The following is a 56781-nucleotide window of genomic DNA, read 5'->3' as shown; positions in this document are numbered from 1 at the left end:
CCTGCTGGGCAATCGCACGGGCCAGAAACACGCGCTTCTTCTGCCCGCCGGACAGCTCGGCAATCTGCCGATGACGCAGCTCGAGCATATCCACACGCTTCAGGGCGTCGGTGACGATCTGCTTATCGCATTCTTTGGGACGACGCAGAAACCCCATATGCCCGTAGCGGCCCATCATCACCACGTCCTCGACGAGCACCGGAAACGACCAGTCGACCTCTTCCGACTGCGGCACGTAGGCGACCAGGTTCTGACGCAGCGCCCGGTGAGGCGGCAGCCCCAGAATGGAGATAGTGCCGCTCGCCGCCCGCACAAACCCCATCACCGCCTTAAACAGCGTGGACTTGCCGGAACCGTTCACCCCCACCAGGGCAGCAATCGATCCGCCCGGCACGCTGAACGACGCGTCGCGCAGCGCCGTGTGGCCGTTGCGGTAGGTCACGGTCACGTCGGTTACAACAATACCTTTCTGCATGATTACTCCTTCATCCCGTCGCGGATGCCCTGCACCAGCGTGCGGGTGGTGACGTTCAGCAGATCGATATAGGTTGGCACCGGGCCGTTTTCCGCGCTCAGAGAGTCGACGTACAGCACGCCGCCATAGTGGGCGCCGGTTTCACGCGCCACCTGACGGGCGGGCTTATCGGAGACCGTGCTTTCGCTGAACACCGCCGGAATGTGATGTTTTTTCACCAGATCGATAACCTTGCGCACCTGCTGGGGCGTGCCCTGCTGATCGGCGTTGATCGGCCACAGGTAAAGCTCCTTCAGGCCCAAATCCCGCGCCAGATAGGAAAAAGCCCCTTCGCTGGTCACCATCCAGCGTTTGTCTTCCGGTATCTCCGCGACCTGCTTGCGCAGCGGTTCGAGAGTGGCGGTGATCTTCTGCTTGTAAGCATCAGCGTTGCGCTGATACGTCTGTGCGTTGGCCGGATCGTACTTCACCAGCGCGTCGCGGATGTTATCGACGTAAATCAGGGCGTTGTCCGGCGACATCCACGCGTGCGGATTGGGCTTGCCGTTATAGGGCCCTTCGCTGATGCCCATCGGGGTGATGCCTTTGGTGACAATCACCTCCGGCACACCGTTCAGATGCTGATAAAAGCGCTGGAACCACAGCTCCAGATTCATGCCGTTCGCCAGGATCAGCTGTGCCTTCTGTGCGCGTTTGATATCGCCCGGGGTGGGCTGGTATTCGTGAATTTCCGCGCCCGGTTTGGTGATGGAGGTGACCTCTGCAGCATCCCCCGCCACGTTTTTCGCCATATCAGCGATAACGGTAAAAGTGGTGATGACCTGGAACTTTTCAGCCGCCAGCGCGCCCGTGGTGGTCGCGGTCATGAGCAGCGCGCCGAGCAACAGACGCTTCAATCCTTGCCGTGGATGCATCGCAGAAGTCTCCTGAGGTGATTAAAATCAAAGCAAAATTAGCCTGTGCTATAAGGTATAGCACAGGCTATATTTAAATGAAAATAATTATCATTAAAGTTGTGTCAACGGAGGGAGAGCCTGATGGCGCTTCGCTTATCAGGCCTACGGTAAAGCAGTTTTGGAGTTTTGTAGGCCGGGTAAGCGCAGCGCCACCCGGCATAAGGGCGACTCACTGCCCGGCAAGTGCCTTATAAAATGCAGGATTCTCCCGAATCACATTAAGTACCTTCGCCGCCAGCCCGGTTGGGTTGCGACGTTTAGACTCCCAGCTCTTTATCGTATCGACGCTCGTGCCAAGCGCCTTCGCCATTTCGCTTTGCGTGATATTGAGCTGCTCTCTGATGGCGCGCACATCAGCAACTTCATAGCGGGTTACCCGGGAAGCGGCTTTTCTTCCGTTATGGATCTCAACGGCCTCTTCAAGCGAAGATTTTAATTCATTAAAAATACTCATTATCAGCCTCCACCTGCCTGATTAGGGTACATAGTACACCTCAAATTTACGGCACTGGAAGCAGTATTTTTCAGAATGGAAGTCAGCTTTTTAAGTTCTGCTTTCTCTGTCTCTGTCAGGCTGTCCTTTATGCATTTTGGATAGGCCATAATGAAATAGATCACCTCCTCTGTGGCAAGAAAGTAAATCACTCTGATCCCCCCTCTCTTTCCCTTTGAGCCTGCCGCCATCCTTATTTTACGTAACCCCCCCGTCTGCTGGATCAGGTCACCTTTATCAGGCCAGGCAATAAGTTCCTTTTGCAGATCCTTTAATTCATCATCCGTAGCAATGCTTTTAATCTGTCGGGTAAAGAGTGATGTTTCGATAAACTCTATCGCATGACTCATCCATAGTTCCTTCCCTAAACGCAGCAAAAGCCCGAATGCTTCAGCATCAGGCTCTTGCTGCATGGTTACTCTTCCTTGAGTAATGCTGCGCCAAATAACTGTATTTATATACAGTTTGAAGGTATTTTAAGAATCCGTTTAGACATCCGGGAACATCACGCTATTCCCCGGTGCTTCCCTGTGCAGATGGATAAAGTTCAGGTGCCGTTCATACTGGTCCAGAATGTCCGTAATCACCTGCTCCTTGCTGTAATCCATCAGATCATTCCCCTGGCTGCCTTCCAGCAGGAACGTCTCCAGGCGGTAGTAGGTCGACTTCCCGCTGCGCGCGCGGTAGGTGAACCCGGGCACCGAATACTGCTGCGGCCAGATCTGATAGACAAAGTTCTGCTCGTCGCCCATGTGCACCAGCAGATCCAGGTGCCCCAGATTTTCGCCCTCTTCCGGGGGCAGGTTTTTCAGCTCCACGTAGGCGCCACGCAGCTTCAGCTCCTGGGCCACCTCTTCCATCGCCGGGAAACAGACCGTCTCCATCATCTGTTTGGTGTAGCGCGTACCGGGGTAATTCATCAGGCGCGAGAGGCGTTTTTTCCAGCTCAGCCTGTCCTGCGCGCCCAGCGGACGCGGGGCGGTGTCGCGGCTGGCGCTGACGCGGCGGTAGTCTTCCACCTTAAGCGATTTATACAGCCCGGCCATCACGAAGAAGATCACGAAGCTGAACGGCAGGCCCATGATCACCGTCGTGTTCTGCAACGCAGAGATACCGTTGGTCATCAGCATGCCGAGCGTCAGCAGGCCGATGGCGACGGACCAGAAGATGCGCAGCCAGTTCGGCGCGTCGCTGTTAATGTCCTTGAGCTTCGAGGTGAAGTTCCCCAGCACCAGCGCGCCAGAGTCCGCCGAGGTGACATAGAACAGCAGGCCGGTGATGGTCGCTACGGACGCGCTAAAGGTGAACGCCGGGTACTGCGCCAGCAGGCTGTAGAAGCCGCGCTCCGGGTGCGCCATCGCTTCCTGGGCAAAAGTCGCATTGCCGTGGATGATCTCGTGCAGCGCGCTGTTGCCGAAAATCGACAGCCACAGCAGGGTAAAGGTGAACGGGATAATCAGCGTGCCCATCACGAACTGACGGATGGTCCGCCCACGCGAAATACGCGCCAGGAACAGGCCGACAAACGGCGACCACGCCACCCACCACGCCCAGAAGAACAGCGTCCAGTTGTTCATCCACTCTGTCGGACGGTCAAAGGCGAAGCTGTTCAGCGTCATGCCCATAAAGCGGTTCACGTAATCACCCACGTTCAGTACTAAGGCATTGAGCAGGAACGAGGTGTCGCCCATAAACAGCACGAACAGGATCAGCCCCAGCGCCAGCGCGACGTTCAGTTCGGAGAGCACGCGAATCCCTTTATCCACGCCGGAGGTCACCGAGATGGTGGCGATAATCACCGACAGCGCAATCAGCGCCGCCTTCGCCGCCATCGAATCCGGGATGTCAAACAGCACGCTCAGCCCGTAGTTGAGCTGCACCACGCCAATTCCGAGCGTGGTGGCGATGCCGAAGATGGTGCCGATCACCGCCGCAATGTCGACGCTGTGGCCAATCGGACCGTTGATCTTTTTGCCGAAAATCGGGTACAGCGCGGAGCGGATGGTAAGGGGCAAATTATAACGATAGCTAAAGTATCCGAGCGCCATGCCCATCAGGGCGTACATCGACCAGCCCGTCAGGCCGTAGTGGAACAGCGTCCAGACCATCGCCTGGCGCGCGGCCTCCATCGTCTGCCCTGCCCCTTCCGGCGGCTGCATATATTGCGTGACCGGTTCCGCCACGGAGAAGAACATCAGGTCGATGCCGATGCCTGCGGCAAACAGCATTGCGGCCCAGCTCAGCAGGCTGAACTCGGGCTTAGACTGCTCTGGCCCGAGCTTTACCGAACCGAAGCGCGAGCAGGCAATGCAGACCACGAACACGATGTAAAGCGTCGCGGCCAGCAGATAGTACCAGCCGAAGGTCTTTGACACCCAGTCCAGAGTGCGCCCAATCCACTCGGCAGAAAAATCACGAAAGAAGATGGTCGTCAGGGAAAACAACAAAATCAGCCCGGCGGACGTATAAAAAACGACCGGGTTGATTTTGTCTTTTTCTCTGTCTTGTGAAAGGTCTGTCATCCAGTATCCCCACTGTTTTTGTAACTATTGAAATCCAAAATCGCAACAATTAAGACACATTTTATATTGAACGTCCAATCAAAAACCGCTTTAATAGATTACCAACGCTGATGAATGGAGTGGCAAAAATGCCCAAAGTGGGGATGCAGCCGATCCGGCGCAGGCAGCTAATCGATGCCACGCTGGAAGCAATTAATGAAGTGGGAATGCATGACGCAACCATCGCGCAGATCGCCCGTCGGGCGGGCGTATCCACGGGGATCATCAGCCACTATTTCAAAGATAAAAACGGTCTGCTGGAAGCGACCATGCGCGACATCACCGGTCAGCTGCGCGACGCGGTATTAAGCCGTTTACGCGCCCTGCCGGACGGCAGTGCAGAGCAGCGCTTGCAGGCGATTGTCGGCGGCAATTTTGATGAAACTCAGGTTAGCGGCGCGGCGATGAAGGCCTGGCTGGCCTTCTGGGCCAGCAGCATGCATCAGCCGATGCTCTACCGTTTGCAGCAGGTCAGCAGCCGTCGGTTGCTCTCAAACCTGGTGTACGAGTTCCGCCGCGAGCTGCCGCGTGAACAGGCTGAAGAGGCGGGCTACGGGCTCGCCGCACTGATTGACGGGCTGTGGCTGCGCGCTGCGCTCAGCGGCAAACCGCTGGATAAAACCCTGGCCCAGTCGCTTACCAGCCACTTTATCAGCCAGCATTTACCGACCGACTAACCGAGGAGAATTTATGTCCCGAATGGCAGAACAGCAGCTTTATATCAATGGTGGTTATACATCCGCCACCAGCGGTCGCACCTTCGAGACCATCAACCCGGCGAACGGTGAAGTTCTGGCGACCGTGCAGGCCGCCGGGCGCGAAGACGTGGACCGCGCCGTCGAAAGCGCAAAGCGCGGGCAAAAAATCTGGGCGGCGATGACCGCCATGGAGCGCTCGCGCATCCTGCGTCGCGCCGTCGATATCCTGCGCGAGCGTAACGACGAGCTGGCAACGCTGGAAACCCTCGACACCGGTAAAGCGTATTCCGAAACCTCGACCGTCGACATCGTCACCGGCGCGGACGTGCTGGAGTACTACGCGGGGCTGATCCCGGCGCTGGAAGGCAGCCAGATCCCGCTGCGCGACACCTCATTCGTCTACACGCGCCGCGAGCCGCTGGGCGTGGTGGCGGGCATCGGCGCGTGGAACTACCCGATCCAGATCGCCCTGTGGAAATCCGCGCCGGCGCTGGCGGCGGGCAACGCAATGATCTTCAAGCCGAGCGAAGTGACGCCGCTTACCGCCCTGAAACTGGCGGAGATCTACACCGAGGCGGGCCTGCCGGACGGCGTGTTTAACGTCCTGCCGGGCGTAGGCGCAGAGACCGGCCAGTTCCTGACCGAGCATCCGGGCATCGCCAAAGTCTCCTTTACCGGCGGCGTCGCCAGCGGCAAAAAGGTGATGGCGAACTCGGCGGCCTCGTCCCTGAAAGAGGTGACGATGGAGCTGGGCGGTAAATCCCCGCTGATAGTGTTTGACGATGCGGATCTGGATCTCGCGGCAGATATCGCCATGATGGCCAATTTCTTCAGCTCCGGCCAGGTGTGCACCAATGGCACCCGCGTGTTCGTGCCCGCGAAGTTCAAAGCCGCGTTTGAGCAAAAAATCGTTGAGCGCGTGGGCCGCATCCGCGCGGGCGATTTGTTCGATGAAAGCACCAACTTTGGCCCGATGGTTAGCTTCCCGCACCGGGACAGCGTGTTGCGCTACATCACCAAAGGCAAAGAGGAAGGCGCGCGCGTGCTGTGCGGCGGTGACGTGCTGAAGGGTGACGGCTTTGATAACGGCGCGTGGGTCGCCCCAACCGTGTTCACCGACTGCACCGACGAGATGACCATCGTGCGCGAAGAGATCTTCGGCCCGGTGATGTCCATCCTCACCTATGAGTCCATTGAGGAAGCGATTCGCCGCGCCAACGACACCGACTACGGGCTGGCGGCAGGCATCGTCACGACCGACCTGAACCGCGCCCACGGCGCCATTCATCAGCTCGAAGCGGGCATCTGCTGGATCAACACCTGGGGCGAATCCGCCGCAGAGATGCCGGTGGGCGGCTACAAACACTCCGGCATTGGCCGTGAGAACGGCGTCATGACGCTTCAGAGTTACACCCAGGTGAAGTCCATCCAGGTTGAGATGGGTAAATTCCAGTCCATATTTTAACCGGGAGGTTTATTTGCAATTTGACTACATCATTATCGGGGCCGGCTCTGCCGGCAACGTACTGGCAACACGACTGACTGAAGATCCAAACACCACCGTCCTGCTGCTTGAGGCGGGCGGGCCGGACTACCGCTTTGACTTCCGCACCCAGATGCCTGCCGCGCTGGCCTTCCCGTTGCAGGGCAAGCGCTACAACTGGGCGTATGAAACCGAGCCAGAGCCTTACATGAACAACCGCCGCATGGAGTGCGGACGGGGTAAAGGGCTGGGCGGCTCGTCGCTGATCAACGGCATGTGCTACGTGCGCGGCAATGCAATGGATCTGGACAACTGGGCGAAAGAACCGGGTCTGGAGCACTGGAGCTATCTCAACTGCCTGCCCTACTACCGCAAGGCAGAGACCCGCGACGTGGGGCCGAACGACTACCACGGCGGCGACGGTCCGGTGAGCGTCACCACCTCTAAGCCGGGTGTGAACCCGCTGTTTGAAGCGATGGTGGAGGCAGGCGTGCAGGCGGGCTACCCGCGCACCGACGATCTCAACGGCTATCAGCAGGAAGGCTTTGGCCCGATGGATCGCACGGTCACGCCGCAGGGCCGACGCGCCAGCACCGCGCGCGGCTATCTGGATCAGGCCAAACCGCGCCCGAATCTGACCATCCGCACCCACGCCATGACCGATCACATTATCTTTGACGGCAAGCGCGCGGTGGGCGTCGAGTGGCTGGAAGGCGAAAGCACCATTCCGTCAAAAGCGACAGCGAAGAAAGAGGTACTGCTGTGCGCGGGCGCCATCGCGTCTCCGCAGATCCTCCAGCGCTCCGGCGTGGGCAACGCTGAACTGCTGAAGCAGTTTGATATCCCGCTGGTACATGATTTACCCGGGGTGGGTGAAAACTTGCAGGATCACCTGGAGATGTATCTTCAGTATGAATGTAAGGAGCCGGTCTCCCTCTACCCTGCCCTGCAATGGTGGAACCAGCCGAAGATTGGCGCGGAGTGGCTGTTTGGCGGCACGGGCGTGGGCGCGAGCAACCACTTCGAAGCAGGCGGGTTTATCCGCAGCCGCGAGGAGTTCGAGTGGCCGAACATTCAGTATCACTTCCTGCCGGTGGCGATTAACTACAACGGCTCGAACGCGGTGAAAGAGCATGGTTTTCAGTGCCACGTTGGATCCATGCGCTCCCCGAGCCGCGGCCACGTGCGCATCAAGTCGCGCGATCCGCACCAGCATCCGGCGATCCTGTTCAACTACATGTCCCACGAGCAGGACTGGCAGGAGTTCCGCGACGCGATCCGCATCACCCGCGAGATCATGCACCAGCCTGCGCTGGACAAGTATCGCGGTCGTGAAATCAGCCCGGGCGTCGAATGCCAGACCGACGAACAGCTGGACGAGTTCGTGCGCAACCACGCCGAAACCGCCTTCCACCCGTGCGGTACCTGCAAGATGGGCTACGACGAAATGGCGGTGGTCGACGGCGAAGGCCGCGTTCACGGGCTGGAAGGGTTACGCGTAGTGGATGCGTCGATTATGCCGCAGATTATCACCGGCAACCTGAACGCCACCACCATCATGATTGGCGAAAAGATTGCCGACGCCATTCGCGGGCGCGAGCCGCTGGCGAAGAGCACGGCGGCGTATTATGTGGCGAACGGGGCGCCGGTTCGCCGCTGAGTGCGAACTTCTCCCCTCACCCTAACCCTCTCCCCAAAGGGGAGAGGGAACTTGAACACCCTCTCCCCTTTGGGGAGAGGGTTGAGGTGAAGGGTAAGGCTTTTACGTCCGAAATTCCTCTAACCGCCTGACCTGCCGCCCTTCCCCGTCAAAATTCTCCGCTGCCAGCCAGGCCCGCAGAGCCGCATCCTTTTCCGGCCATTCGCCGTCAATAATCGAGAGCATATCGCTGTCGCGGTTGCGGCCTTTGCGCACCAGCTTCTGGCGCAGTCGCCCTTCCCAGACAAACCCCAGCCGCTCCGCCGCGTTGCGTGAGGCGATGTTCATCGAATCGCACTTCCACTCCAGCCGGCGATATTGATGCTCAAAGGCATTTTTCAGCAGCAGCCACACCGCTTCGGTACCCACGCGGGTGCCCTTCATTCTGCGCGACCAGGTGACGTGGCCGATCTCAACCGAGCCCTGAAAGCGTTCTATCGCCATATAGCTGACCAGCCCTACCGCCTTTTCGGTGCGCAGATCGATAACGGCAAAGGGCACCAGGTCGTCATCCAGCACCTTTCCCAGCACCCAGTGCGCAGTGGCCTCAACGCTCACAGGCTGGGTGCTGGCAAGCCACGTCCAGTCGCTGTCGTCACCCAGCGCATAGGCTTCAAACAAATCAGCCGAATGGCGGTCAGCATCCAGCGGCTCCAGGCGGCAATACTGGCCGGTGAGCAGAGTACGGGTTAACGCGCGGGCGCATTTCCAGTCCGGGACAATATCGTTAACGGTTTGACCATGTTGATTGATTTCGGGCACGGCAGTGACTCCCTGAAAGGTAAGGATTTTGTTATAGCAGGTTAAAAAGCGAACGAAAAGAGAGGTGACTCATAACCAGACCGAATGCGTTATTCCCGGATGGCATAAGCAAAGCAGAATTTCGACTTTGAGGAAATCCTCAGCCAGCCTACCGTAACGGTGCATAAAACAATCACAATATATTTTATTCAGGGATCGCTATGACTAAAAAACTGCTGCCGTTACTGGTGCTGGCTGCGCTCTCAAGCGCTGCTCACGCCGCTACCCCGCCCAACACGCTGGTTGTCGCCCAGGGTCTGGATGATATCGTGAGCCTTGACCCGGCCGAAGCCAACGAGCTTTCCAGCATCCAGACCGTGCCAAGCCTGTACCAGCGTCTGGTACAGCCGGACCGCGATAATCCGGAAAAAATCACGCCGGTTCTGGCAGAAAGCTGGGACGCGGACGCGGCAGCAAAAACCCTGACCATCAAGCTTAAACCCGATGCGAAATTCTCCTCCGGCAACCCGCTGCGCCCGGAAGACGTGATCTTCTCTTATACCCGCGCCGTGACGCTGAACAAATCCCCGGCGTTTATCCTCAACGTACTGGGCTGGGACGCCAGCAACATCGCCAGCCAGCTAAAGAAAGTGGACGACCATACCCTCACGCTTCACTGGACGGCCGACGTTAGCCCGTCGGTGGCGCTGAATATTCTCTCCACGCCGATTGCCTCCATCGTCGATGAAAAACAGGTTGCGGCGAACGTGAAGGATAACGACTTCGGCAACGCGTGGTTAAAAATGCACTCTGCGGGCAGCGGCGCGTTCAAAATGCGCGTTTACCAGCCGCATCAGGCCATCGTGCTGGAAGCCAACGACTCCGCGCCCGGCGGCGCGCCGAAGCTTAAAAGCATCATCATTAAAAACGTCCCCGATCCCGCCTCCCGCCGCCTGCTGATCCAGCAGGGTGATGCGGACGTGGCGCGCGATCTGGGTGCAGACCAGATAAGCGCCCTCAGCGGCAAGCCGGGCGTGAAGGTGCTTAGCATCCCTTCTGCCGAGCAAAACTATCTGGTGTTTAACACCGGCAACAGCGCTAACCCGCTGCTGAATAATCCAGCGTTCTGGGAAGCCTCGCGCTGGCTGGTGGATTATGAAGGCATCACCAAAGACCTGCTGAAAGGCCAGTATTTTGTTCATCAGAGCTTCCTGCCGGTCGGCCTGCCGGGCGCGCTGGAGGACAATCCGTTCACGTTTGACCCGGCAAAAGCAAAAGCGATCCTCGCCAAGGCGGGCATCAAAGACGCGCATTTCACGCTGGACGTGGAGAATAAACCACCGTTCATCACCATCGCGCAATCCATGCAGGCGAGCTTTGCTCAGGGTGGCGTGAAGGTGGATCTGCTGCCCGCTGCGGGTAGCCAGGTGTACGCCCGCGTGCGCGCTAAGCAGCATCAGGCGGCGATTCGTCTGTGGATCCCGGATTACTTCGATGCGCACTCCAACGCCAGCGCCTTCGCGTGGAACGACGGGAAGTCCAGCACCGTGGCCGGTCTGAACGGCTGGAAAATCCCGGAGCTGAACAAGGCCACGCTGGCGGCGGTTGCCGAGCCGGATCCGGCGAAACGTCTGGATCTGTATAAGAAGATGCAGGAACAGTTACAGCATAACTCGCCGTACGTGTTCGTTGACCAGGGCAAAACTCAGATCGTGGTGCGCGATAACGTGAAGGGGTATCAGCAGGGGCTGAACGCGGATATGGTCTGGTACGATCGCGTTATGAAGTAGCTTTTCCCCCCTCTCCCTCTCCCGTGGGAGAGGGGGTCGTTCGTGCATATTTTCAGGATAACGATTTTCCCATGCCACATCTTTCCACCCGCGTGCTTCAGGGTCTGCTGACTCTCCTGCTCACGCTGTTCGGGCTACTGCTGGTCACGTTTGCGCTCTCTGCCTTTTCCCCGGTCGATCGCGTATTGCAGATCGTCGGCGATCACGCCAGCCAGTCCACTTACGATCAGGTTCGCCAGCAGCTTGGGCTGGATCGGCCCCTGCCGGTGCAGTTCTGGCACTACCTGCAAAACCTCGCTCACGGGGATTTAGGCACCGCCAGCGCTACCGGTCAGCCGGTATTGCAGGACCTGCTGCACGCCTTTCCCGCCACGCTGGAACTGGCAACGCTGGCGCTAATTATCGGCACAGTACTCGGCGTAATTGCGGGTGTGCTGTGCGCCCGCTACGCCGGTTCGCCACTGGACTTAGCGATCAGAACGCTCACCCTGCTCGGCAATTCGGTGCCGATATTCTGGCTCGGCCTGCTGATGCTGGCTCTGTTCTACGCGAAACTACAGTGGAGCGCTGGCCCCGGCAGGCTGGACGACATCTGGCAATTCACCGTCGAGCCACGAACCGGATTTGCGCTGGTAGATACCTGGCTTTCCGGCGACCGCGAGGCGTTCCGCAACGCCATCAGCCACCTGGTGCTGCCGGTGCTGCTGCTGGCCTACTACTCGCTGGCAAGTATCACCCGCCTGACGCGCTCCGCCTGTCTGAGCGAGATGAACAAAGAGTACATATTGCTCGCCCGCGCCAAGGGCGCCGGAGAGATGACCATCCTGCTGCGTCACGTGCTGCCGAACATTCGCAGCACCCTGCTGACGGTGATTGCGCTGGCCTACACAAGCATGCTGGAGGGCGCGGTATTAACCGAAACCGTCTTCTCGTGGCCGGGCATCGGGCGCTACCTCACCACGGCCCTGTTCGCCGGTGACACCACCGCCGTGATGGGCGGCACGCTGCTGATTGGCGTCTGCTTTGTTCTGATCAATAACCTTACCGACCTGCTTGTGCGGGCGACCGATCCTAGGGTGCGCTAATGCCGTTTTATCTCTTCTTACGCCGCCTGCGCCGCTCCCCTGCCGCGTTTTGCGGGCTGATCGCCATCGCGCTGCTGGTGCTTATTGCTCTGTTCGCGCCGTGGCTTGCGCCGCAGGATCCCAACTGGCAGGACGCCGCCGCGCGTCTGCAACCGCCCAACGCGCAGCACTGGCTGGGTACTGACAGCTATGGGCGGGATCTGCTCTCCCGATTAATCTACGGCACCCGTCCGGCACTGGGGCTGGTGGCCTTAGTCACCGTTATTACCCTCCCCGCCGGTCTGCTGGTGGGGATTTTGTCAGGCTACTACGGCGGCTGGATGGAGCGCATCCTGATGCGCTTTACCGACGTGGTGATGTCGATGCCGCGCCTGATCCTCGCCTTCGCGTTTGTGGCGATGCTCGGCCCGGGGCTGGTCAACGGCGCGCTGGCGCTGGCCTTAACGACCTGGCCTGCCTATGCGCGCCAGGCGCGCAGTGAAATCCAGCGTCTGCGCCACAGCGATTATCTGGCCGCCGCGGAGATGATGGGCATTCGCGGCCCGCGCCTGCTGGTCGGCCATATTCTGCCCCTGTGCCTGCCCTCCGCGATTGTGCGACTGGCGCTGGATCTGGCCGGGATTATTCTGGCCGCTGCCGGGCTGGGCTTCCTTGGTCTGGGCGCGCGTCCACCGATGGCGGAATGGGGCGCGATGATTGCCGACGGCATGCAGGTCATTTTTGACCAGTGGTGGATTGCCGCCATTCCAGGCGGGGCGATTCTGTTTGCCAGCCTGGCCTTTAACCTGCTGGGCGATGGCCTGCGCGACGTACTGGAGCCACAGCATGACTGAACACCGCGTCATCGTCGATGCGCTGAATATCGACTACCCCGCCACGCGCGTGGTCAACAACCTGAGCTTTACGTTGGGCAAAGAGCGGCTGGCGCTGGTGGGAGAATCCGGCTCCGGCAAGTCCATGTCTGCCCGCGCCCTGATGGGGCTGGTGCGCAAGCCCGGCATCGTGAGCGCTAAGCGGCTTAACGTGCTTGGCAACGACCTGCTGACCCTGAACAGCCGCCGCTGGCAGGCGCTGCGCGGCAACGGCATTGCGATGGTTCTACAGGACCCGCGCTACGCGCTAAACCCGGTGAAAACCGTCGCCGCCCAGCTTGATGAGGCGCTGACCCTCCATCAGCGCCTGCCCCGCGCCGAACGACTGGCGCGCATTCACGATATCATCCGCGCCGTGGGGCTGAACGAGCACGTGCTCCAGCGCTATCCCGGCGAACTTTCCGGCGGCATGGGCCAGCGCGTGATGATCGCCATTGCGCTCGTCAACAACCCGCAGGTGCTGATCGCCGACGAACCGACTTCCGCGCTGGACGCACGCCTGCGCAACCAGATCCTGGAGCTGCTGGTACAGCAGTGCGAGGCGCGGCAGATGGCGATGCTGTTAATCAGCCACGACTTGCCGCTCGTCGCGGAACACTGCGACCGCGTGCTGGTGATGTATCAGGGTGAGAACGTTGATGAAATGGCGGCGAGCCAGTTGCCGCAGGCAACCCATCCCTACACGCGCACGCTCTGGACCTGCCGCCCGAACGCCGGGACGTTTGGCAAGATGCTGCCGACGCTCGACCGTTCGCAACCGTGGAAGGAGGACGACAATGGCACTCGTTGAGGTTAACCAGCTCCGGGTGAGTTTTGGTGAAAAAACGGCGGTTTCCGCCGCCAGTTTTGCCATCGAAAAAGGTGAAACCTTCAGCCTGATCGGTGAATCCGGCTGCGGCAAATCGACTCTTCTGCGCGTGCTGGCGGGGCTGCTGCCCGAGTGGAATGGCCACATTTCCGTCCTCGGGGAAAATTTACGGCCAGGACGACGTTTTGAAGGCGCGCTTCGCCGCAACGTGCAGATGGTGTTCCAGGATCCGTGGGCGTCTTTGCACCCGAACCACACCATTGCCCGCACCCTGTCGGAGCCGTTAAACATCCACGGCGAAAGCCAGGTTGCCGAAAAAGTGGCGGATGCGCTGCAACAGGTAGGTCTGGCTGCCGATGCGGGCAGGCGTTACCCGCATCAGCTTTCCGGCGGACAGCGTCAGCGCGTGGCCATTGCCCGCGCGCTGCTGCTGCGCCCGCAGCTTCTGCTGCTGGATGAACCGACCTCGGCGCTGGATATGTCGGTACAGGCGGAGATTCTTAACCTGCTCAACCGCCTGAAGGCGCAGCACGGCATGACCTACCTGCTGGTGAGCCACGATGCGGACGTGATTGCGCATATGTCCGACCGGGCGGCATTTATGGCGCACGGGGAGATCCAGCGGGTATTTGACCGTGAAGCAATGTTGCGGGGCGAGCACAGGATGGGGTAAACCGTGCGGCGGCGAGTGCCGCACGCATTTTGTAGGCCGGGTAAGGCGTAACCGCCACCCGGCAAAACGTTACTTCAGCAGCTTCACCGTGGCGTCGATGTCGATCTCATCTTCAGTGAAGATCAGCGTCGTGTTCTGGAAGGTAGTGATCGCCAGCTTCTTCACCGTGCGCATTTCGCCCGGCTTTTTCTCGGTTTTTGGTTTGATGCTGTTCATCAGCAGCCCCACCGACAGCACCGCGTTCTCTTTGTCGATTTTAGTATCAACGGGCTCTTCTTCGCTGAACACCACGAAGGATTTGATCGAGGTGAGCTTCACGCGCTCGCCTGCAATATAGAGGTGCTTACTTTCGGGGATCACCTTCACCGCATACGCGGAAAGGCCTTTGCTGTTGGTGGTTGGCTCGAAGGTCACCGCCGCATCTTTCTTAATCAGATCAGGGTTGGCGACCTTAATCACATGAAAATAGCGGTTGTCGCCGTTTTCATCTTTGATAAATCCAAAGCCTTTATCTTTAAACCACGTTGTGATTGTACCGTTCATCGCTGTTACCGCCTGTCAGATCTCAAGACTAAAGTTTTGCAGCGCGCAGTGTAATGCACAATGGCTGACGAGACAAAAAAAAGCCCCTGCACGGGAGCAGGGGAAAGTTCATGTCAGAGCTTTTTAGTATTGTGTATTTAGTTGAACACCATCCCACCATCAATCAGCAGCGACTGACCAGTCATGTAGTCGGAATCCGGCCCGGCGAGGTAAGAGACGCAGGCGGCCACGTCTTCCGGCTCGGATAAACGGCCAAGCGTGATGCGTTTGGCAAAGGTTTCCGTCCCGTAGCCAAGCGGTTTACCCGCCGCCTCGGAGACCTGACGGTCGATTTCCGCCCACATCGGCGTTTTGACGATGCCCGGGCAATAGGCGTTAACGGTGATCCCCAGCGGCGCGAGATCCCGCGCGGCGGTCTGGGTTAAGCCACGCACCGCGAACTTGCTGGAGCTGTAGACCGCCAGTTCCGGGTTGCCGGTATGGCCCGCCTGGGAGCAGGCGTTGATGATTTTGCCGCCGTGCCCCTCTTTGCGGAAGGCGTCAATTGCGGCCTGAATGCCCCAGATCACCCCTTTCACGTTGATGTTGTAGACCTTGTCGACAATCTCCGGCGTGATGGATTCGATGGGCGTGGACGGCGCCACCCCGGCGTTATTGACGATGACGTTAAAACCGCCCAGCGCGGTGCGGGCTTTTTCCACCGCCGCGAACACCTGCTCGCGGTCAGATACGTCCACCTTCACGGCGACGGCCTTCCCGCCGTTGCGGGTGATCTCATCGGCTACCGCTTTCGCCGTCTCTTCGTTGTAATCGGCGATAGCGACGGCAAAACCATCCTTCACCAGGCGAAGCGCGATCGCTTTGCCAATCCCCTGGCCGGAGCCGGTTACGAGAGCCACTTTTTGCATTTCTCTGTCCTTATATTGATTCACAAAATCTGGCTGAGATGGAGCTGGCCCATCAGCAGCGGGTTATCGCTGTAGTCGACGGGAATGGCCACCACGGCCGGGCCATCGACATCCATTGCCGCACGCAGCGTCGGTTCGAGCGCATCGGCGCTCTCGACGGCAAAGCCTTTCGCACCGAACGCGTCGGCATAGGCTTTGAAATCGACCGGGCCGAACTCCACGCCGGAGAGACGCTGATATTTTTTCTCCTCCTGGATGGCCACCATGTTGTAGGCGTTATCCACCCAGATGATGTGCAGAATATTGGCGTTGAGGCGTACGGCGGTTTCCAGCTCCATGCTCGACTGCAAAAAGCCGCCGTCCCCGGAGACCGAGACCACCTTGCGCCCCGGGTTGACCAGCCACGCGCCAATCGCCCACGGCAGCGCCACGCCCATGGTCTGCTGACCGTTGGAGATCATCACCTGACGCGCGCGGAAGCTGTAGAGGTAGCGGGCGATCCAGATGTGGAAGCTGCCCATGTCGACGGTGAGCGTCACGTCGTTGTTCACGATGTCCTGCATGGCGCGCACGATGCGCAGCGGATGCAGGGCAAACTGGTTAAGCGATGCGCCGCGACGGTCGAGGAGGTCCCGCTGATGCTGGCGATCGACAAGAATTTCCGAGGCGCGCTGGCTGAGTTCAAGCTTGTGCTCGATTCGGCTGGCAAGCAAATTCAGCGTGGCGGCAATATCCCCAACCAGTTCCAGATCGGGAACATACTTGCGCTCCTCATAGGCGGGCAGCACGTCAATGTGCACCAGGGTGGCGTCGCCGCTGTTCCACATGGACGGCTCGTATTCCACCGGGCTGTAACCGATACAGATGATCAGATCCGCCAGATGCAGGAGCCGATCGCCCGCCTGGTTGTTAAACAGACCGACGCGTCCGGCGAAGCGGGTGAAGTGTTCCTGATTCACCGCCCCGGCGGCCTGATAGGTGCTGGTGACCGGAATACGGCTTCTCTCCAGCAGTTTATGCAGCGCGGCGCTGTTGGCGGGCTGGCTGGCCATCAGGCCGAGTAAGATGACCGGGTTTTTGGCCTTCGCGATAAGCTTCGCCACCTCGTTGATGGCTGACTCCGGCGCCGGGCCCATCAGCGCCGCAGTGCTGGCGGGTAAAATCGCCCCCGTGGTGGGCTGGTCGACAATATCCTGCGGCAGGCTGACAAACGCCCCGCCCGGCCTGCCCTGCTCGGCAGCGCGAAACGCGTTCGACACCACCTCGGCAATCGCGTCAGGCGAATTGACCTCCACGGCGTATTTGGTCACCGGGCTGAACATGGCGACGGTATCCATGCTCTGGTGCACCAGCTTCGCTTTATCTGCCCGCTTCACCGCCCCGCCCAGCGCGACCACCGGGTCACCTTCGCTGTTGGCGGTGGCGATGCCGGTGATCAGGTTGGAGCAGCCCGGCCCGGAGGTGACCAGCGCGACTCCGGCCTTGCCGGTTAACCGCCCCACTGCCGCCGCCATAAACGCCGCGTTCGCCTCGTGACGCACCGGGATAATCTCGATGGAGGAGTCCAGCAGGGAGTCAAAGACCTTGTCGATTTTTGCGCCCGGTATGCCGAACACCTGCTTCACACCCTGCGCTTCCAGCTGGCCGACAACCATATCGGCGCCGTGCGCCCACTGACGTGACTGTTTTTCACTGTTCACGGTAGTTCTCCTGTTAGTTTTCGACGGCGCGGATAGCCGCATCAAGGTTGCTGGGGTGCAGGTTGGCCTGTAAAAACGCGCTGTCGGCGGGCAGGTCAATCATCAGCTTGTGGATTTCGCCGAAGGTGAGCACGCCGTTCTCCAGCTGATAGTCGAGCAGATGGCCGCCGCCCTGTCGGTCGTCGGTGATAAAGTGCTCGTGATAGCCCGCCACGTTTATCCCCTGCATATGCTGCGGGGTGCGGAACCCGACCAGCACGCCCTCGCGCTGGTTAAAGCGGAACACCGGCTGGTCATCCAGCACGTCGGTCATCGCCCGGTACGGCGGCGTCTGGCGCGGTACGGTGCGGGTGTGCGCGTGGCGGAAATTGCCGTCGATGCGCAGCGCGCAGAACAGGTTATCGGAGGGGATTTGCTGGTCGATCACGTCGTGGATCTGCTGACGGCTGACCGGCCCGTCGAAGGTTTTGCGGTACTGCGGCTGGAACCAGGTCATCACCGCGAACGGCGTTTTTTGCTCCGGCTTCGCGGCGCGGGCGCTGCCGTCGGCGCGCAGCTGGTACACCTGGCTGCTGAAGGCAATCATTTCACCGTCCAGCTCGTTAAAGGTACCGAGACCAAAATCGCCGTGCGCCAGCAGGTCGGCGATGGTGGTCTCCCCTTCGTAGACGCCGCTTAGCAGGGCGCTCATTAGCGATGTCTGATAGATCACGCTGTCAGGATGCTGAGCCGAGAACCCACGCAGGGTCTCGCATAAACTCGCCTCACAGTCGCATGCAGATGAATGCATCATCATGCCCGTCCTCTTCAACTTTATTTATAAAGGTTAAATAAATGTTGACCCGATTCAGCAGAGAGTTCCAATATAGAATCCATGCTGGTTTGAGACGTTTTTGATATGGAACTTCGTTATCTGCGCTATTTTGTCGCGGTAGCACGCGAGCGACACTTCACCAGGGCGGCCAAAGCGCTGGGTATTTCACAGCCTCCTCTGAGTCAGCAGATCAAACGGCTCGAAGAGGAAGTGGGCACGCCGCTGTTCAGGCGCCTGACGCGGGGCGTGGAGCTGACCGAGGCGGGAGAAGCCTTCTATGAGGACGCCTGTAAGATCCTGGCGCTGAGCGACGCCGCGCTGGAGAAAGCCCGGGGCATCGCGCGCGGGCTGAACGGCAGCCTGTCGATTGGCATCACCAGTTCAGATGCTTTTCATCCCAAAATCTTCGCCCTGATACGTCAGTTTCAGGTACAGAACATGGCGGTGCAGGTTCACCAGGTGGAAGCCAATATGTCGTCGCTGACGACGATGCTGGCGGAGGGTGAGCTGGATATCGCCTTTGTGCGCCTGCCGTGCGAAAGCAGTAAGGTGTTCGAATTAAAAATCCTCGATCGGGAGCCGATGGTGGTGGCGCTGCATCGCGATCATCCCCTGGCGGCGTGTGGCGATCTGGCGCTGGATGAGCTGCGGGATACGCCGGTGGTGCTGTTCCCCCAGGAGGTCGCGCCGGGGCTGTATGACCGCGTTTACGGCAGCTGCGAGCGGGCCGGGATCGATATGCAACACACGCTGCAATCTTCACAACTTTCCTCTTCCCTGAGCATGGTCTCCGCGGGCGGCGGGTTCGCGCTGGTGCCGAAATCCATGGCCGCTATTTCGCCGCCGAATGTCACCTACCATGCGCTGCGCTCGCCAGAGCTTTATACCGATATCGCACTCTGCTGGCGGCGATTTGAGCGTTCGCGGACGGTGAAGCGGTTTCTGGCGATGATGAGCGAGGGGTAGCTACGGTGTGGCTGTGCCCGGCGGCGCTGCGCTTGCGCGGGCCTACGGTTCGTGTCGCGGGTTGGTTGGCTTGTTGGCGGTTTTGTAGGCCGGGTAAGGCGCAGCCGCCACCCGGCAATGCCCTTTGGAAGCCGCCTCGCAAACTTTTAAGCAACCTTATGTAATTCAGGGGCATCCCTTTTCATCCCTTCTCCGCGGTCGTAAAGTGCCTGCGTTGCGGCACATCCGTAACCGGGCGTAGGAACCCGTTAGCATGACATGACATTTTTTTTGGACAACGAGGATGCTAAATGGCGACTACCCCTGGATTTTCATACGTACACGCTGAAGAAAGCGCTGTTCATCACCTTCTTCACCTGCAACTTCCCGATTCTGCGGATCTCTTTGAACTGGCTGGCACCTGTGCGGCGTACGTGAGCGTACTGGTGGAAATGGACGATGCGGTGACATTTTCTACGCTCTGTAAGCAACTGCTGGGTTGTTAGCGGAGTTTGTGAAGGAGCCTTATATAACGGCTCACTGAGTCGGCCTTACACAAAGGACAACGTTGTTTGATGAATGACGGTTAAGAGCGTTCAGCAGGCTTCGATGCCAGATCGACTTTCAGCCATCTCATGACTAAAAATTACTGTTCGTGCCGGGTGGGGCATGCAATTGTTAGAGGAATGCACAGGAAGGCGGTCACGCCACAGAGGGCGTGACATAAAATCAGGCCTGGTCGTCTTCTTTACCGTAGTAAAGCTTACCGATCTGAATGAGAGGACGGCCCTGGGATTTGCGGTGCAGGTTGCTGTCACGCAGTGAATAAACGCAGCCGCAGTATTCCTGCTGGTAGAACTGCTCGCGCTTGCTGATTTCAATCATGCGCGACGAACCGCCCTGTTTCCGCCAGTTATAGTCCCAATAGACCATACCCGGATAGTGGGCGGCGGCTCGCTGACCGCAGTCGTTGATTTGCTGCATATTTTTCCAGCGAGAGATGCCCAGTGAGCTGCTAATCACGTTGAAGCCATTTTCAGCGGCGTAAAGCGCAGTCCGCTCAAAGCGCATGTCAAAACACATGGTGCAGCGAATGCCGCGCTCGGGTTCCCATTCCATGCCTTTGGCGCGCTCAAACCAGTTATCTGTATCGTAATCCGCATCGATAAACGGTACGCCGTGCTGTTCGGCAAAGCGAATATTCTCATCCTTACGAATCAGATACTCTTTCTGCGGATGAATGTTCGGATTGTAGAAGAAGATGGTGTAGTCGATCCCTGAGGCCTGGATCGCCTCCATTACCTCACCAGAACACGGAGCGCAACAGGAGTGCAGCAGCAGTTTATCAGCCCCGTTTGGGAGTTCTAGTTTAGGGCGTTTGAAATCAGCGGTAGTCATAAATTTATTTGATGAGGTAATGAGGACTGAAAACAGTGTAGCATCAGAGCTGTGCTATCGGGAATGGCGGCCAGTCTCATACATATCCCGCAATGCCTGTTATTGACACATAGCGGACGCATCTTTCACACGTTTCTATATAACCTGGTTAGCAAAACTATCTCCGCTGCACTTCTTCTCAGCAAGCAATTCCTGAATACGCTACGCAAATTAAACAAATATTTCAGACCAAGATAGATCAGGCACGTTAACGCTGGATCATATGCGCGCTGGCGAAGCGTTTTGGTTTGCCGGTGAGTGCGTTTGTAGGGAACTGATGCGAGGTTTTCACCCAGACCAATTCCCCAGACGTTAATACCACTATTTCTCTCACCCCGGCCCCTCGCTCCCCGCCGCCAGCAGCGGCACCACCACATCGCTGACGGGCACCGCAATCCCGTGCCTGCGGCCATAGCGCTGGATCACGCCGTTGCGTATGTCCCACTCCATCAGGCGATCCGCCTGACGGTCGGACAGGATCGACAGCATTAAAGATCTGCACTGGGACATTCGCCCCAGCCCGCACATTAGCACCATGCAGGTGCGGTCGACGGATAAGCCGCTGACGCTCAACAACGCGATTAATATCGCCTGGCTGATCCAGGCCACGTCACACTGGCTGCTGACCACGCGGCCTTATAAGCATCAGGAACGGGATTTTCTGCGGTACCTCTTTACCGTTTTCAGGTGTGTCGCTACGGATAGGTGGATATTCAGACGAGCCGTTATGCGTTTTTAAACAATTAATAAAGAGTCAAATAGACAGAATACCCAATAAACATTCAAGTATTTATTACATCTTCAATTAATATTCACTTAATTATTATTTAAGCAAAACCACCGTATTAATCATTAACAATTTATCCAGATCCAAACCATAAGCCCCCATACTTTCTTAATTTGCATCAACGAAACCGCAGATCGTTTTATATCCACCCTGTACAAAATTGACGGCCAATTTTGTACGCGCTAGCGTTGCACTAGTTACGTAACTAGCTAAACCATAAGGTCTTTTCAGGATTTCCTTAAATGGAGTTTTAAACAAATGGCTATTCCAGCTTATTTATGGCTTAAAGATGACGGCGGCGCCGATATAAAAGGCTCTGTCGATATATATGGACGTGAAGGTAGCATCGAGATTATCGCCTTAAATCACGGCATAATGCAGCCCACGGACAAGCATAACGGCAAGGCGACAAGTCTTCGCATCCATTCCCCCTATTCTTTCGATAAAGAGATCGACGCTTCCAGCCCCTATTTGTACAAGGCTGTTAGCACGGGCCAGAAGCTAAAATCCGCAGAGATAAAGTTTTACCGTATCAACGATGCTGGTCAGGAAGTGGAATATTTTTCCACCCTTCTGGAAGGCGTGAAGATCGCCAGCGTCTGTCCAATGATGCTTGATATCAAAGATCCTGACTATGAGAAGCATAACCATCTTGAGCTGGTAGAGCTGCTCTATGAAAAAATTACCTGGCGCTACGTGGACGGTAACATCATGCATTCAGATAGCTGGAATGACCGTAAGACGGCATAAGGAGAACGTTATGGGATGGAAGTATGAGCAATCAACTGGCAAGATGTATAAAGACGGCAAATTAATTGAGACAGGATATTCCGGTGCCCTTACCAATAAAAATAATCCGGACCGTCAGCATGTGAAGGGTCTGGGTCCATTGCCGCGCGGAACATATAAAATTGCGGGACATTCGAATTCTAAAGGACCCATTACCATTATCCTTGAGCAAACTTCGGGAGAGAGTTTTGGTCGTTCAGAGTTCCGCATTCATGGTGACCATAAGTACGGTCCAGCCGGATTTGCTTCGGAGGGGTGCATTATTCTCTCACTGTCAACGCGACATAAAATCCTTCGTGACGGCGGTGAGCTTGAGGTAGTGCGATGAAATATCCAATCGTCCTGCTGCTTTGTGCGCTCACTGTCCCAGCCATTGCAGCCAGCACTGACTGGCCATCAGCACTTCATGGAATCGCCTCAGGTGACACACACTGGATTGAGCAAGCCCCAACGCTGGCTGCCACGGCTGACGTCAGGCAGGCGCAACTGCTGGAGGATGCTTTGGCCGCAGCGCTCACAACAAACACCAGCGCCACACTGAAAGCGCTCCAGACCATTGACGCGGGAAAGTGGCCGCACATGGTTGGCAGCGATATCGTCTGCACGCCGCCTCTAGAGAAATCCCCCGCCGAAGTCGACGCGTTCTATCAGCGCACCCGCCGGGCGCTGCTGGATACGGTTGAGGGTGCTCAGTGCCTCTGGATCCTGGAAGCAACAATGGAAGAGCTAAACGCTGAGAAAGCCCGTCAGGGTAAGTAAGAGAGTTACCCGGCGCACAACGGCCGGGTCTTTCCCTTTCGCCAGCCCCTGGCTCACCCCGGCCCCTCGCTCCCCGCCGCCAGCAGCGGCACCACCACGTCGCTGACGGGCACCGCAATCCCGTGCCTGCGGCCATAGCGCTGTATCACGCCGTTGCGGATATCCCACTCCATCGGACGATCCGCCTGACGGTCGGCAAGAATCGACGTGCCCAAATCCACTGGCGCGCGCTGAAAGTTCGCCAGAATCTCCTCCGCCACCGCATCGTCCAGCTTCGCCCCTTCGGCGCGGGCGACGGTCAGCCCCTCGCGCAGGTAGGCCAGCGCCAGCTCGCTGATATCCTCGCGCCTGAACATCCCGGCGCGGCGATTGGCCAGCACCATCAGCCCGGCGACCGCGTTTTGCAGCAGCTTGCGCCAGGCGACGGTGGGGAAATCTTCCGAGAGCTCAACCGCGCAGCGCGTATCACGAAGCGCTTCGACCACCCGCTGCGCCTGCGGCACGTCCGGCAGCGTCAGGCGCGGTTTGGCGCGCAGCCAGACGGAGGCATCCGGCTCGCGCTGGGCAGGGAACCAGACCACCGAGGGCAGTACCGTTGCGCCATTAACCAAAGGCGCAAGCTGGGCTTTCTGCTCCACGCCGTTTTGCAGCGCGCAGACCACGGTGTTTTCATCGCACAGGGCACGCAGCCACCCGGCGCTGTCGGCATTTTGTGTCGTTTTGACCGCCAAAAAAACGAGGTCAACGGGGCGCGTAATGACGCTGGGATCGGTGAGTACCGGACCGGGCACCACAGTTTCACCCTCATCATGACGCAGGCGCAGTTCCGGATGCGCGGTGCGACCACACAGCAGCGGCGTGCGGCCCGCTTCATGCAGCACCGCGGCGATGGTGGTCCCAATCGCACCGGGTCCTGTCAGCGCAATGGTTGGATAGTCAGACATGGGTCACTCCCCTTTTGCTAAGCCTGCTATCAGTTATACCACCCTGAAAAGAGCGCGCCACGCCCATTGTCTATACTCAATTCATAACAGACAACGGAGTGCGCCATGCCCTTACCCGACTTCAAATCCTCTGAACCTTATACCCTCGGCATTGAGCTCGAACTCCAGGTGGTTAACCCGCCGGGTTACGATCTGAGCCAGGACTCCTCTGCCCTCATCGCCGCCGTCAAAGACGACATCAAAGGGGGCGAAGTCAAACACGACATTACCGAAAGCATGCTCGAAATCGCCACCGGCGTGTGCCAGACCATCGACCAGGCAGCGGCGCAGTTCTCGGTGATGCAGCAGAGCATCCTGCGCGCGGCGGCGGAGCATCACATCCAGATCTGCGGCGGCGGAACGCACCCGTTCCAGAAGTGGCAGCGTCAGGAGGTGTGTGACGACGAGCGCTATAACGTCACGCTGGAGCGCTTTGGCTATCTGATTTTGCAGGCGACGGTGTTCGGCCAGCACGTACACGTCGGCTGTCGGACCGGGGACGACGCAATTTATCTACTGCACGGCCTGTCGCGCTTTGTGCCGCACTTTATCGCCCTGGCCGCCGCATCACCGTATATGCAGGGCACGGACACGAAGTTCGCCTCATCGCGTCTCAACATATTCTCGGGCTTCCCGGATAACGGACAGATGCCGTGGGTCAACAGCTGGCAGGAGTTCGAGGGGCTGTTCCGCCGCCTGAGCTCCACCAGCATGATCGACAGCATTAAGGATCTGCACTGGGACATCCGCCCCAGCCCGCATTTTGGCACCGTTGAGGTACGGGTGATGGATACCCCGCTGACGCTCGGCCACGCGATTAACATCGCCGGGCTTATTCAGGCGACGTCGCACTGGCTGCTGACCGCGCGGCCGTATAAGCATCAGGAACGGGATTTTCTGCTGTATCGCTTTAACCGTTTTCAGGCCTGTCGCTACGGGCTGGAAGGCATTCTGACAGACGTGCATACCGGCGAGCACAAAACCGTGGCGGAAGATATCGCCTGGCTGCTCGAGCAGGTTGCGCCGTTTGCCGAGAAGCTCGGCGCGACAAGCGCCATCAAGGAAATTGCCCTGCTGTTAAAGCAGGGCAAGAGCGAGGCGCAGCGCATGCGGGACTTTATCGCCGATGGCGGCTCGCTGATTTCTCTGGTGCAGAAGCACTGTGAGCTGTGGGCGACGAGTCCGTAATGCCGTGGCCCCACTCGCGCAGGCGCTGGAACAGCACGAACAGCGCCGGGATGAACACTATCCCCACCACGGTCGCCACCAGCATGCCGCTGAAGACCGTAGTGCCGATGATGCGGCGGCTCTGGGCACCCGCCCCGGTCGCCAGCATCATCGGCAGGACGCCGATAATGAACGACACGGCGGTCATCATTACCGCGCGGAAGCGGCGCGATGCTCCCTCCCGTGCGGCATCGACAATCGCCATTCCGTCCATGCGCCGGGCGCGGGCAAACTCCACGATAAGAATTGCGTTCTTGGCGGCGAGGGCTATCAGTAGCACCAGACCAATCTGCACGTACACGTCGTTGGCATAGCCCGCCAGCCACAGCCAGACCAGCGCCCCGCCGATGGCGAACAGCACCGAGAGCATCACGCTCGCCGGCAGCGTCCAGCTCTCATACTGGGCGACGAGGAACAGCCACGCCATCACCACCGCCGCCAGCACGATCCATATCGCCTGATTGCCGGTCTGCTGCTCCTGATACGACATGCCGCTCCAGGCGTAGTCGTACCCGGCTGGCAGGTTTTCCGCCAGAATCTCGCCCATCGCCGCCATTGCGGTGCTGCTGCTCACCCCTTCCGCTGCCGAGCCGCTCACCGATACCGACGGGAACTGGTTGTACTGCTGAATAAATGGCGCGCCGACGGTCGGCGTGATGGTGACGAGGTTGCTCAGACGCACCCGCTCGCCGCTGTTGCTGCGCACGAAAAGCTCGCTGATTTGCTCCGCGCGCTCGCGCCACTGCATCTCGTTCTGCATCACTACGTGGTAGACGCGGTTGTTGACGCTGAAATCCCCGGCGCGCGTGCCGCCAAAGGCGGTTTGCAGGCTGCTGAAGATGCGTGACACCGGCACGTCGAGGCGGGCCGCGCGCTCGCGGTCAACGGTGAGCGTCATCTGCGGCACGTTGCTGCTCCAGGTGGTGAACACGCGGCTCAGCTGCGGGTGCTGGTTGGCTTTCGCCAGCACCTCACGCGTCACGCGCTCCAGCTCCGCCGGGCTTTGCCCCGCCTGCGCCTGAATGCGCAGGTCGAAGCCGGAGGCGTTGCCCAGCCCCGGCAGCGTCGGCGGCGCAAAGGTCATGATGGTGGCTTCCGGCAGGGCCAGCAGCTGTCGCTGAAGGGTGCCCATCACCTCATCCAGCGGCGGACGCTCGCTCCAGTCTTTGAGCATGATGGAGATAAACCCGCCGTTCGATGCGCTGGTGCCGTTGAGGATGTTAAACCCGGAGACCTGAATCACGTCTTCTACCGCCGGGTTTTTAGCGATCAGCTCGCGCGCGGTGGTCATCACCGCTTCGGTGCGCTCCAGCGAGGCTGCCTCCGGCAGTTGGACGCTGGCGAAGAAGTAGCCCTGATCCTCCTGGGGCAGGAAGCCCTTTGGCATCGACATAAAGCTGAATACCACCACCGCCGCCGCGCCTGCGGTGGCCAGCAGCGCCAGCCACGGACGGAGGTTGAACACGCTCACGATCCGGGTGTAAAGCGTGCGCGTGGCGTCCAGCCCGCGGTTGAACCCACGGAAAACGGCGGCGGGCTGTGCCGGTCGCGGGCGCAGCAGCAGCGCGCAGAGCGCGGGCGTCAGGGTCAGCGCCACCAGGCTTGAGAGCGTGACGGCGGTCGAGAGCGTCACCGCGAACTGGCGGTACAGCTCGCCCACGATCCCTGGCAGGAGCGCCACCGGTACAAACACCGCCAGCAGCACCAGCGTGGTGGCAATCACTGGCCCGGCAATCTGGCGCAGCGCCAGCGCGGTCGCCGCCGTGCGGCTCTGCCCTTCCGCCATCAGCGTTTCGACGCTCTCCACCACCACGATGGCGTCATCCACCACCATGGTCAGCGCCAGAATGATGGCGAACAGGCTCAGCGTATTGGCGGAGTAGCCGAGCGTATAGAGCACCGCGAAGGTGCCCACCAGCGACACCGGAATGGCAAGGGCGACAATCAGCGTCGCGCGCCAGCTTTGCAGGAACAGGGACACCACGACCACCACCGCCAGCATCGTCAGCGCCAGCGAGACGCCAATCTCTTTGATGGTGGCGGCCACAAACGAGGTGGTGTCGAATTTGACTTCATAGACCAGATCGTCCGGGAAGCGCGTGGATAACCGTTCCAGCTCCGCGCGCACCGCATCGGCCACGCGCAGGGCGTTGGCGGACGGCGTCGGGTAGATGCCAAGGTAGGCGGAGTCGTGCCCGTTCAGCTGCGCGCCAGAGCTGTAGCTGCGCGAGCCAAGCTCGATGGTGGCGACGTCCTTCAGGCGCACCAGCTGCCCCATCTCCCCGGCGCGGATAATGATATTGGCAAAGTCGTCGGCCTGGTTTAAGCGCCCCAGCCCGTTAATGGTCAGCGTCTGCTGCTGGCCGTTAAACACCGGCGGCGTGCCGACCTGGCCCGCCGCCCCCTGCACGTTCTGCTCGCGCAGCGCCTGCGCCACGTCATCGCTGGTCACGTTCAGGGCGTTCATGCGGTCCGGCCTCAGCCAGATGCGCATGCTGTAGTCCCGTGCGCCAAACATCTGTACCTGCCCGACGCCCGGCAGACGCGACAGCGCCTCGCGCACCTGGGTGCTGGCGTAGTTGCTGACGAACAGCGGCGTGTGGGTGTTGTTCGGTGAGTAAAGGCTTACCCCCATCATCAGGTTGGTGGCCCGCTTGCGCACCTGCACGCCGTTTTGCTGCGCCTCGGTCGGCAGCTGCGCCACGGCCTGCGCCACGCGGTTCTGCACGTCGATGGCGGCGAGATCCGGATCGGTGCCCGCCGCAAAGGTGATGTTCAGGCTGTAAGAGCCCTCATCCGAACTGGTGGACTCCATATAGAGCATGTGATCCACGCCGTTCAGCTGCGTTTCCAGCGGCGTGGCGATGGCCTCCGCCACGTCAGCCGAGCTGGCGCCCGGCCATGACGCTGACACATTCACGACCGGCGGGGTGATCTGCGGGTACTGCTCCACCGGAATAATCCTCAGCGCGATGGCCCCCAGCAGGGTGATGACCAGCGCAATCACCATCGCAAAGCGCGGGCGTTTGATGAAAAACGTCAGCATGATGGCTCCTTAATTCAATATCTGGACGGCTGCGCCTGGCTGCACGCGCTGCGCACCGTCAGTAATCGCTCGCTCACCGGGCTTCACGCCGGAGGCAATCTGGAACTGCTGGCCGATCTGCCCGGCGACCTTCAGCGGACGCATTTCGGCTTTATCCTCGGCGTTAATCACCCAGGCGAAGAACCCGTCGCCATTCTGCTGTACGGCAGCGGCGGGCAGAGTCAGCACCGGTAGCTCGCTTGCCGGACGCAGGTAAACGTTCACATTGCCGCCGGGCAGCAGCTGATGGCGCGGGTTGGTGAACTCGGCACGCAGCATCACGCTGGCGGTACGCGGGTCGATGCGGTTGTCCACGGAGGTGAGTTCCCCGCTGATGCGCTGGCCGTTGCTGTCAATCAGCGCCTGCCAGGCCTGCTTCATGGCGCTGATATCCGCATGCTGTCCGGCTTTGGTGGCAAACGCGCCCTCTTCCAGCGCAAAGGCGATGCGGATCGGATCGAGCTGCACCACCTCCACCAGCACACCGCTGGCAGGATTCACCAGGCTGCCGACGTGAAAGTTGCTGTGCCCCACGCGCCCGTCAATCGGCGAGGTGATGCGGGTGTAGTTCAGGGTGACGCTGCGGGTGTCGAGCCGGGCTTTGGCCTGCTCCAGCGCGGCGCTCGCCACGTCGCGCTGCATGCGGGCATTGTCCACGTCGTGACGGCTGATGGCGTTGCTGTTGCCCAGGCTTTCGAAGCGGGAAAGCTGCTGCTGCGCCTGACGCAGCGTGGCTTCAGCGCTTCTCACTTCGGCCTGGGCCAGACGCAGGGCGGCGCGCGGCTCGGCGTCGTCCAGTTCGAACAACACGTCGCCTTTTTTCACATACTGGCCATCGCGGAAGTGGATTCTGGTGATGACGCCTTCCGCACGTGCACGCAGTTCAACGGTGAGGATAGCTTCAATGCGGCCCGGAATTTGGCGCTCGGCGGCGTGGGCGGTTTGCTCCACGGTGGCAACACGCACGGGAATGACTGCGGCGAACGCGGGTTGCAGGGTGCAGGCGAGGAGCGCGAACAGGAGTGGGAGTTTCATTAAGAAGTACCTCGGCGTTGTTTTCCCTCACCCCGGCCCTCTCCCACAGGGAGAGGGAGGTCAGGGTTCCCTCTCCCTGTGGGAGAGGGTTAGGGTGAGGGCAAAAAGTTATGCAGCCTTACGGAACCTGCGGGTCAGTCGCTTCTCGATTTCGACGACGAAGAACATCACCCCCGCCACCGCCAGCGTCACGAACCAGTAGCGCAGCGGAAGCGCTTCGGTGCCGAACAGCATCTGCATAAACGGCAGGTAGATGATCGCCGCCTGGAGCAGGAACAGCACGCCCGTTACCAGCCAGATCCCTTTGTTCGCCAGCAGGCCGCGGTTCAGGGAGAACCCTTCGGTATTGCGGCAGTTAATCATGTACACCCACTGGGCGCAGACCAGCATCTGGAGCAGCACGGTGCGGATGAACTCCGCGCTGTGCCCGCGCGGGGCCAGCCAGGCTTCCAGCGCAAAGGCGGCGATGGCAATCATGGTGCCGACGAAGGCCACGCGCCAGACGGCGTAGGCGTCCATTACGTGCTGCCCGGTCTGGCGCGGCGGGCGGCGCATGATGTTGCGCTCGGCGGCCTCGAAGGCCAGGCCGAAGGAGAGCGTGGCGGAGGTCGCCATGTTCATCCACAGAATCAGCACCGGCGTCAGCGGAATGATGTTCCCCGCCAGCAGCGCAATCACAATTAAAAGCCCCTGCGCCAGGTTGGTCGGCATGATGAACAGGATGGTCTTCTTCAGGTTGTCGTAAACGCGACGCCCCTCTTTCACCGCGCTGGCGATGGTGGCGAAGTTATCGTCCGTCAGGACCATGTCCGCCGCCTCTTTGGTGACTTCCGTGCCTTTGATGCCCATCGCGATACCCACGTCCGCCTGGCGCAGCGCCGGCGCATCGTTCACGCCGTCACCGGTCATGCCGACGATTTCGCCTTTTTCCTGTAACGCTTTCACCAGGCGCAGCTTATGCTCCGGGCTGGTACGGGCGAAGATGTCATATTTTACCGCCGCTTCCGCCAGCTCGGCGTCGTCCATTTTCTCCAGCTGATAGCCGGTAACCGCCTGCTCGCTGTTGGTGATCCCAAGCATCTGGCCGATGCTCATCGCCGTCTGCGGGTGATCGCCGGTGATCATCTTCACGCGGATCCCCGCCTGCTGGCAGGCGTTAATCGCCTCAATCGCTTCCGGACGCGGCGGATCCATCATCCCGGCGATGCCGAGGAAGATCAGGCCGTGGCTCAGATCGTCGTGAGTCAATGCCTGCTCACCGTTCGCTGGCTTGAACGCCGCGGCGACCATGCGCAGCCCCTGACGCGCATAGCGCTCCATCTCCGTTTCCCAGTACGCGCGGTCAAAGGCTTGCGCACCGTTGCGGGTCTGCTGCTGCTCACACAGGGCGAAAATCACGTCCGGCGCGCCGGTGATCAAAATCTGCTCCTCACCGCCAATCTGGTAGTGGGTGCTCATGTACTTGTACTGAGAGTCGAACGGGATCTTGTTAACCAGCGTGGTCACGACCGGCTCGAGGTGGGCCTTGGCCGCCAGCACCTTCAGCGCGCCCTCGGTCGGGCCGCCGGTGATGCCCCACAGGCCGCGCTCGTCCTGAATCAGCTGGCTGTCGTTACACAGGTCGATGGTGCGCAGGTACTGCTCCAGCACGGTGCCCGGCTGGATCTGCACCGGCTCATCGCTGCCTTCGAGATAGATGTTGCCCACCGGCTCGTAGCTGTTGCCGTCCACGCGGTAGCAGGTGTCGGCGGTAATGATGGCTTTCACCGTCATCTCGTTCATGGTCAGGGTGCCGGTTTTATCCGAGCAGACCACGGTCATCGCGCCCAGGGTTTCAACCGTCGGCAGCTTGCGGATAATCGCCCGCTTGCGCGCCATCGCCTGCACGCCCAGAGAGAGGATGATGGAGATAATTGCCGGCAGACCTTCCGGTACGGAGGCGACCGCCAGGCTAATCAGGGAGAGCAGCAGCTCGCCCATCGGGATCTCGCGGAACACCAGGCTGAAGACAAACAGCGCGGCCATCATCGCCAGAATGATGGCGAAGATCGCTTTGCCCAGCTTGTCCATCTGCACCAGCAGCGGGGTGCGGTGTTTTTCAATGCCCGCCATCATCTGGTTGATGTGGCCGAGTTCGGTCTCCTGGCCCGTGGCAATGACCACGCCCACGCCGCCGCCCGCGCTGACCGTCGTACCGGAAAAGACCAGGTTCGTGCGGTCGCCCAGCGGTAATTCGCCGCTCAGCGGGTTCGTGTGTTTATCCACCACGGTGGATTCACCGGTCAGAATAGCCTCTTCCACGCGTAAATTATGCGCTTCGATTAAGCGCATATCCGCCGGAATACGATCTCCTGCGCGCAACACAATAATATCGCCCGGGACGATTTCCGTCGTCGGGATAGTTTCATGGTTGCCGTTACGAATAACGCGCGCCTCGCTGGAGAGCATATTGCGAATACTCTTCAGGGATTTTTCTGCATTACTTTCCTGAATGTGGCCAATTAAGGCATTGATTACCGCCACGCCCAGAATAACCAGCGTATCAACCCAGTGTCCCATTACTGCCGTTAATACGGCGGCTGCCAGCAGGACGTAAATCAGGACATCGTTAAAATGCGCGAGAAAACGCAGCCAGCCCGGCTTGCCTTTTTTCTCCGGCAGCGCGTTCGGGCCATGTTTCTGCAAACGTGCCTGCGCCTCGGCGCGGTCCAGGCCATTAGCCTGGCTCTGCGCCTGAGCAAGCACCTGCTCTACGGTCTGCTGGTACGCCTGCCCGCCTGCGGGTGGCATATTCTGCGAGAAATTTTTTTTGGTCATGGTATTTTTCCTTCAATATCCGGTGGACGGAAGCCGGAATTCCTTTCTGGCTTTAAATAATTCATTTTTAAGTCTTGCGGGTTAAATTGATCTACCGCAATATATTGACTACCCGGTTATTCAAAACTGATTAAAATTATTTCGACGCGTTGATTTTTACAAAATATTTCTAAACCAACACTAAACGAGGAGGAAGCATGTTTGGTATTTATCGCGCACGGCGCCTGGCGTTATACATTGTCGCAGCCATTGTTATTGCGACGTTAATTGGATATAGCACCTATAGCTTTGTAAAATTATTTTCATGAGAAAGACGTTTATTTACATAACGCGATATTAATTTAATCGCCCCGAAAATATTATCTGTTTTCTGTTATTAATTCGCAGAATAACGGTGGCCTTTCACCCAATTTTGCCAGCGGGGATGATATTGCTTTACGTTTCAGGATGCCGGACAATGACATTTTTAACTGACGATTAACATTACGATGAAACACCCGTTAGAATCGCTGCTCACCGCAGGGGGCATTTTGCTGATGGCCCTGCTCTCCTGCCTGCTGTTACCTGCGCCGTCGCTGGGTCTGGTGCTGGCGCAGAAGCTGGTTCAGACCTTTCATATGGTCGATCTGAATCAGCTGTACACCATTCTGTTCTGTCTGTGGTTTTTGGTGCTCGGCGCCATCGAATTCTTTATCCTGCGTTTCATCTGGCGCCGCTGGTTTTCACTGGCGTCGTAAGCCAGTGAGATCGCGCATCCCGTGGATCAGCGCTTCACACCAGGCCGCGTAGTCGTGGCCGCTGGATGAGGGGTGGAAGCTGACGCGGTAGCCTTTTTTCCTCAGCACCTGTTCAAAATCCTGCGTGGTGCGATAGATGCCGCCGCCCGGCCCCGCGGTTTCAAACTTCCCGGCCTGTAACCAGAAGCGCACCGGATACGGTGGAGACTGTTGGTACTGACGCGTCAGCCAGCCCGGGGCGTCACCTTCCGGCGCCCACCAGTAAGAACCGGAAAGGCTCAGCACGTTGCCAAACAGGCGCGGATAGCGCAGCGCCACCCATGAAGAGGCAATTCCCCCGTAGCTGGATCCTGCCAGTACGGTTTTCTGCCGCTGCATGCCGATGCCCTTCCCCCGCAGCCACGGCAGCAGCTCGTGCGCCATAAAGTCAGCAAAATCCGGGTTCGGCGGCAGCTCGTTGCCGCGACGGGCGTGATCGAGGCTGTCGATAAACACCACGTTAATCGGCGGCAGGTGATGCCGGGCAATCAGACCGTCCAGCACGTTGGCAAAATGGTATTCGTCCTGATAAACCTGTCCGTCGAAAAGGATGAGCGTCCAGCGTGCAGGCTGTGCGCCGCGCGGTTGGTAGATCATCACGTCGCGGGCGTTGCCAAGGATGTGGCTGGAAAAACTCTGACGGCTCAACGTCCCGTGCACCAGCGGCTTTGCCGTGGCCTGAACGGAGCAATAGCGCGCCGGGCTGAGATCGAGCAGAGAAAAGCGATTCCAGCGATCGGTCTTCTGCTCCCCGAAGGTATTCGGGTTAAGCGGATCGGCCTGCGCGCTTACCAGGATGGCGCGGCGTTGATCGCGTGTGGAACCCTCGACGATCGGCACATCGGGCGCGAGCTTGTACTGCATTACCGTATCAGCGGGGACTACATAGCTGCGGAACCAGACGTCGCTGTTGCCCAGGCGGAACAGCGGATCGTGATCCCCCGCCGGAGAGCCGAGAATGAAGACGTTATCCCGCGCGCCGCGCCACAGAAAGGTCACGCGCTTATGGCTCGCATCTACCGGCTCCACCATCGGCGTTCCCTGTCGACGCTGCGCCTGCCAGAACGCCTCGGTACTTCCACCGGCAGAAATGACGCTTGCCAGCGCCTTCAGCGTCGGGCTTTCAGGCGCCAGCATCTGCACGCGTGGTAACGGAGAGGTCTCTTTCATCCGCCACTGAAAACGCCACGGCTTACCGGCTTCTCCGTGTAGCACCAGCGAGGTGTTCTGTTTCACCGGCAGGGCAAACAGCAGCGTGTGTTCCCCGTCCGCAGGACCATTTTCGATCAGCGTGCGGATGCGGCGGTTTTGCCCATCAAGCAGGCGCGCATCCGTCACGCCATTCAGCGTGGCGGAAACGTAGTTTTCACCCAGTTCAGGCAGGGAGAAGCAGACTTCGCCGCTGGCATCAAACTTTCCCTGAATATCGCCCTGCCGGGACGTCTGCTCGCACGTTGCCGCCACGGCGGGCAGCGCGCCGATCCCCAACAGCAACCCACTCCATACCCTCTTCATTACCGCTTGTTCCCCAACGAAATTTGTTAACAACGCTAATGCAAATGGTAATAATTTGCAATATCATCAACGGCGATTTACCGGTGATTTTATGGCGATAGCAACCAAGGACGTTCAATAAAAATGTTTAAAAATAATAAGATAATGCGGCTCTGGCTACTGAGTCTGGCGACGACCAGCGTCGCGGCTCAGGCAGAAACGAAAGAAGAAACGATTACGGTGACGCAGGGCGTGAGTGAAGAGCCCACTGCGCCCGTAAAAGGCATTGTGGCGACGAAAACGCTCTCCGCCACCAAGACCAGCGCGGAGATCGTGAAGACGCCGCAGTCGGTATCGGTGATCACCCGCGATCAGATGAACATGCAGGACGTCACCTCCGTTTCGCAGGCGCTGCGCTACTCGGCGGGCGTGTTTACCGAGTACCGGGGCTCGTCTAACCGTAACGACGAGGTGTTTGTGCGCGGCTTTAGCTACGTGCCGAAATTCCTCGACGGCTTAAGCTTTGGCGCAACGGCCTCATCACAGACGGGCACAGTTGACCCGTGGCTGCTGGAGCGCGTGGAACTGGTGCGCGGCCCGGCCTCGGTCCTGTTTGGACAGGTCAATCCTGGCGGGTTAATCAGCATGACCAGCAAGCGCCCGACGGCGGAGGCCATTCACAACGTGCAGTTCCGCACCGGCAATAACGATCTCGCCGAAGGTGCGTTTGATTTCGGCGGCAGGCTGAGCGACGACGGGCGCGTACTGTATCGCGTGAACGGTATCGCCCGTACGCAGCATAATCAGGTGGACGATTATAAAGAGACGCGGATGGCGATCGCCCCGGCAATCACCTGGTACCCGAACGATCAGACCCGCTTTACGCTGCTGACCAGCTACCAGAAAGATCCGGATGCCGGATACCGCAACTTCCTGCCCGCGTATGGCACGGTGAAAAGTGCCGACGGGAAGTACATCCCGCGCGATTTTAACGTCAGCGATCCGAATTACAATCAATCCTGGCGCGAGCAGACGATGATTGGCTACGAGCTGGAACACCAGTTCGCCGACAACCTCACCTTCCGCCAGAACGCCCGTTACGCCACCATCAAGCAGAAATATCGTTATCTGGTTTACGCCAACAGCGCGGCCAACAGCACGGTGTTGACCCGTCGCGCCCAGCGTGAAGCGCGCACGACCAACGAATTTGGCCTTGATAACCAGCTGGAATATCAGCTGGAGACCGGAAGCGTCAGCCACACCCTGCTCGGCGGGTTTGATTACAAGACCAGCAAGGATAAACAGCTGCTGGCGCGCGGGAGCGGCTCAGAGTATGACCTTGACTGGACAAACCCGGTTTACGGCGTGAACGTGGATGAAAGTACCTTCAAAACGGCGTCCGACGAGCAGCAAAATCTCGACCAGATGGGCCTGTATCTTCAGGATCAGATGAGCTGGAATAACTGGGAGTGGCTGGTTTCCGGGCGCTACGACTGGAGCGAAGTGCGTACCAGCGACTTCACCGATAACAGCGTTACGCAGCAGAACGACAGCAAATTTACCTGGCGCACTGGCCTGCTGTACGCGTTTGATTCTGGCCTGTCGCCGTACATCAGCTACAGCACCTCGTTTGAACCGAACCTGCAAACCAACCGTGCGCCGGGCGTTGCGCCCTTCAGGCCTACTACCGGGGAGCAGACCGAGATTGGCGTGAAATATCAGCCGGTCGACACCACGCTGATGACCCTGGCGCTGTACGATTTAACTCAGAACAACGTCGCGACCTATAACAGCGCTGAAGGCTGGTTCGAAAATGCGGGCAAGGTGCGTTCGAAAGGCGCTGAAGCGGAAATCCACGCCACGCTGATGGATAACATCAACCTGATTGGCTCCTACACTTACACCGATGCAAAAACCGAAAGCACCACGGTGTCGGGAACTGAAGGCAAAACGCCTGCGCGCATTCCGGCACATATGGCATCGGCGTTCGCCAGCTATACCGTTCCGGGCGGCGCGCTGAAGAGCCTGACCGCTGGCGTGGGGATGCGCTACATCGGCACCAGCTACGGCGATGCGAAGAATACCTTCAAGGTGCCATCGGTGGATCTGTATGACGCGATGCTGCGCTACGACCTGGGCGAGATGAACCGCAGCCTGAAAGGGGCAAGCGTGCAGTTCAACGTCAATAACGTGGCAGACACAAAGTATGTGGCGTCGTGCGCAAGCGATACGGCGTGCTTCTACGGGATTGGCCGGACGGTGACGGCGACGGTGAATTACAGCTGGTAAGCATGGTGCGGTCTGATCCCCTCACCCTAACCCTCTCCCCAAAGGGGAGAGGGGACGATTACGCCCTCGCCCCTTTGGGGAGAGGGCCGGGGTGAGGGGATGTTTTTCAGTGCGCCCGACCGTGGTTTTCTTTGCGGTACGCCCCGGGCGGCTGGTTGAAGGTGCGGGTAAAGATGCGGGTAAACGTCTGCTGCGAGTCAAACCCGTAGCGCAGGCAGATATCGTACACGCGCTCGTCTGACTCACGCAGATCGCGCGCCGCCATCAGCAGCTTGCGTTCGCGGATGTAGCGCCCCAGACTTTCGCCTTTGTACTGCATAAACAGCCGCTGTAAATGCCATTTTGAGTAACCCGCATGGCGGGCAATCTCTTCGATGCGTAACGGCTGGTGTAGGTTGTCATCGATCCATTCGACAATCGTATCAATGACCTGAGCGGAAATCGTCATACTGCTCTCCCCCTCTGCTTCTCGCTTAAACATTATTCCCACCACTCGCGAAATTGTTGCGTGGTATCACTCACCCGCACGGGCTCGCCCAGCTCCGGCGTCAGCAGCCGGTAGTTTTTATCCTTGCTGGCTTTCGCCAGCTGGATCAGTGGATCGTTCCAGGTATGTTTCGCCAGCACAAAACGCCCGTTATGTCCCGGTACGACCGCTTTGGCATTGAGATCTGCCGAGGCCTGCGCCGTTTCCGCCGGATGCATATGGATGTACTTCCAGTCCTGGTCGTACTGCCCGTTTTCCATAATGGCTAAGTCCACTCCGCCAAACTGCTCGCCAATAGCCTTGAAGTGCGGGCCGTAACCGGAGTCTCCGCTGTAGTAAACCTTTCGCTCTGGGGTGACAAACATAAAGCTCCCCCACAGGGTCTGGTTACGCTTAATGCCGCGCCCGGAAAAATGGCGCGCGGGCAGAACATGTACCGTCAGCGCATCGCTGATATGCACCGACTGGTTCCAGTCCCGCTCGTCGATTATCTCCGGGGTCATCCCCCAGTAGCGCAGATGCGAACCCACGCCCAGCGGCGTGACCACGCGCTTAACCTTCGGCAGCAGCGCCTTGATGGTGGCGTAATCCAGATGGTCATAATGATCGTGGGAGATAATCAGCAGGTCGATCTCCGGCATGCTCTCCGCACGCCACGGGTACTCCCCCGCAAACGCTTTATTGAGAAACGAGAACGGTGCGGCGTAGCTACTCAGAACCGGATCGATCAGGATGCGTTTCCCTGCCAGCTGCATATACCAGGAGGAGTGGCCGAGCCACACCAGCGTGTCCTGTTCAGGCGACAGGCTCGCCAGATCGGTTTTCACCAGCGGCAGCGGCTGCGCAGGACGGGCGTTTTCGGTTTTACGGGTAAGGAACTGCCACCACGCCACCAGCATATTTTGTTTCCCGGTAAAGCCCGGCGTAGGGAGCGTGTTATGGAATTGCCCGTCGCGATAGTGCGGAGAGGCTTCCACTTCAGAGAGCTGCGCACCCTGCGGTGGCTGGCCAAATCCGGCATTCAGTACAAACGGTAAACTGGCAGCTGAAGCAATAATCATGACTAACACCACGCAGATGAATAGAGGCTTTTTCATTTCCTGACCCGCCTACGCGCCCCATCAGATGGTTTGCGCGGGTGATACTTGATTATGAGTGAGTAAGCACTCATTATAGATAGGATGATTACGCCGTCAAGAAGGTTTTCGATCTTTGACATTCCGCGTTGCAGCGTATCAAGGCTCGTGTTTCAATCAGGGCTTTTACAATTGACGGGAGGAAAAATTTAGTGGCACGTCCGAAGAGTGAAGATAAAAAACAGGCCTTACTGGAAGCAGCAACGGCTGCGTTTGCGCAGTCAGGTATTGCCGCCTCAACGGCGTTAATTGCCCGTAATGCGGGCGTCGCTGAAGGGACACTGTTTCGCTACTTTGCTACCAAAGACGATCTGCTGAATGCCCTCTACCTGCATCTGAAGCAGGATCTCTGCCAGACCATGCTGGCGAATCTCGATCGCACCATCACCGAGCCAAAAGAGCATACCCGCAATATCTGGAACAGCTATGTGGACTGGGGCATTCGTAACCCCCTGGCGCATGCGGCTATCCGTCAGATTGGCGTCAGTGAAAAGCTGAACGCCGAAACCGAGCAGGCGGTGAAAGACATGTTCCCGGAACTGCATGAACTGTGTCGTCGTTCGATCCGCCCGGTGTTTATGTCTGACGAGTTTAAGACCTTCGGTGATGCAATGTTCTTATCGCTGGCTGAAACCACCATGGAGTTTGCCGCCCGCGATCCGTCCCGTGCCGTCGATTTTAAAGCGCTGGGCTTTGAAGCCATGTGGCGCGGGCTTGCTGAGGAAGATAACCATGGACAGTAAATCCTTGCAGGAACATGCCAGACGCGTCGCGCTGGAGATGCCTTTTACCGAACATTGCTGGCCGTTTGGCCCGGAGTATGACGTGTTTAAGGTGGGCGGGAAAATTTTTATGCTGATGGCGACCGCACACGGTCGGGCCCACGTCAGCCTGAAATCCGATCCGGAAAAATCGCTGCTCAATCAGCAGATCTACCGTGGCGTGGAGCCCGGTTACCATCTGAATAAAAAACACTGGATCTCCCTTTATGGCACGGACGACATCACGCCTGAACTGGTCACCGACCTGATTACGGATTCGTGGAATCTGGTCGTTGATAAACTGCCGAAAAAAGATCAGAAGTGGATTCGACCAGCCTGATTGTTCGTCTCAGACGAACAGAATAAGCGCTCGAATCGCACTTATCTTTTCCCGCTTCGCGCGGTAATCTGCTTTCCTTTCACGCCCGCCCGCGGGCGAATTTCATCACCAGGAGTTGTTATGGATATTATTTCTGTCGCCCTGAAACGCCACTCTACCAAGGCGTTCGACCCAGCCAAAAAACTGACCGCAGAAGAAGCGGAAAAAATCAAAACGCTGCTGCAATACAGCCCGTCCAGCACCAACTCCCAGCCGTGGCACTTTATTGTTGCCAGCACTGAAGAGGGTAAAGCGCGCGTGGCAAAATCCGCGGCGGGCACCTATGTGTTTAACGAACGCAAAATGCTGGATGCCTCTCACGTAGTGGTGTTCTGCGCGAAAACCGCGATGGACGATGCCTGGCTTGAGCGCGTTGTCGATCAGGAAGAGGCTGACGGCCGTTTCGCCACGCCAGAAGCAAAAGCCGCGAACCACAAAGGCCGCTGCTATTTTGCCGACATGCACCGCGTGGATCTGAAAGATGACGACCAGTGGATGGCGAAGCAGGTTTACCTGAACGTCGGCAACTTCCTGCTGGGCGTGGCCGCGATGGGCCTGGATGCGGTACCCATCGAAGGGTTTGACGCCGCGATCCTCGACGAAGAGTTTGGCCTGAAAGAGAAAGGCTTCACCAGCCTGGTGGTGGTCCCGGTCGGGCATCACAGCGTGGAAGATTTCAACGCCACGCTGCCGAAATCTCGCCTGCCGCTGAGCACGATTGTGACTGAGTGCTAAGCGCTTCTGGCACGCCGGCTATCGGCGTGCCCGTTTTCAGTAAAGCGTTATCTGCGGATGCTTTACCCCGCACACCAGCGCATAACGCGTTAATGTATCGAGACTCGCCCGGGTAATATTTGCTTCCATTCGTGATACCGTCGGTGCGCTGACGCCCATCCGCTCCGCCACCTGGGCGCGCGTCAGACCAGCATGATTGCGCCATTGCGCCAGCATCTCCCGCAGACGCTCCTTGCGCTCTTCTGCATCAAAGGAAGCCTGAATTTCTGAATCGCTTAACAGTTTAGCTCTGAGTTCATCCCAGTCAATAATCTTCTTGCTCATCCAACATCTCCTGTTGTCGTTTCAGTGCCAGACGGAGTTCAGCAGAGGGCGTTTTTTGCGTCTTCTTGATAAACATCCGCAGGCAATGAGAGGATCTCCTCTCTGACTGCCGCATGAACGATAAGTCTGAACACTGTATTTCATCCCTGATAATATTAGCATGTAAGGCAATTTGCATTAAAGGCTAATTTTGCCTTTCGTGATTCACCTTACCAGCTTATTCCAGGCAGGACCGGAGCAGCGTTGATTCCCTGAAAGCCCCTCGCAAAAAATTTATATCCCCTGCTCCGCCAGCCACGCCATCGCCCTCTCCCCTGCCTCATCCACGGGTAAATAGACCAGCAGCCGCGATCCGTTTCGCGGGGCGGAGTACCAGTACATCTGCTGGAGATGAAAATCCCCCAGCTCGGGATGGGTGAACAGCTTGAGCTGGTTCTCCACGCCGCGCACGTCGTTACGCTGGTGCCACAGGGTTTTGAACTCTTCGGACACCGCAAAAAAACGCGCCAGCTTCGCTTCCCAGAGCGGGTCGCCACGGTGCTCAGCCATTGCCGCGCGGAAGTAGGAGACGAAAATCGGCAGCACGTCGTCATGTTTGCCGAGCCGCGCGCGCCACGCCGGATGGGTGAGGAACAGGTAAATACAGTTGCGATCTTCCGGCGGGATAGCGTTGAAATCGACGCCCATCAGGTGTCCGAAGCTGTCGTTCCACGCCACGATATCAAAGTTCGGTTTCTGAATGCTGGCGGGTTTCGGCATCAGGGTATCCAGCAGGCGACGCGTGCCTTCGCTGATCCCCTCACAGCACACCGCCTGCGGGGCTTCGCCCGGCGGCAAACCGGCGAGCACAAAAAGATGCCGGGCTTCGGTCGGGGTGCATTGCAGCGCTTTTGCGATGGCGGCCATCACCGCGCTGGACGGATTGACGTCCCGACCCTGTTCCAGCCAGGTGTACCAGGTCACGCCGACATCCGCGAGCATCGCCACCTCTTCCCGGCGCAGGCCCGGCGTGCGGCGGCGGCCGCTGCGCGGTAAGCCGAGGCGCTGCGGATCGAGGCTTTCGCGCCGGGCACGCAAAAACGCGCCCAGCTGCTTGCGGGTGTCATCCTGGAGAGAGGTGACAGGTTCAGACATCAGCGCCATAACATCTCCTGCATGGTAGTGTCAGTACCAGTATAAGTAAGAACTGGTACCCGTTTATCAGATGGTTGATGCTACGACTCTACGCTGTTTGACGCAATGGAGTCACCATGAATACGTCAGTTGTTTCACCGGGTCGTGCGGGCCTGATATTGCTGTTAACCGGCCAGATGCTGCCGCTGATTGATACCTCAATCACCAACGTGGCGCTGGATTCCATCACCCATTCATTACACGCCACCGCCACTGAACTGGAGCTGATCGTCGCCCTCTACGGCGTGGCCTTTGCCGTCTGCCTGGCACCCGGCAGCAAGCTGGGCGATAACCTTGGCCGCCGTCGCCTGTTTATGTGGGGCGTGGCGTGTTTTGGCCTGGCCTCACTGCTGTGCGGCATGGCGGGCAATATCGAACAGTTGCTTGGCGCGCGCATTATTCAGGGTGCGGGCGCCGCGCTGATCATGCCGCAAATTCTCGCGACGTTGCATGTGACGTTAAAAGGAACGGCACACGCCAGAGCGATCAGTCTGTTCGGCGGTATCGGCGGAATTGCGTTTATCGTCGGCCAGATGGGTGGCGGCTGGCTGGTGTCGGCGGACATCGCCGGGCTTGGCTGGCGCAACGCCTTCTTTATCAACGTGCCGATTTGTCTGGTGGTGCTGGCGCTGAGCCGTCGCTACGTGCCGGAAACCCGCCGCGACACGCCGTCGCGCATTGACTGGACCGGGACTGTCCTGCTGACGGCAATACTGTGCTGTCTGCTGTTCCCGATGGCGCTCGGCCCGCAGTGGCACTGGTCGTGGCCGCTGAAGGCCGCACTGCTGGCGATTGTGCCGCTGGTCTGTGTAATGGTGCTGAACGCGCGCAAAAAAGAGCGTGAGAATGCCCACCCGCTCATCGCGCCGCGCCTGTTGCAGCTGCGCAGCATCCGCTTTGGCGTGCTAATCGGGATACTCTTTTTCAGCGTCTGGTCCGGGTTCATGTTCTGTATGGCGCTGACCATGCAAAGCGGTCTGGGGATGGCGCCGTGGCAGTCCGGGAACAGCTTTATCGCGCTTGGCGTCACCTATTTTATTTCTGCCTGGTTCGCCCCACGCCTGATTGCCCGCTACAGCACCAGCGCCATCCTGCTGACCGGACTTGCGATTCAGCTTGTCGGTCTGGTGGCGTTGATCGCCACGTTCCGTCACTGGGGAATGCAGAATACCGCGCTGACGCTGGCCCCGGCCACCGGGCTGGTGGGTTACGGGCAGGCGCTGATTGTAAACAGCTTCTACCGTATCGGGATGCGTGATATTCAGCCTGACGACGCGGGGGCCGCGAGCGCGATTTTAAGCACGCTGCAACAGGCTGCGCTGGGGCTTGGCCCGGCCATTTTCGGCGCGATTTTGCTGCACGGGCTGCAAAATCATCACGGAGATTACACCCAGGCGGTCAATGTCTTCCTGATGGTGGAAACGGCCATGATGGTGGTGCTGGCGCTGGTCACGCTGCGTATGCGCCATCGTCTGTGTTTACCGGTCGTCAAGGCCTGTCCGGCGACAAAATAAAACTGCCTGAATTTGCATAATAGATCCGCAGCCGCCATTATGGGGCTGCATCAATACAGGAGACGTTATGCAGGAATTAATTGCTCAGGTTGAAGAGTTAGGGATTGAAATTAATCACACCACCTCTTTAGTGATTATCTTTGGTATTATTTTTCTTACGGCCATTATCGTTCATTTTATTCTGCACAAAGTGGTGCTGCGCGCATTCGAGAAACGCGCCCAGGCCAGCAGCCATTTATGGTTGCAAATCATTACGCAGAACAAGTTATTTCACCGTCTGGCGTTTACCCTCCAGGGGATAATCGTCAACGTTCAGGCGGTTCTGTGGCTGCAAAAAGGCAGCGAAGCGGCGGAATTACTTACCACCTGCGCGAAATTGTGGGTGATGGTTTATGCCCTGCTCTCCTTCTTCTCGTTGCTGGACGTGATTTTCAATCTGTCGCAGAAAATGGCCACCGCGTCACAGCTGCCGCTGAAGGGGATATTCCAGGGCATCAAGCTGGTGAGCGCCATTCTGGTGGGGATACTAATTATCTCCCTGCTGATCGGTCAGTCACCCGCCATTCTGATAAGCGGCCTGGGTGCGATGGCTGCCGTTCTGATGCTGGTCTTTAAAGACCCGATACTCGGCCTGGTGGCCGGTATTCAGCTCTCCGCCAACGACATGCTCAAGCTCGGCGACTGGCTGGAGATGCCGAAATACGGCGCCAACGGCACGGTGACCGACATCGGCCTGACCACCGTTAAAGTGCGCAACTTCGATAACACCATCACCACCATCCCGACCTGGGCGCTGGTGTCCGATGCGTTCATCAACTGGAGCGGCATGTCCGCCTCCGGTGGTCGCCGCATCAAGCGCAGCCTGAATATCGATACCACCAGCATTCATTTCCTCGACGAGCAGGAGCAGCAAAAACTGATTCAGGCGAAACTGCTGAAGCCGTATCTGGCGGCGCGTCATGAGGAAATTAACCTGTGGAATCAGCAGAACGGCGAAGGAGAATCGGTATTAAACCTGCGCAAGATGACCAATATCGGCACCTTCCGTGCCTACCTGAATGAATATCTGCGTAACCACCCGCGTATTCGTAAAGATATGACGCTGATGGTGCGCCAGCTCGCGCCGGATGCTAACGGGCTGCCGATTGAAATATATGCCTTTACCAACACGGTGATCTGGGCGGAATACGAAGATATTCAGGCCGACATCTTCGATCATATTTTCGCGGTGGTGGATGAATTTGGCCTGCGTATTCACCAGTCGCCAACCGGAAACGATATTCGCTCGCTGGCTGGCGTCATCGCCAGATAATCAGGTGCTGGCGCGGGAAATAAAGCGCCAGTCCATCATCACCCTCTCCGTGGGCGCATCCGGGTTGTCGATCTTATTTAACAGCAAATTGACCGCCTTGCGCCCGATATCCCGCGACGGCTGTTCGATGGTGGTGAGCGAAATCATGTCCGCCAGCTCCGTACCGTCAAAGCCGACCACGGCAATATCCTCCGGCACCCGAAGACCTGCCTGCTGAATGGCGCGCAGCGCGCCCGCCGCCAGCGTATCGGAAACGGCAAACACCGCATCCGGCGGATTATCTTTTAACAGGTTTTGCATCGCCGCCATGCCCGCCCCGGAGCTGAGATCGCTGGCATACTCCACCGCCTGATAGTCCAGATCCCGCAGGTGGATCACGCTCTTGTAGCCGCGTTCGCGCAGGCGGGCATATTTGTAGCTGAGATCGTGGTTGATCATCGCGATACGCTTGCGGCCGCCGTCGGCCAGCTGGCTGACGGCATGCTGTGAAGCGTCCACATCATTGATGCCGACGCAGGAGACCGCGCCCGCATCGGCGTATTCAGCGCACTGTACCCACGGCGCGTTGCCAATCAGCGCGGCCAGTTCCGGCAGTTTCGAGAATGCATCCATGGTGATAATGCCGTCGACGATTTTGCCGGAGAGCAGGCTTAAGCCCGAGCGGGAGCGCTCAATATCCGAGCCGGAGTTGCACAGCAGAATGCGATAGCCGTTCTTTTCCGCCTCGGCTTCGATACCCTTCACCACTTCGGCGCAGAACGGGTTGGCAATGTTGGACACCATCACCAGGATCATATAGCTGCGGGCGGTGCGCAGCTGACGGGCGAGCAGGTTTGGCTGGTAGTTGCTCTCCTGAATCGCCCGCAGAACGCGCTCGCGGTTTTTCGCCTTTACGGTATCGCTGTTATTCAGTACGCGGGAGACCGTTGCCACGGATACCCCGGCCAGTTGAGCGATTTTCTGAATTGACATAGCGACGATACATCCTGCGGTTAGCGTTTTGTGCAGGCTACCATAAATTGATTGCCCGGCGAACCGGGCAATACGTCAGTATTCCACGCGCACCCAGCGCTGCTGCTGATGACTTTTCACAATTGCATCAATGATATACATCACACTGGCGCCATCGTAAAAGGTGGCAAACTGCGGATTATCCGGCATCGCGCCCGCCTGCACGGCACGGTAAAACTGCGCCATCATATTTTTAAAGGCATCCGGCCAGCCTTCAATGTGCCCGCCGGGGAAGTGGGCGCTGTCGGCCACGTCAGGGTTCATCAGGCCTGGATCGTCGGTGAGCGTCTGGTTTGCCCGGGCGCGATGGCCGATCCACAGCTGCTGCGGGATTTCCTGATCCCACGCCACCGACTGCTCGCTGCCGTTAATTTCAAAGGTCAGGCGGTTTTTTCGCCCCGCGCTCACCTGCGAGACGCTAAAGCTGCCCTTGCTGCCGTCGTCGAAACGGAACAGTACCGAGCCAAAATCTTCGGTGGTGACCGGTTTGACTTCATACTCCGCCTGCTCGTCATGGGAGAAGGTCTGATAACCACCCGCGCTGGCCTTGCGCCTCGGCCAGACGATGGATAAATCAGCCATCACCTCGGTAATGCGCCTGCCTGTCACATACTGTACCGTATCGCACCAGTGGGAACCGATATCCGCCACCGCCCGCGACGCGCCGCCGAGCGCGGCATCCACCCGCCAGTTGTAGTCGGTTTCCAGCAGCATCCAGTCCTGCAAATAGCTGCCGTGCGAGGCGAACAGCCGCCCGACGGTGCCCGCGCGCATCATGCTCGCCGCCTGGCGCACCATCGCAAACTGACGATAGACAAAGCTCACGCCATGCACCACGCCCGCCTGCTCTGCCAGCGCCACCAGCTCGCGCGCCTCGTCCGGCGTCATGCACAGCGGCTTTTCGGAAAACACGTGCTTGCCCGCGCGCAGGATCTGGCGGTTAATCTCCGCGTGCAGGTGGTTCGGCGTGCAGTTGTGCACCGCATGCAGATTGGGGTGCGCGAGCAGTTCTTCCACGCTGGCGTAAGCATGCGGGACATTTAGCTGGCGCGCCTTTTCCTGCGCCTTAACGAGCGAACCGTCGCAGAGCGCGACCACCTGCACAAACCCGAGACGCCTGAGCGCCTCGATGTGTGCCGGGCCAATAAACCCGCTGCCGATAATCCCGACGTTAATCATGGCTGCCCCCTGCGGCGAAATCATCAAACGCCCGTCCGGAAACGGGAATAATGTGGCGGCGGATAAATTCGCTGCCCTCACTCGCGCCGGTATCGCCATCCTTCAGGCAACACTCCCACTCCAGCACCGCCCAGCCGTCGTAGTCGTACTGGGTCAGCTTGCTGAAGATGCCCTTAAAGTCGATTTGCCCGTCGCCGGGCGAGCGAAAGCGTCCGGCGCGGTTGATCCACGGCTGGTAGCCGCCGTAGACGCCGCTGCGCCCGCTGGGGCGGAACTCCGCGTCCTTCACGTGGAACGCTTTAATGCGCGCATGGAAGATATCGATAAAGGCCAGATAGTCCATCTGCTGAAGCAGCATATGGCTCGGGTCGTAGAGAATGTTGCAGCGCGGATGGTTATCCACCAGCGCCAGAAAACGCTCGAAGGTCACGCCGTCGTGCAGATCTTCCCCCGGATGCAGCTCAAAGCAGACGTCCACCCCCTGCTCGTCGAAGGTATCCAGTATTGGCCGCCAGCGGGTTGCCAGCTCCTCGAACGCTTCCTGAAAACGCTGCTCGTTATGCGGCGGCCACGGATAGAAAAACGGCCACGCCAGCGAGCCGGAGAAGGTCGCGTGCGCCTTCAGCCCTAATCTGGCCGAAGCGACCGCCGCCTGCTTCAGCTTTTCCGTCGCCCACGCCCGGCGCGCCGCCTCGTTACCGCGCACGGCGGCGGGTGCGAAGTGGTCAAACGCCTCGCTGTAAACCGGATTCACCGCCACGAGCTGCCCTTCCAGATGGGTCGACAGCTCGCTGATAACCAGCCCGTGTGCGGCCAGCCTGGCGGTGATGTCGTCGCAGTAGGCCTGGCTCTCTGCGGCTTTCTCGACGTCAAAGATGTGCGGATGGTTGCAGGGGATCTGCACCGCCTTATAACCTTTACCTGCCGCCCATTCAGCAAGCCCGTCGAGCGAATTAAACGGCGCTTCTGCGCCAATAAACTGCGACAGAAAAATGCCCGGTCCTTTCATTGTCCTCATACCACCTCCTGAACGTTACGCCTTGTCATCGTCATACTTAAACGTGAGAAGGAAAATCAGCGCGATCGCCGCGGCAGCCACCGCCGGTATCCACCAGAATGTGACCCACGCCTGCGGCACGGTCTGTCCTGCCACCAGGCGGTTGTAGAGCGCGCCGGAAATCTGCGAGCCGAGCAGCATGCCGATGCCGTAGGTGAACATCACGATCATGCTCTGGGCCTGGCCTTTCACCTTTTCGCCCGCCACGCGGTCGGTATAGATAAAGCCGACGACAAAGAAGAAATCGTAGCAGACGCCGTGCAGCAGAATGCCGAGGTACAGCAGAATGCGTCCCTCTTCGCTGACGCCCAACGCGAACATGGCATAACGCACGAACCACGCCAGCATGCCGATCAGCAGCATGACTTTCACGCCCAGGCGGCGGAACAGCAGAGGAATAACCAACATGAAGACGATCTCAGACATCTGCCCGAAGGACATGGCGGTGCTGACGTCGGCAATGCCGGCATCCGCCAGATACGAGGCGGTGTAGGCGTAATAGGTGCCGAGCGGGACAGAGATCAGCATCGCGCAGACGGAGAAGACGAAGAAGTGGCGGGTTTTAAGCAGCGCGAAGGCGTCCGCGCAGAAGAGATCCCGCACCTTAACCGGCAGGCCTTTTGCCGGCGCTGGCGTGTGCGGCAGCGTCAGGCTGTAAAGCGCCAGCAGCACGGAGCTGACCGCCGCCACCTGGAAGATGGTGACGCTGGACGCCACGCCGGTGACGCCGATGAAAATGCCCGCCGCGATCCAGCCGATGGTGCCGAACACGCGCACTACCGGGAAGGTTTTATCCACGTTCGCCAGGCTGTGAAACGCAATGTTGTTGGTCAGCGCCAGTGTCGGCATATAGCAGAGCGTGTAGCCAAACAGCAGGCCAATCAGCAGCGCGCCATTCTCAGCAATCAGCGCCCCCGGCACGAACCAGAGGATCACCGCGCCCGCGAGGTGCATCACCGCCATCACCTTCTGCGAGGCGAAGAAGCGGTCCACCAGCATCCCGAGCACGAACGGCGAAAGAATGGAAGCGATGGGCCCGGCAGAGAACGCGTCGCCAATCAGCAAAGACATGTTGTGCCGGGTCATCACCAGGCCAAGCGTGACCGACCAGCTACCCCAGATAAAAAATTGCAGAAACATCATCAGCGACAGACGCGGCACCAGCAGCCGGTGTTGCGTTATCGCCTTTTCACTACTCTCAGTTGACACCATGATAAGCCTCACCCGGAAAAAGTAATCGATTACAAAACAGTTCAGATAAAAAGTAATCGATTACAAAATAAAGATCCTGTGGATCGAAACGGAATTGGGAGGGGGGTCACGATAAAGGTGGAGTGATACTTTGTAGGCCCGGTAAGCGCAGCGCCACCGGGCGTGAAGGCAGGCAGTGTGGTGCGGTCTGGTTTGGTGCGGTCTGGTGCCCTCACCCCGTCCCTCTCCCACAGGGAGAGGGAGAAAACCGCGCTACTTTTTGCGCGAGAGCTTAAATGCAATAAACAGGAACACCACCCACACCGGCAGCAGCATCGCTGACAGGCGCATCTCATCCATGGTGCACATCAGCACCAGAATCAGGCCGAGGAAGGCGATACAGAGGTAGTTCCCCGCCGGATAGAGCAGCGCTTTAAACTGCGTCTCGCGCCCCTTGCGGCGCATCGCCGCGCGGAAGCGCAGGTGCGCCAGGCAGATCATGATCCAGTTAAGCAGCAGCGTGGCGACAACCAGCGCCATCAGCAGGCCAAATGCCTCTTTCGGCAGCAGATAGTTGATCAGCACCACCAGCGAGGTGATAGCGCCAGAAAGGAACAGCGAGTTGACCGGCACGCCGCGACGGCTGACGCGAGTGAGGAACTTCGGCGCGTTGCCCTGTACGGAGAGGCCAAACAGCATGCGGCTGTTGGAGTAAACCCCGCTGTTGTAGACCGACAGCGACGCCACAAGAATGACGAAGTTAAGCGCCGAAGCGACCACGTTGCTGTTCAAATCGTGGAAGATCATCACGAACGGGCTACTGTCAGATTTCACTTCCACCCACGGGTAGAGCGCCAGCAGCACCACCAGCGAGCCGATGTAAAACAGCAGGATACGGTACACCACCTGGTTGACCGCTTTCGGGATGCTTTTGTGCGGATCGCGCGCTTCAGCCGCGGTGATGCCAATCAGCTCCAGCCCGCCGAAGGAAAACATAATGACCGCCAGCGAGAGGATCAGCCCTTTCCATCCAGTCGCCAGGAAGCCGCCGTGCTGCCACAGGTTATCGATCGTGGCGCGCTCGCCGCCGTGGCCGGAGAACAGCAGCCACAGGCCAAAGCCGATCATGCCGATAATTGCCAGTACCTTGATCAGCGCAAACCAGAACTCGGTTTCACCATACAGGCGCACGTTGACGAGGTTAACGGCGTTAATGATGATGAAGAAGGCCGCGGCCCAAATCCACGTTGGCACGTCCGGGAGCCAGTACTGCATATAGATGCCGGCGGCGGTCAGCTCGGCCATCCCGACCAGCACGAACATCACCCAGTAGTTCCAGCCGGAGAGGAAACCTGCGAACGGCCCCCAGTATTTATAGGCAAAGTGTGCGAAGGAGCCGGACACCGGCTCTTCAACGACCATCTCGCCGAGCTGGCGCATGATCAGGAAGGCGATAATCCCGGCGATACCGTAACCCAGCAGAACCGCCGGACCGGCCATCTGTATAGCGGGGCCGATGCCGAGAAACAGCCCGGTACCGATCGCGCCGCCAAGGGCAATTAACTGAATATGTCGATTTTGCAAACCACGTTGCAGCGTCGGACTCTGATCCGACGAAGCTTCAGCGCTACCATGGCCTGAAGCGGATGACGCGTCTTTCACGCCCTACCCCTGTCTCTTTTTTAGAAGGGGCACGTTTTAACACTTCATGCTGGTGGTAGCAAGCTTAACGCCGGGCCAGCGCATGCGCCCGGCGGATAAACGTCACGACCCGATGATCCCGCCGTCCGCTTTGGTAATCACCACTGTTGACGATCGCGGACGCCCGTTCGGGCTGGCGTCTGGCCAGTTGGAAACAGCGCGCGGATTGGCCGGGTCGGTAATATCATCCCCGCCCTCCCCCGGATGCTGAATGTTGATAAACAGCGTGCGGTTGTCCGGCGTAAACGCAATGCCGGTGATTTCGCACCCGCGCGGCCCGGTCAGGAAACGGCGATACTCGTTGGTGCCCGGAATGGTGGCCACCATCTGGTTATTGCCCATCCCCTCGTAGGCTTTCTTATTGATGGTGCTGGAGGAAACGTCGGTCTGGATCCACAGCACGCCCTGGTGATCGAACGACAACCCATCCGGGCTGCCAAATGCCGCGCCCTGCATCGAGCCTTTGGCTTTGGGATCGTCGCCGTCGGTGCGCCCGGCCATGACCAGAATATCCCACTTAAAGCGTGCGGCGGCAGGATCGGCACCCTCTTCGTGCCAGTGCATGATGTGACCAAACACGTTATTAGCGCGCGGGTTGGCGGCATCCACCGGCGCCTTGCCCTCTTTACCGCGATCGCTGTTGTTGGTCAGCGTACAGTAGACGCTGCCGCTGGCGTGCGGATCGACGGCTATCCACTCCGGGCGATCCATTTTCGTCGCCCCCACCACGTCGGCCGCCAGACGGGTTTTAATCAGCAGATCGCCCTGGCTTGCAAAACCGTTGCTTTTATCCAGGCCATTTTGCCCGAAGATCAGCGGCAGCCAGTCGCCGCTGCCGTCCTCGTTGAACCTGGCGACGTACAGCGTGCCGGACGTCAGCAGCTGCATATTGGCTTCCCGGTTCGCGGGATCGTATTTTTTGTCGGAGACAAACTTATAGATGTACTCAAACTTCTGGTCGTCCCCCATGTAGACCACCACGTGATTATCGGCGGCGAGCGTGACGGCGGCCCCCTCATGCTTGAAGCGGCCGAGCGCGGTGTGCTTGCGCGGGGTGGAGGTCGGGTTGTAGGGATCGATCTCCACCACCCAGCCGAAACGGTTGGGTTCGTTAGGGGTTTTATCAACGCTGAACCGCTCATCCACCTCGTTCCAGCGGTACGATTCATCGCTGTCGCTGATGCCGTAGCGTTTTTCCAGCGGGTTGAGATCGGCTTTTTTGACAAAAATGTCCGACCAGTTCTCCTCGCAGGTGAGATAGGTGCCCCACAGCGTGTGGCCGTTGGCGCAGTTCTGCATGGTGCCCAGAACGCGTTCCCCCTGCGGGTCGGCGGCGGTTTTCATTAAATCCTGATGCCGCGCCGGGCCGGTAAGCTGCATCGGCGTATTGACGGTAATACGCCGGGCGAAGGAAGACGGACGCACCACCTCCCAGCCGCTGCCCGTTTTTTTCACTTCCACCACCGACACGCCCATCGCGTTCTGCCCCTTGCGGGCTTTGTCGAGACTCCAGTTCGCCGTACCGTCGGTAAACAGCATTCCGTTGTCGATGTACTCATGGTTCAGCGCCAGCAGTCCATGCTCCGGGTTTTGCGCCCCCTGCGGCAGGCTAAACCACGCCATGCCGTCGTGGTGCATGCCCGCCTGCACAGCCTGTTCGTCTGTGGTATTGCTGGCGTCCGGCTTAAAGGCCGGCATGTTGTCCTTGATCCCCGTCGGATCACCCCAGCGATAGAACGGGCGGGCGATATAACCTTCCGGCACCCTGACCGTGTCTTCCGTAGAGACGTCGATGCTGGTAAAGCCCAGGGAAACCGCTTTTGCCAGCGCGGAAGGCTTCGATACCGCGGCAATGGCATTTTCGGGTGTGATCAGATACGGGAATGATACGGCAGCCCCCGCTACGGCCCCCATCTGGAGAAAACGGCGGCGCGAGAGGAACACTTCTGCAACCTCGGAGAATACCGGGTTAGCGCTGCGGTTACTGATATCGTCGCGATGTTCTTTTTTAAATACGGATTTGAGGGGTCTGCCCATAGCGGCTTCCTGTCATTGGCCAAGAGGTAAGGTTGTGGCGACCAGTGTAAGAAGCTTTTATTACAATTTTATAACACGACAACGAAGGGATTGGGGCGTCCCTGCCCCGGATAACGAGGTGGAACGCTTAGAACTCGTAGCCAACCGAGACCTTAAAGGTACGCGGCTCGCCCTGAGTAATGTAAGTACCGGAATCGTCCACGCTTGACCAGTAGTTCTCGTTGGTCACGTTGTCGATACCTGCCCGTACGGTCATCTGATTTTCATTGTGGTTCACCGCGAAGCGATAGCGCATGCCCAGATCCAGCGTGGTGTAGCTGTCCAGCTTTTTGCTGTTCGCAAGATCGGCATACTGCGTGCCGGAGTGGTTAACGCGCGCGGTCGCCGTCAGGCCTTCAATCGGCTTGATATCGTACTCTGCGCCCAGCACGGCGTAGAAGCTCGGAATACCGATCGCATCGTTGCCCTGATTGACGCCGTTTTTGGTTTTGGTCAGCTCGGCCTGCAACCAGGTGGCGCTGGCGTTCAGACGCATCCCGAGCATTGGCTCGCCGAAGACGTTCAGCTCCACGCCGCGGTTACGCTGTTCTGCATCCAGGCCGTAGTGACCGCTGTCGTCAAGGATCGCCGACGGCATTTTGATCTCAAACAGCGCCAGGGAGCCGCCCACGCGGCCAAAGTCCGCCTTTACGCCCACTTCGTTCTGCTTAGAGTGAACGATACCGGTGCTCTGGCCGTAGTTGTTTGCTGAGCGAGGCGCGGTTTCACCGGGCTGTAACGCCTCGGTGTGGTTGGCGTAGAGGGAAATTTCCTCCCACGGTTTATAGACTACGCCGTAGGTGGGCATCCAGCGGCTGCCGTCGAAACCGTCCGCGTCGTTTTCCGCACCGGTGATTTTGTTGTACCCGCGAATCACCACTTTCTGATGCCGCGCGCCTGCGGTGAACAGCAGCTTGTCGTCCAGCACGCCCAGGGTATCGCTCAGCAGCCAACCCTGCGTGCGGGTGCGCCCGCTGGTCAGCGGATCGCTGTATTTGCCGCCTGAGCCGTTGAGGTTGGAGCTGTCCGGCATATCGACGCCGGTGTTGTGGTAGATGTTGGTGGTCGGATTATCCTTCGTCGCCGACATTTTCCACGCGATCTTTTCGTTTTTGGTCATCGCCGAATAGCCAACATTGACCTTGTGCGAGACGAATCCGGTAGTGAAGTTACCGCGAATGCCCGCCATGCCGCTGACAGAATCGCTGATGCGGTTGGTATCAAGACGGCTGACCACCGCATTACCGCTCTTATCGAGGAGCTTCGGCGCGCTGTAGATCCCTTCTTCGTGCGCGTGCTGCGCGCCGAGACCGGTATACGCCGTCCAGCTATCGGTGATGTCATACTCGCTGCGCCACATCCCGAACTCGTTTTCGATATCGCTGTAGGCCCACTTCTGCGAGAAGTTGCGATCGTTCTTCGGCGGTTCAGGCACAAAATCCACCGCCGAGATGTTGACGCTGGTCGGGCTGCCGTGGAAGGTTTTTTTCTGGTAGCCCAAGTCCAGCGAGGTGCGGAAACGGTCGCCCTTGTAATCCAGGCCGGTGGAGAGCAGCGTGGTGCGGCGGCGGTCGTTCGGCACGCCGGTTTCCCCTTCGCGATGCACGAGGTTCACCCGCGCGCCAAACTGGTCGTTATCGCCAAAGCGGCGGCCCGCATCCAGCGTGGTGCCAATCTGGGAATCCGAGGTGTAGTCCACACCCACTTTCGCCTGCGGGGTGTCGCCCGCGTGTTTAGGCTCAAGGTTGATCATCCCGCCCACGCCCGAGCTTGCGGCACCGTTCATCAGGGAGTTGGCCCCTTTGAAGATCTCGATGCGGTCGACCATCTGGGCATCCACCACCTGACGCGGCAGCACCCCGGACAATCCGCCAAAGGTCATGTCGTCGCCGTCAAACTTCAGGCCGCGAATGCGGAAGGTTTCCGCGCTGTTGCCGTAACCCTGAACGAACTGCACGCCCGCGTCGTTGGCAACCACGTCAGCAATGGTTTTTGCCTGCTGATCTTCCACCAGCTTCGAGGTGTAGCTGATGATGTTGAACGGCACGTCCATGGCGTTCTGCTGACCGAGCATACCCATGCGCCCGCCGTTCGCCACCTGCCCGTCAAGGAAGGCGGGCACCAGCTGGTCGCCGCCGGGTTTGAAATCACTCCCCGCCGTGGACTGGACGACGATGGTGTCCTCTTTTTTCTCATCCGCCGCAAAAGCGGAGTGGGTTACCGCGCCGATGGCAATCGCCAGCAGCGTTTTGTGCATTGTGGTGTTGTTCATAATGAGCTCTTAACGTGCGCGCAAAAATGACCCGTTGTCGGGCCTTAAAAGTTATTAAAAGAAATGCAAATGAGAACTATACGCATTATGTATACGTAATCAAGTGTAAACGGCCTCTCTGAGCGAGAAGCGGCAAGAAACAATGTTGGGTGGGAGGTAGGGCGCGCAACCACCCCGAAACAGGGGTGGTTACTAAGGTATTATTTTTTCTTGTAAATATCGGCGGTGCCGTGAATTTTGTTGTTTGTATTACCGGAAGTCAGCACCAGTACATCAGCACCTTCTTTATCGGCCTTTTCGACCAGCTCTTTTTTCGCATCGTCGACAGAGACTTCGTTAGCCGTGCTCACGGTACCGATTTTTTCATACTGTGATTCAACTTTCTCAAACTCGTTTTTCGTCAGCAGTTCAGCCGCAAAGGTATTGGTGGTAAACAGAAATGCAGCGCCCATCAAAATAGCAGTCGTTTTTTTCATAACCTTTTTCCTTGAGATTAATCAGCAACTACAAAAAGCCCCACGAGTGAGAGTGAGGTGATATGAGCATGGTAGAGGAATAATAAAATTGCCACAGCGTAAGAAAAATACTGTTATAACAGTCAATTGTGCTGTGAAAAATGTGCGTTAACGCTACTTTCGCGATGGGTGTTTCATGAAGAAAATCAGGCTGGCTTGAAACTGGCGTAAGCGCCTGTTTTTAAATGGCACGCCCTGTAGGATTCGAACCTACGACCTACGGCTTAGAAGAACGTAGAGTACTATTTAACGCACTGTAATATCATTGGTTTTTCCGCGCTCGCTACGCATTTGTGTCATTACGTGTCGTTACCTGCTTTCTCGTTTTCTTGTGATACATCCATGCATGACACATCTATGACACAGAGAATGCATAGCCATGCCACCAGACATCGCTATGTAATTTCCCGGTCCCCCAACTTTGCGTAGCTCCTTCCAGTTTCGTAACACGAAGCTTTACGCCTACCTCTACCATCAGCATAATCCCCACCGATCCGATTGTAAGACTTAACCAGCGCGCGCTACTTTTTCTCCCTGCCCTATACTTTCAGTCTGTCTGACTGGAGGTTTCTATGTGTGGACGTTTTGCACAAGCCCAAACCCGTGAAGAATATCTGGCATATCTGGCCGATGAAGCCGATCGTGACATCGCTTATGACCCGGAACCTATTGGCCGATTCAACGTCGCACCCGGTACCAAGGTCCTGCTACTGAGCGAACGCGACGAGCAACTGCACCTCGATCCTGTGTTCTGGGGATATGCACCCGGGTGGTGGGATAAATCCCCTTTGATTAACGCGCGCGTCGAGACGGCGGCCACCAGCCGAATGTTCAAGCCTCTCTGGCAGCATGGCCGGGCGATCTGCTTTGCTGACGGCTGGTTCGAATGGAAGAAAGAAGGCGACAAGAAGCAGCCCTACTTCATTCACCGCGCCGACGGCCAGCCAATATTCATGGCAGCGATCGGTAGCACGCCATTTGAAAGCGGCGATGAAGCAGAAGGTTTTCTGATTGTGACGTCCGCAGCTGATAAAGGCCTAGTCGATATCCACGACCGCCGTCCACTTGTTCTTTCACCGGAAACTGCCCGCGAATGGATGCGCCAGGATATAGGCGGAAAGGAAGCTGAAGAGATAGCTGCCGACGGTGCTGTGCCCGCCGACAAGTTTATCTGGCACGCCGTTACGCGTGCCGTGGGGAATGTTAAGAACCAGGGGCCGGAACTAATCGAGGCAG

50 protein-coding genes and 3 pseudogenes (1 of these 53 only partly in view) are annotated in these 56781 nt (G+C 58.5%); 23 read left to right on the top strand and 30 right to left on the bottom strand.

Annotation, left to right across the window (positions count from 1 at the left end):
• The 5 genes from sitB to betT form a co-directional block, all read right to left on the bottom strand.
• Nucleotides 1–475, bottom strand: the 5' portion of a protein-coding gene (gene sitB, locus ACOTZD_RS09575; protein WP_045350570.1) for an iron/manganese ABC transporter ATP-binding protein SitB. 332 nt of this gene lie to the left of the window's left edge; the window shows 475 of its 807 coding nt (coding positions 1–475); the start codon lies at nt 473–475; its stop codon lies off the left edge, out of view.
• Between the two features lie 2 nt (nt 476–477).
• A complete protein-coding gene (gene sitA, locus ACOTZD_RS09570) occupies nt 478–1389 on the bottom strand; it encodes an iron/manganese ABC transporter substrate-binding protein SitA (protein WP_003858820.1) in 912 nt (303 codons plus the stop codon).
• A gap of 211 nt (nt 1390–1600) precedes the next feature.
• On the bottom strand, nt 1601–1885 hold the full coding sequence (gene nadS / locus ACOTZD_RS09565; protein WP_003858821.1) for a NadS family protein: 285 nt from the start codon (nt 1883–1885) through the stop codon (nt 1601–1603).
• A gap of 2 nt (nt 1886–1887) precedes the next feature.
• On the bottom strand, nt 1888–2274 hold the full coding sequence (locus tag ACOTZD_RS09560; RefSeq protein WP_032610190.1) for a type II toxin-antitoxin system RelE/ParE family toxin: 387 nt from the start codon (nt 2272–2274) through the stop codon (nt 1888–1890).
• Between the two features lie 138 nt (nt 2275–2412).
• Complete coding sequence (gene betT / locus ACOTZD_RS09555) at nt 2413–4446, bottom strand: choline BCCT transporter BetT (RefSeq protein WP_003858825.1); 2034 nt, start codon at nt 4444–4446, stop codon at nt 2413–2415.
• A gap of 128 nt (nt 4447–4574) precedes the next feature.
• Here betT and betI point away from each other — a divergent pair, with 128 nt between their 5' ends.
• Genes betI through betA form a run of 3 tightly spaced genes read left to right on the top strand, consistent with a single transcriptional unit; the run spans nt 4575 to nt 8326 of the window.
• On the top strand, nt 4575–5162 hold the full coding sequence (betI, locus tag ACOTZD_RS09550; RefSeq protein WP_003858827.1) for a transcriptional regulator BetI: 588 nt from the start codon (nt 4575–4577) through the stop codon (nt 5160–5162).
• Between the two features lie 13 nt (nt 5163–5175).
• Nucleotides 5176–6648: a betaine-aldehyde dehydrogenase gene (gene betB / locus ACOTZD_RS09545; protein ID WP_174401986.1), complete on the top strand. Its 1473-nt coding sequence runs from the start codon at nt 5176–5178 to the stop codon at nt 6646–6648.
• A 13-nt stretch (nt 6649–6661) separates the two neighbouring features.
• Nucleotides 6662–8326 carry a choline dehydrogenase gene (gene betA / locus ACOTZD_RS09540; RefSeq protein ID WP_003858831.1) on the top strand — a complete coding sequence of 555 codons (1665 nt, stop codon included), beginning with the start codon at nt 6662–6664 and terminating at the stop codon, nt 8324–8326.
• 102 nt (nt 8327–8428) lie between these two features.
• Here betA and ACOTZD_RS09535 read toward each other — a convergent pair whose 3' ends face one another.
• Nucleotides 8429–9127 (bottom strand): GNAT family N-acetyltransferase, encoded by a 699-nt coding sequence (locus ACOTZD_RS09535; protein WP_003858833.1) that lies wholly within the window; start codon nt 9125–9127, stop codon nt 8429–8431.
• 200 nt (nt 9128–9327) lie between these two features.
• Between ACOTZD_RS09535 and ACOTZD_RS09530 the strand changes: the two genes are divergently transcribed.
• The 5 genes from ACOTZD_RS09530 (at nt 9328) to ACOTZD_RS09510 (ending at nt 14334) form a co-directional block, all read left to right on the top strand.
• Nucleotides 9328–10896: an ABC transporter substrate-binding protein gene (locus ACOTZD_RS09530; RefSeq protein ID WP_032608803.1), complete on the top strand. Its 1569-nt coding sequence runs from the start codon at nt 9328–9330 to the stop codon at nt 10894–10896.
• Nucleotides 10897–10967: 71 nt separating this feature from the next.
• On the top strand, nt 10968–11981 hold the full coding sequence (locus ACOTZD_RS09525; protein ID WP_022650553.1) for an ABC transporter permease: 1014 nt from the start codon (nt 10968–10970) through the stop codon (nt 11979–11981).
• Complete coding sequence (locus ACOTZD_RS09520) at nt 11981–12814, top strand: ABC transporter permease (protein ID WP_003858839.1); 834 nt, start codon at nt 11981–11983, stop codon at nt 12812–12814. The genes ACOTZD_RS09525 and ACOTZD_RS09520 overlap by 1 nt, the downstream gene beginning before the upstream one ends.
• Nucleotides 12807–13643 carry an ABC transporter ATP-binding protein gene (locus ACOTZD_RS09515; RefSeq protein ID WP_174401985.1) on the top strand — a complete coding sequence of 279 codons (837 nt, stop codon included), beginning with the start codon at nt 12807–12809 and terminating at the stop codon, nt 13641–13643. The genes ACOTZD_RS09520 and ACOTZD_RS09515 overlap by 8 nt, the downstream gene beginning before the upstream one ends.
• Complete coding sequence (locus ACOTZD_RS09510) at nt 13630–14334, top strand: ABC transporter ATP-binding protein (RefSeq protein WP_045332421.1); 705 nt, start codon at nt 13630–13632, stop codon at nt 14332–14334. Before ACOTZD_RS09515 ends, ACOTZD_RS09510 begins: the two co-directional genes overlap by 14 nt.
• A 69-nt stretch (nt 14335–14403) precedes the next feature.
• On the opposite strand, the gene ACOTZD_RS09505 is transcribed toward ACOTZD_RS09510, so the two are convergent.
• From ACOTZD_RS09505 to budA, 4 genes are all read right to left on the bottom strand, one after another.
• Nucleotides 14404–14877, bottom strand: a complete 474-nt coding sequence (locus tag ACOTZD_RS09505; protein WP_032608799.1) for a cold-shock protein — start codon at nt 14875–14877, stop codon at nt 14404–14406.
• Nucleotides 14878–15014: 137 nt separating this feature from the next.
• On the bottom strand, nt 15015–15785 hold the full coding sequence (locus tag ACOTZD_RS09500; protein WP_003858846.1) for a (S)-acetoin forming diacetyl reductase: 771 nt from the start codon (nt 15783–15785) through the stop codon (nt 15015–15017).
• A gap of 20 nt (nt 15786–15805) precedes the next feature.
• Nucleotides 15806–17527, bottom strand: coding sequence for an acetolactate synthase AlsS (gene alsS, locus ACOTZD_RS09495; protein WP_153647754.1), 1722 nt, complete (start codon nt 17525–17527; stop codon nt 15806–15808).
• Nucleotides 17499–18278 carry an acetolactate decarboxylase gene (budA, locus tag ACOTZD_RS09490; protein WP_003858848.1) on the bottom strand — a complete coding sequence of 260 codons (780 nt, stop codon included), beginning with the start codon at nt 18276–18278 and terminating at the stop codon, nt 17499–17501. The genes alsS and budA overlap by 29 nt, the downstream gene beginning before the upstream one ends.
• Nucleotides 18279–18383: 105 nt before the next feature.
• On the opposite strand from budA, the gene ACOTZD_RS09485 reads away from it, so the two are divergent.
• The gene (locus ACOTZD_RS09485; RefSeq protein ID WP_003858850.1) at nt 18384–19265 is read left to right on the top strand and encodes a LysR family transcriptional regulator; all 882 of its coding nucleotides are present in this window, start codon (nt 18384–18386) and stop codon (nt 19263–19265) included.
• A gap of 290 nt (nt 19266–19555) precedes the next feature.
• Entirely contained in the window at nt 19556–19750 is a 195-nt protein-coding gene (locus ACOTZD_RS09480) for a hypothetical protein (RefSeq protein WP_023315576.1), read from the top strand.
• Between the two features lie 223 nt (nt 19751–19973).
• On the opposite strand, the gene ACOTZD_RS09475 is transcribed toward ACOTZD_RS09480, so the two are convergent.
• A complete protein-coding gene (locus tag ACOTZD_RS09475) occupies nt 19974–20642 on the bottom strand; it encodes an epoxyqueuosine reductase QueH (RefSeq protein WP_023296073.1) in 669 nt (222 codons plus the stop codon).
• Between the two features lie 369 nt (nt 20643–21011).
• A pseudogene (locus ACOTZD_RS09470) lies at nt 21012–21164 on the bottom strand (ketopantoate reductase C-terminal domain-containing protein); the annotation flags it as partial.
• On the opposite strand from ACOTZD_RS09470, the pseudogene ACOTZD_RS09465 reads away from it, so the two are divergent.
• The 4 genes and pseudogenes from ACOTZD_RS09465 to ACOTZD_RS09450 all read left to right on the top strand — a co-directional run.
• Nucleotides 21160–21383: pseudogene (locus ACOTZD_RS09465) on the top strand (glutamate-cysteine ligase family protein); the annotation flags it as partial. The pseudogenes ACOTZD_RS09470 and ACOTZD_RS09465 sit on opposite strands and share 5 nt — an antisense overlap.
• Before the next feature lie 343 nt (nt 21384–21726).
• Nucleotides 21727–22218, top strand: coding sequence for an Hcp family type VI secretion system effector (locus tag ACOTZD_RS09460; protein WP_003858859.1), 492 nt, complete (start codon nt 21727–21729; stop codon nt 22216–22218).
• Between the two features lie 10 nt (nt 22219–22228).
• Nucleotides 22229–22585 (top strand): tlde1 domain-containing protein, encoded by a 357-nt coding sequence (locus ACOTZD_RS09455; RefSeq protein ID WP_421636269.1) that lies wholly within the window; start codon nt 22229–22231, stop codon nt 22583–22585.
• On the top strand, nt 22582–23016 hold the full coding sequence (locus tag ACOTZD_RS09450) for a hypothetical protein (RefSeq protein ID WP_003858863.1): 435 nt from the start codon (nt 22582–22584) through the stop codon (nt 23014–23016). Before ACOTZD_RS09455 ends, ACOTZD_RS09450 begins: the two co-directional genes overlap by 4 nt.
• 53 nt (nt 23017–23069) lie before the next feature.
• Here ACOTZD_RS09450 and ACOTZD_RS09445 read toward each other — a convergent pair whose 3' ends face one another.
• On the bottom strand, nt 23070–23960 hold the full coding sequence (locus ACOTZD_RS09445) for an oxidoreductase (protein WP_022650544.1): 891 nt from the start codon (nt 23958–23960) through the stop codon (nt 23070–23072).
• A gap of 105 nt (nt 23961–24065) precedes the next feature.
• Here ACOTZD_RS09445 and ACOTZD_RS09440 point away from each other — a divergent pair, with 105 nt between their 5' ends.
• Nucleotides 24066–25187, top strand: a complete 1122-nt coding sequence (locus tag ACOTZD_RS09440; RefSeq protein ID WP_174402096.1) for a YbdK family carboxylate-amine ligase — start codon at nt 24066–24068, stop codon at nt 25185–25187.
• Here the strand turns inward: ACOTZD_RS09440 and ACOTZD_RS09435 are convergent.
• The 3 genes from ACOTZD_RS09435 to ACOTZD_RS09425 all read right to left on the bottom strand — a co-directional run bounded on the left by ACOTZD_RS09435 (nt 25117) and on the right by ACOTZD_RS09425 (nt 32163).
• Entirely contained in the window at nt 25117–28272 is a 3156-nt protein-coding gene (locus ACOTZD_RS09435; protein ID WP_160858104.1) for an efflux RND transporter permease subunit, read from the bottom strand. The genes ACOTZD_RS09440 and ACOTZD_RS09435 overlap by 71 nt on opposite strands.
• Nucleotides 28273–28281: 9 nt before the next feature.
• Nucleotides 28282–29346, bottom strand: a complete 1065-nt coding sequence (locus ACOTZD_RS09430) for an efflux RND transporter periplasmic adaptor subunit (RefSeq protein WP_174402097.1) — start codon at nt 29344–29346, stop codon at nt 28282–28284.
• 108 nt (nt 29347–29454) lie between these two features.
• Nucleotides 29455–32163, bottom strand: a complete 2709-nt coding sequence (locus tag ACOTZD_RS09425; protein WP_045335869.1) for a cation-transporting P-type ATPase — start codon at nt 32161–32163, stop codon at nt 29455–29457.
• A gap of 488 nt (nt 32164–32651) precedes the next feature.
• Here ACOTZD_RS09425 and ACOTZD_RS09420 point away from each other — a divergent pair, with 488 nt between their 5' ends.
• The gene (locus tag ACOTZD_RS09420; protein ID WP_003858875.1) at nt 32652–32900 is read left to right on the top strand and encodes a DUF1158 domain-containing protein; all 249 of its coding nucleotides are present in this window, start codon (nt 32652–32654) and stop codon (nt 32898–32900) included.
• On the opposite strand, the gene ACOTZD_RS09415 is transcribed toward ACOTZD_RS09420, so the two are convergent.
• Entirely contained in the window at nt 32886–34454 is a 1569-nt protein-coding gene (locus ACOTZD_RS09415) for an alpha/beta hydrolase-fold protein (protein WP_045332430.1), read from the bottom strand. The two genes, ACOTZD_RS09420 and ACOTZD_RS09415, sit on opposite strands and share 15 nt — an antisense overlap.
• A gap of 123 nt (nt 34455–34577) precedes the next feature.
• Between ACOTZD_RS09415 and ACOTZD_RS09410 the strand changes: the two genes are divergently transcribed.
• On the top strand, nt 34578–36722 hold the full coding sequence (locus ACOTZD_RS09410) for a TonB-dependent siderophore receptor (protein WP_174402098.1): 2145 nt from the start codon (nt 34578–34580) through the stop codon (nt 36720–36722).
• 106 nt (nt 36723–36828) lie between these two features.
• Here the strand turns inward: ACOTZD_RS09410 and ACOTZD_RS09405 are convergent, their stop codons facing one another.
• Nucleotides 36829–37170 carry a RamA family antibiotic efflux transcriptional regulator gene (locus ACOTZD_RS09405; RefSeq protein ID WP_003858880.1) on the bottom strand — a complete coding sequence of 114 codons (342 nt, stop codon included), beginning with the start codon at nt 37168–37170 and terminating at the stop codon, nt 36829–36831.
• A 32-nt stretch (nt 37171–37202) separates the two neighbouring features.
• Complete coding sequence (locus ACOTZD_RS09400; RefSeq protein WP_045896331.1) at nt 37203–38306, bottom strand: RomA family MBL fold metallo-hydrolase; 1104 nt, start codon at nt 38304–38306, stop codon at nt 37203–37205.
• 191 nt (nt 38307–38497) lie between these two features.
• Here ACOTZD_RS09400 and ACOTZD_RS09395 point away from each other — a divergent pair, with 191 nt between their 5' ends.
• From ACOTZD_RS09395 to nfsB, 3 genes are all read left to right on the top strand, one after another.
• Nucleotides 38498–39088, top strand: a complete 591-nt coding sequence (locus ACOTZD_RS09395) for a TetR/AcrR family transcriptional regulator (protein WP_003858882.1) — start codon at nt 38498–38500, stop codon at nt 39086–39088.
• Nucleotides 39078–39446 (top strand): MmcQ/YjbR family DNA-binding protein, encoded by a 369-nt coding sequence (locus ACOTZD_RS09390; RefSeq protein WP_003858883.1) that lies wholly within the window; start codon nt 39078–39080, stop codon nt 39444–39446. The genes ACOTZD_RS09395 and ACOTZD_RS09390 overlap by 11 nt, the downstream gene beginning before the upstream one ends.
• 120 nt (nt 39447–39566) lie before the next feature.
• Complete coding sequence (gene nfsB, locus ACOTZD_RS09385; protein WP_003858884.1) at nt 39567–40220, top strand: oxygen-insensitive NAD(P)H nitroreductase; 654 nt, start codon at nt 39567–39569, stop codon at nt 40218–40220.
• A gap of 36 nt (nt 40221–40256) precedes the next feature.
• Here the strand turns inward: nfsB and ACOTZD_RS09380 are convergent, their stop codons facing one another.
• From ACOTZD_RS09380 to ACOTZD_RS09370, 3 genes and pseudogenes are all read right to left on the bottom strand, one after another.
• Nucleotides 40257–40544, bottom strand: coding sequence for a helix-turn-helix domain-containing protein (locus ACOTZD_RS09380; protein ID WP_174402099.1), 288 nt, complete (start codon nt 40542–40544; stop codon nt 40257–40259).
• Nucleotides 40525–40626 (bottom strand): annotated as a pseudogene (locus ACOTZD_RS09375) (type II toxin-antitoxin system RelE/ParE family toxin); the annotation flags it as partial. The pseudogene ACOTZD_RS09375 and the gene ACOTZD_RS09380, both read right to left, overlap by 20 nt.
• Nucleotides 40627–40817: 191 nt before the next feature.
• Complete coding sequence (locus ACOTZD_RS09370) at nt 40818–41687, bottom strand: helix-turn-helix transcriptional regulator (RefSeq protein ID WP_174402100.1); 870 nt, start codon at nt 41685–41687, stop codon at nt 40818–40820.
• A gap of 107 nt (nt 41688–41794) precedes the next feature.
• Between ACOTZD_RS09370 and ACOTZD_RS09365 the strand changes: the two genes are divergently transcribed.
• Together ACOTZD_RS09365 and ACOTZD_RS09360 are read left to right on the top strand one after the other, a co-directional pair.
• Complete coding sequence (locus tag ACOTZD_RS09365) at nt 41795–43231, top strand: MFS transporter (protein ID WP_003858887.1); 1437 nt, start codon at nt 41795–41797, stop codon at nt 43229–43231.
• Between the two features lie 67 nt (nt 43232–43298).
• Nucleotides 43299–44543, top strand: a complete 1245-nt coding sequence (locus ACOTZD_RS09360; RefSeq protein ID WP_022650531.1) for a mechanosensitive ion channel family protein — start codon at nt 43299–43301, stop codon at nt 44541–44543.
• Here the strand turns inward: ACOTZD_RS09360 and ACOTZD_RS09355 are convergent, their stop codons facing one another.
• The 8 genes from ACOTZD_RS09355 to yahO form a co-directional block, all read right to left on the bottom strand.
• On the bottom strand, nt 44544–45515 hold the full coding sequence (locus ACOTZD_RS09355; RefSeq protein ID WP_129329228.1) for a LacI family DNA-binding transcriptional regulator: 972 nt from the start codon (nt 45513–45515) through the stop codon (nt 44544–44546).
• A gap of 75 nt (nt 45516–45590) precedes the next feature.
• Nucleotides 45591–46733, bottom strand: coding sequence for a Gfo/Idh/MocA family protein (locus ACOTZD_RS09350; protein WP_032628156.1), 1143 nt, complete (start codon nt 46731–46733; stop codon nt 45591–45593).
• Nucleotides 46726–47751, bottom strand: coding sequence for a sugar phosphate isomerase/epimerase family protein (locus tag ACOTZD_RS09345; RefSeq protein WP_045332440.1), 1026 nt, complete (start codon nt 47749–47751; stop codon nt 46726–46728). Before ACOTZD_RS09345 ends, ACOTZD_RS09350 begins: the two co-directional genes overlap by 8 nt.
• 15 nt (nt 47752–47766) lie before the next feature.
• Nucleotides 47767–49002, bottom strand: coding sequence for an MFS transporter (locus tag ACOTZD_RS09340; protein ID WP_045343166.1), 1236 nt, complete (start codon nt 49000–49002; stop codon nt 47767–47769).
• A 252-nt stretch (nt 49003–49254) separates the two neighbouring features.
• Complete coding sequence (pheP, locus tag ACOTZD_RS09335; protein ID WP_023315559.1) at nt 49255–50643, bottom strand: phenylalanine transporter; 1389 nt, start codon at nt 50641–50643, stop codon at nt 49255–49257.
• Between the two features lie 102 nt (nt 50644–50745).
• Nucleotides 50746–52719 (bottom strand): PhoX family protein, encoded by a 1974-nt coding sequence (locus tag ACOTZD_RS09330; protein WP_060579798.1) that lies wholly within the window; start codon nt 52717–52719, stop codon nt 50746–50748.
• 127 nt (nt 52720–52846) lie between these two features.
• Nucleotides 52847–55030: a TonB-dependent receptor gene (locus tag ACOTZD_RS09325; RefSeq protein WP_023324262.1), complete on the bottom strand. Its 2184-nt coding sequence runs from the start codon at nt 55028–55030 to the stop codon at nt 52847–52849.
• A 200-nt stretch (nt 55031–55230) separates the two neighbouring features.
• Nucleotides 55231–55506 (bottom strand): DUF1471 family periplasmic protein YahO, encoded by a 276-nt coding sequence (yahO, locus tag ACOTZD_RS09320; RefSeq protein WP_003858898.1) that lies wholly within the window; start codon nt 55504–55506, stop codon nt 55231–55233.
• 611 nt (nt 55507–56117) lie between these two features.
• On the opposite strand from yahO, the gene ACOTZD_RS09315 reads away from it, so the two are divergent.
• On the top strand, nt 56118–56781 hold a 664-nt coding region (locus ACOTZD_RS09315; RefSeq protein ID WP_421636268.1), incomplete at its 3' end, for an SOS response-associated peptidase.

This window comes from Enterobacter cloacae complex sp. SHL022, assembly GCF_049237785.1.
Taxonomy (GTDB): domain Bacteria; phylum Pseudomonadota; class Gammaproteobacteria; order Enterobacterales; family Enterobacteriaceae; genus Enterobacter; species Enterobacter hormaechei_C.
Note: the sequence above shows the minus strand (reverse complement) of the source record. Positions and strands in the feature narration are given on the sequence as shown.

What these genes read in the sequence shown, in the direction of transcription:
- ACOTZD_RS09435 (WP_160858104.1), bottom strand. Translation starts at nt 28,272, where the DNA reads ATGCTGACGTTTTTCATCAAACGCCCGCGCTTTGCGATGGTGATTGCG.
- ACOTZD_RS09430 (WP_174402097.1), bottom strand. Translation starts at nt 29,346, where the DNA reads ATGAAACTCCCACTCCTGTTCGCGCTCCTCGCCTGCACCCTGCAACCC.
- ACOTZD_RS09515 (WP_174401985.1), top strand. Translation starts at nt 12,807, where the DNA reads ATGACTGAACACCGCGTCATCGTCGATGCGCTGAATATCGACTACCCC.
- sitA (WP_003858820.1), bottom strand. Translation starts at nt 1,389, where the DNA reads ATGCATCCACGGCAAGGATTGAAGCGTCTGTTGCTCGGCGCGCTGCTC.
- nfsB (WP_003858884.1), top strand. Translation starts at nt 39,567, where the DNA reads ATGGATATTATTTCTGTCGCCCTGAAACGCCACTCTACCAAGGCGTTC.
- ACOTZD_RS09390 (WP_003858883.1), top strand. Translation starts at nt 39,078, where the DNA reads ATGGACAGTAAATCCTTGCAGGAACATGCCAGACGCGTCGCGCTGGAG.
- budA (WP_003858848.1), bottom strand. Translation starts at nt 18,278, where the DNA reads ATGATGCATTCATCTGCATGCGACTGTGAGGCGAGTTTATGCGAGACC.
- ACOTZD_RS09360 (WP_022650531.1), top strand. Translation starts at nt 43,299, where the DNA reads ATGCAGGAATTAATTGCTCAGGTTGAAGAGTTAGGGATTGAAATTAAT.
- ACOTZD_RS09510 (WP_045332421.1), top strand. Translation starts at nt 13,630, where the DNA reads ATGGCACTCGTTGAGGTTAACCAGCTCCGGGTGAGTTTTGGTGAAAAA.
- alsS (WP_153647754.1), bottom strand. Translation starts at nt 17,527, where the DNA reads ATGCGGCTATCCGCGCCGTCGAAAACTAACAGGAGAACTACCGTGAAC.
- ACOTZD_RS09500 (WP_003858846.1), bottom strand. Translation starts at nt 15,785, where the DNA reads ATGCAAAAAGTGGCTCTCGTAACCGGCTCCGGCCAGGGGATTGGCAAA.
- ACOTZD_RS09560 (WP_032610190.1), bottom strand. Translation starts at nt 2,274, where the DNA reads ATGAGTCATGCGATAGAGTTTATCGAAACATCACTCTTTACCCGACAG.
- yahO (WP_003858898.1), bottom strand. Translation starts at nt 55,506, where the DNA reads ATGAAAAAAACGACTGCTATTTTGATGGGCGCTGCATTTCTGTTTACC.
- ACOTZD_RS09350 (WP_032628156.1), bottom strand. Translation starts at nt 46,733, where the DNA reads ATGATTAACGTCGGGATTATCGGCAGCGGGTTTATTGGCCCGGCACAC.
- ACOTZD_RS09440 (WP_174402096.1), top strand. Translation starts at nt 24,066, where the DNA reads ATGCCCTTACCCGACTTCAAATCCTCTGAACCTTATACCCTCGGCATT.
- ACOTZD_RS09405 (WP_003858880.1), bottom strand. Translation starts at nt 37,170, where the DNA reads ATGACGATTTCCGCTCAGGTCATTGATACGATTGTCGAATGGATCGAT.
- ACOTZD_RS09355 (WP_129329228.1), bottom strand. Translation starts at nt 45,515, where the DNA reads ATGTCAATTCAGAAAATCGCTCAACTGGCCGGGGTATCCGTGGCAACG.
- ACOTZD_RS09425 (WP_045335869.1), bottom strand. Translation starts at nt 32,163, where the DNA reads ATGACCAAAAAAAATTTCTCGCAGAATATGCCACCCGCAGGCGGGCAG.
- ACOTZD_RS09460 (WP_003858859.1), top strand. Translation starts at nt 21,727, where the DNA reads ATGGCTATTCCAGCTTATTTATGGCTTAAAGATGACGGCGGCGCCGAT.
- nadS (WP_003858821.1), bottom strand. Translation starts at nt 1,885, where the DNA reads ATGAGTATTTTTAATGAATTAAAATCTTCGCTTGAAGAGGCCGTTGAG.
- ACOTZD_RS09325 (WP_023324262.1), bottom strand. Translation starts at nt 55,030, where the DNA reads ATGAACAACACCACAATGCACAAAACGCTGCTGGCGATTGCCATCGGC.
- ACOTZD_RS09530 (WP_032608803.1), top strand. Translation starts at nt 9,328, where the DNA reads ATGACTAAAAAACTGCTGCCGTTACTGGTGCTGGCTGCGCTCTCAAGC.
- ACOTZD_RS09415 (WP_045332430.1), bottom strand. Translation starts at nt 34,454, where the DNA reads ATGAAGAGGGTATGGAGTGGGTTGCTGTTGGGGATCGGCGCGCTGCCC.
- ACOTZD_RS09450 (WP_003858863.1), top strand. Translation starts at nt 22,582, where the DNA reads ATGAAATATCCAATCGTCCTGCTGCTTTGTGCGCTCACTGTCCCAGCC.
- ACOTZD_RS09480 (WP_023315576.1), top strand. Translation starts at nt 19,556, where the DNA reads ATGGCGACTACCCCTGGATTTTCATACGTACACGCTGAAGAAAGCGCT.
- ACOTZD_RS09525 (WP_022650553.1), top strand. Translation starts at nt 10,968, where the DNA reads ATGCCACATCTTTCCACCCGCGTGCTTCAGGGTCTGCTGACTCTCCTG.
- ACOTZD_RS09445 (WP_022650544.1), bottom strand. Translation starts at nt 23,960, where the DNA reads ATGTCTGACTATCCAACCATTGCGCTGACAGGACCCGGTGCGATTGGG.
- ACOTZD_RS09410 (WP_174402098.1), top strand. Translation starts at nt 34,578, where the DNA reads ATGTTTAAAAATAATAAGATAATGCGGCTCTGGCTACTGAGTCTGGCG.
- ACOTZD_RS09420 (WP_003858875.1), top strand. Translation starts at nt 32,652, where the DNA reads ATGAAACACCCGTTAGAATCGCTGCTCACCGCAGGGGGCATTTTGCTG.
- ACOTZD_RS09330 (WP_060579798.1), bottom strand. Translation starts at nt 52,719, where the DNA reads ATGGGCAGACCCCTCAAATCCGTATTTAAAAAAGAACATCGCGACGAT.
- ACOTZD_RS09340 (WP_045343166.1), bottom strand. Translation starts at nt 49,002, where the DNA reads ATGGTGTCAACTGAGAGTAGTGAAAAGGCGATAACGCAACACCGGCTG.
- ACOTZD_RS09380 (WP_174402099.1), bottom strand. Translation starts at nt 40,544, where the DNA reads ATGAGCAAGAAGATTATTGACTGGGATGAACTCAGAGCTAAACTGTTA.
- ACOTZD_RS09370 (WP_174402100.1), bottom strand. Translation starts at nt 41,687, where the DNA reads ATGGCGCTGATGTCTGAACCTGTCACCTCTCTCCAGGATGACACCCGC.
- ACOTZD_RS09345 (WP_045332440.1), bottom strand. Translation starts at nt 47,751, where the DNA reads ATGAGGACAATGAAAGGACCGGGCATTTTTCTGTCGCAGTTTATTGGC.
- ACOTZD_RS09455 (WP_421636269.1), top strand. Translation starts at nt 22,229, where the DNA reads ATGGGATGGAAGTATGAGCAATCAACTGGCAAGATGTATAAAGACGGC.
- ACOTZD_RS09505 (WP_032608799.1), bottom strand. Translation starts at nt 14,877, where the DNA reads ATGAACGGTACAATCACAACGTGGTTTAAAGATAAAGGCTTTGGATTT.
- betI (WP_003858827.1), top strand. Translation starts at nt 4,575, where the DNA reads ATGCCCAAAGTGGGGATGCAGCCGATCCGGCGCAGGCAGCTAATCGAT.
- ACOTZD_RS09520 (WP_003858839.1), top strand. Translation starts at nt 11,981, where the DNA reads ATGCCGTTTTATCTCTTCTTACGCCGCCTGCGCCGCTCCCCTGCCGCG.
- betB (WP_174401986.1), top strand. Translation starts at nt 5,176, where the DNA reads ATGTCCCGAATGGCAGAACAGCAGCTTTATATCAATGGTGGTTATACA.
- ACOTZD_RS09400 (WP_045896331.1), bottom strand. Translation starts at nt 38,306, where the DNA reads ATGAAAAAGCCTCTATTCATCTGCGTGGTGTTAGTCATGATTATTGCT.
- ACOTZD_RS09475 (WP_023296073.1), bottom strand. Translation starts at nt 20,642, where the DNA reads ATGACTACCGCTGATTTCAAACGCCCTAAACTAGAACTCCCAAACGGG.
- ACOTZD_RS09485 (WP_003858850.1), top strand. Translation starts at nt 18,384, where the DNA reads ATGGAACTTCGTTATCTGCGCTATTTTGTCGCGGTAGCACGCGAGCGA.
- betT (WP_003858825.1), bottom strand. Translation starts at nt 4,446, where the DNA reads ATGACAGACCTTTCACAAGACAGAGAAAAAGACAAAATCAACCCGGTC.
- ACOTZD_RS09365 (WP_003858887.1), top strand. Translation starts at nt 41,795, where the DNA reads ATGAATACGTCAGTTGTTTCACCGGGTCGTGCGGGCCTGATATTGCTG.